General features: G+C 52.8%; 50 protein-coding genes and 1 other annotated feature (1 of these 51 running past the window's edge). Of the genes, 42 read left to right on the top strand and 8 right to left on the bottom strand.

Annotated features, from left to right (window positions below; translation table 11 throughout):
- The 6 genes from OCV69_RS05775 to OCV69_RS05750 form a co-directional block, all read left to right on the top strand.
- On the top strand, positions 1-499 hold the end of the coding sequence (locus tag OCV69_RS05775) for an ABC transporter ATP-binding protein (protein ID WP_262563020.1). The gene continues 626 nt to the left of window position 1, outside the view; only the last 499 of its 1125 coding nucleotides appear in the window; its start codon lies off the left edge, out of view; its stop codon occupies positions 497-499.
- Between the two features lie 99 nt (positions 500-598).
- The gene (locus OCV69_RS05770) at positions 599-1042 is read left to right on the top strand and encodes a protease complex subunit PrcB family protein (protein ID WP_158358278.1); all 444 of its coding nucleotides are present in this window, start codon (positions 599-601) and stop codon (positions 1040-1042) included.
- A gap of 171 nt (positions 1043-1213) precedes the next feature.
- The gene (locus tag OCV69_RS05765) at positions 1214-2065 is read left to right on the top strand and encodes a tRNA 2-thiocytidine biosynthesis TtcA family protein (RefSeq protein WP_215654995.1); all 852 of its coding nucleotides are present in this window, start codon (positions 1214-1216) and stop codon (positions 2063-2065) included.
- Between the two features lie 61 nt (positions 2066-2126).
- Positions 2127-3689 (top strand): DUF3794 and LysM peptidoglycan-binding domain-containing protein, encoded by a 1563-nt coding sequence (locus OCV69_RS05760; protein WP_022272846.1) that lies wholly within the window; start codon positions 2127-2129, stop codon positions 3687-3689.
- Between the two features lie 270 nt (positions 3690-3959).
- Positions 3960-4226, top strand: coding sequence for a GIY-YIG nuclease family protein (locus OCV69_RS05755; protein WP_158358277.1), 267 nt, complete (start codon positions 3960-3962; stop codon positions 4224-4226).
- On the top strand, positions 4223-5752 hold the full coding sequence (locus OCV69_RS05750) for a D-alanyl-D-alanine carboxypeptidase family protein (protein WP_317258415.1): 1530 nt from the start codon (positions 4223-4225) through the stop codon (positions 5750-5752). Before OCV69_RS05755 ends, OCV69_RS05750 begins: the two co-directional genes overlap by 4 nt.
- A gap of 9 nt (positions 5753-5761) precedes the next feature.
- On the opposite strand, the gene trhA is transcribed toward OCV69_RS05750, so the two are convergent.
- On the bottom strand, positions 5762-6418 hold the full coding sequence (gene trhA / locus OCV69_RS05745) for a PAQR family membrane homeostasis protein TrhA (protein ID WP_022272843.1): 657 nt from the start codon (positions 6416-6418) through the stop codon (positions 5762-5764).
- Between the two features lie 170 nt (positions 6419-6588).
- Between trhA and OCV69_RS05740 the strand changes: the two genes are divergently transcribed.
- From OCV69_RS05740 to ilvD, 6 genes are all read left to right on the top strand, one after another.
- On the top strand, positions 6589-7290 hold the full coding sequence (locus OCV69_RS05740; protein ID WP_158358275.1) for an RluA family pseudouridine synthase: 702 nt from the start codon (positions 6589-6591) through the stop codon (positions 7288-7290).
- Positions 7291-7355: 65 nt separating this feature from the next.
- Complete coding sequence (locus tag OCV69_RS05735) at positions 7356-8432, top strand: AI-2E family transporter (protein ID WP_022272841.1); 1077 nt, start codon at positions 7356-7358, stop codon at positions 8430-8432.
- Positions 8433-8536: 104 nt separating this feature from the next.
- The gene (locus OCV69_RS05730; RefSeq protein WP_158358273.1) at positions 8537-9424 is read left to right on the top strand and encodes a DMT family transporter; all 888 of its coding nucleotides are present in this window, start codon (positions 8537-8539) and stop codon (positions 9422-9424) included.
- A gap of 10 nt (positions 9425-9434) precedes the next feature.
- Positions 9435-10166 carry a FadR/GntR family transcriptional regulator gene (locus OCV69_RS05725; RefSeq protein ID WP_262427052.1) on the top strand — a complete coding sequence of 244 codons (732 nt, stop codon included), beginning with the start codon at positions 9435-9437 and terminating at the stop codon, positions 10164-10166.
- 246 nt (positions 10167-10412) lie between these two features.
- Positions 10413-11774, top strand: a complete 1362-nt coding sequence (locus OCV69_RS05720) for a GntP family permease (RefSeq protein ID WP_416782440.1) — start codon at positions 10413-10415, stop codon at positions 11772-11774.
- A 40-nt stretch (positions 11775-11814) separates the two neighbouring features.
- Positions 11815-13560, top strand: coding sequence for a dihydroxy-acid dehydratase (gene ilvD, locus OCV69_RS05715; protein WP_158358269.1), 1746 nt, complete (start codon positions 11815-11817; stop codon positions 13558-13560).
- 75 nt (positions 13561-13635) lie between these two features.
- Here ilvD and OCV69_RS05710 read toward each other — a convergent pair whose 3' ends face one another.
- Positions 13636-14106: a GNAT family N-acetyltransferase gene (locus OCV69_RS05710; RefSeq protein ID WP_158358267.1), complete on the bottom strand. Its 471-nt coding sequence runs from the start codon at positions 14104-14106 to the stop codon at positions 13636-13638.
- A gap of 269 nt (positions 14107-14375) precedes the next feature.
- Here OCV69_RS05710 and OCV69_RS05705 point away from each other — a divergent pair, with 269 nt between their 5' ends.
- The 8 genes from OCV69_RS05705 to OCV69_RS05670 all read left to right on the top strand — a co-directional run bounded on the left by OCV69_RS05705 (position 14376) and on the right by OCV69_RS05670 (position 21110).
- Positions 14376-14789 (top strand): EamA family transporter, encoded by a 414-nt coding sequence (locus OCV69_RS05705; RefSeq protein WP_158358265.1) that lies wholly within the window; start codon positions 14376-14378, stop codon positions 14787-14789.
- Positions 14790-14825: 36 nt separating this feature from the next.
- Entirely contained in the window at positions 14826-15731 is a 906-nt protein-coding gene (locus tag OCV69_RS05700) for a radical SAM protein (protein WP_158358263.1), read from the top strand.
- A 138-nt stretch (positions 15732-15869) separates the two neighbouring features.
- Positions 15870-16148, top strand: a complete 279-nt coding sequence (locus OCV69_RS05695) for a type II toxin-antitoxin system HicB family antitoxin (RefSeq protein ID WP_158358261.1) — start codon at positions 15870-15872, stop codon at positions 16146-16148.
- Between the two features lie 115 nt (positions 16149-16263).
- The gene (locus OCV69_RS05690) at positions 16264-16809 is read left to right on the top strand and encodes a flavin reductase family protein (protein ID WP_331485642.1); all 546 of its coding nucleotides are present in this window, start codon (positions 16264-16266) and stop codon (positions 16807-16809) included.
- A 100-nt stretch (positions 16810-16909) separates the two neighbouring features.
- Positions 16910-18376, top strand: coding sequence for a leucyl aminopeptidase (locus OCV69_RS05685; RefSeq protein ID WP_158358259.1), 1467 nt, complete (start codon positions 16910-16912; stop codon positions 18374-18376).
- 375 nt (positions 18377-18751) lie between these two features.
- Positions 18752-19222, top strand: coding sequence for a hypothetical protein (locus OCV69_RS05680; RefSeq protein ID WP_158358257.1), 471 nt, complete (start codon positions 18752-18754; stop codon positions 19220-19222).
- Positions 19223-19252: 30 nt separating this feature from the next.
- Positions 19253-20482 (top strand): hypothetical protein, encoded by a 1230-nt coding sequence (locus OCV69_RS05675; RefSeq protein ID WP_158358256.1) that lies wholly within the window; start codon positions 19253-19255, stop codon positions 20480-20482.
- 232 nt (positions 20483-20714) lie between these two features.
- Positions 20715-21110 (top strand): hypothetical protein, encoded by a 396-nt coding sequence (locus OCV69_RS05670; RefSeq protein WP_158358254.1) that lies wholly within the window; start codon positions 20715-20717, stop codon positions 21108-21110.
- A gap of 77 nt (positions 21111-21187) precedes the next feature.
- On the opposite strand, the gene OCV69_RS16985 is transcribed toward OCV69_RS05670, so the two are convergent.
- Positions 21188-21406, bottom strand: coding sequence for a helix-turn-helix domain-containing protein (locus tag OCV69_RS16985; protein ID WP_158358252.1), 219 nt, complete (start codon positions 21404-21406; stop codon positions 21188-21190).
- A gap of 241 nt (positions 21407-21647) precedes the next feature.
- On the opposite strand from OCV69_RS16985, the gene OCV69_RS05660 reads away from it, so the two are divergent.
- Genes OCV69_RS05660 through OCV69_RS05615 form a run of 10 tightly spaced genes read left to right on the top strand, consistent with a single transcriptional unit; the run spans position 21648 to position 34206 of the window.
- On the top strand, positions 21648-21776 hold the full coding sequence (locus OCV69_RS05660) for a hypothetical protein (RefSeq protein WP_262563019.1): 129 nt from the start codon (positions 21648-21650) through the stop codon (positions 21774-21776).
- Positions 21777-21813: 37 nt separating this feature from the next.
- Complete coding sequence (locus OCV69_RS05655; RefSeq protein WP_158358251.1) at positions 21814-22569, top strand: hypothetical protein; 756 nt, start codon at positions 21814-21816, stop codon at positions 22567-22569.
- Positions 22562-23257: a polyphosphate polymerase domain-containing protein gene (locus tag OCV69_RS05650; protein WP_158358249.1), complete on the top strand. Its 696-nt coding sequence runs from the start codon at positions 22562-22564 to the stop codon at positions 23255-23257. The genes OCV69_RS05655 and OCV69_RS05650 overlap by 8 nt, the downstream gene beginning before the upstream one ends.
- A 16-nt stretch (positions 23258-23273) precedes the next feature.
- Positions 23274-23951 carry a DUF4956 domain-containing protein gene (locus tag OCV69_RS05645; protein ID WP_158358247.1) on the top strand — a complete coding sequence of 226 codons (678 nt, stop codon included), beginning with the start codon at positions 23274-23276 and terminating at the stop codon, positions 23949-23951.
- 5 nt (positions 23952-23956) lie between these two features.
- Positions 23957-25474, top strand: coding sequence for a CotH kinase family protein (locus OCV69_RS05640; protein ID WP_158358245.1), 1518 nt, complete (start codon positions 23957-23959; stop codon positions 25472-25474).
- 23 nt (positions 25475-25497) lie between these two features.
- Complete coding sequence (locus OCV69_RS05635; RefSeq protein ID WP_158358243.1) at positions 25498-27624, top strand: hypothetical protein; 2127 nt, start codon at positions 25498-25500, stop codon at positions 27622-27624.
- A gap of 1 nt (position 27625) precedes the next feature.
- A complete protein-coding gene (locus tag OCV69_RS05630; protein ID WP_158358241.1) occupies positions 27626-28741 on the top strand; it encodes a HEAT repeat domain-containing protein in 1116 nt (371 codons plus the stop codon).
- On the top strand, positions 28738-30162 hold the full coding sequence (locus tag OCV69_RS05625) for a glycosyltransferase family 2 protein (protein WP_158358239.1): 1425 nt from the start codon (positions 28738-28740) through the stop codon (positions 30160-30162). The genes OCV69_RS05630 and OCV69_RS05625 overlap by 4 nt, the downstream gene beginning before the upstream one ends.
- A gap of 35 nt (positions 30163-30197) precedes the next feature.
- Positions 30198-32105, top strand: a complete 1908-nt coding sequence (locus OCV69_RS05620) for a sensor domain-containing diguanylate cyclase (protein ID WP_158358237.1) — start codon at positions 30198-30200, stop codon at positions 32103-32105.
- Positions 32077-34206: an EAL domain-containing protein gene (locus tag OCV69_RS05615; protein ID WP_262563018.1), complete on the top strand. Its 2130-nt coding sequence runs from the start codon at positions 32077-32079 to the stop codon at positions 34204-34206. Before OCV69_RS05620 ends, OCV69_RS05615 begins: the two co-directional genes overlap by 29 nt.
- Before the next feature lie 101 nt (positions 34207-34307).
- Here the strand turns inward: OCV69_RS05615 and brnQ are convergent, their stop codons facing one another.
- A complete protein-coding gene (gene brnQ / locus OCV69_RS05610; RefSeq protein WP_158358233.1) occupies positions 34308-35648 on the bottom strand; it encodes a branched-chain amino acid transport system II carrier protein in 1341 nt (446 codons plus the stop codon).
- 46 nt (positions 35649-35694) lie between these two features.
- Between brnQ and OCV69_RS05605 the strand changes: the two genes are divergently transcribed.
- On the top strand, positions 35695-35880 hold the full coding sequence (locus OCV69_RS05605) for a hypothetical protein (RefSeq protein ID WP_215654976.1): 186 nt from the start codon (positions 35695-35697) through the stop codon (positions 35878-35880).
- Positions 35845-36079, bottom strand: a binding site (T-box leader). (Overlaps the previous gene by 36 nt.)
- A 90-nt stretch (positions 36080-36169) precedes the next feature.
- Here OCV69_RS05605 and OCV69_RS05600 read toward each other — a convergent pair.
- Together OCV69_RS05600 and lepB are read right to left on the bottom strand one after the other, a co-directional pair.
- Positions 36170-37489, bottom strand: coding sequence for an aspartate kinase (locus OCV69_RS05600; protein WP_158358229.1), 1320 nt, complete (start codon positions 37487-37489; stop codon positions 36170-36172).
- A gap of 29 nt (positions 37490-37518) precedes the next feature.
- Positions 37519-38181: a signal peptidase I gene (lepB, locus tag OCV69_RS05595; protein WP_022274443.1), complete on the bottom strand. Its 663-nt coding sequence runs from the start codon at positions 38179-38181 to the stop codon at positions 37519-37521.
- A gap of 228 nt (positions 38182-38409) precedes the next feature.
- Here lepB and glgB point away from each other — a divergent pair, with 228 nt between their 5' ends.
- From glgB to OCV69_RS05575, 4 genes are read left to right on the top strand one after another with little or no spacing between them, the layout of a single operon-like run.
- Entirely contained in the window at positions 38410-40911 is a 2502-nt protein-coding gene (glgB, locus tag OCV69_RS05590; protein WP_158358227.1) for a 1,4-alpha-glucan branching protein GlgB, read from the top strand.
- A complete protein-coding gene (locus OCV69_RS05585; protein WP_022274445.1) occupies positions 40911-41744 on the top strand; it encodes a mechanosensitive ion channel family protein in 834 nt (277 codons plus the stop codon). The genes glgB and OCV69_RS05585 overlap by 1 nt, the downstream gene beginning before the upstream one ends.
- A gap of 34 nt (positions 41745-41778) precedes the next feature.
- The gene (locus OCV69_RS05580; protein WP_022274446.1) at positions 41779-42330 is read left to right on the top strand and encodes an HD domain-containing protein; all 552 of its coding nucleotides are present in this window, start codon (positions 41779-41781) and stop codon (positions 42328-42330) included.
- Entirely contained in the window at positions 42327-43493 is a 1167-nt protein-coding gene (locus tag OCV69_RS05575; RefSeq protein WP_158358225.1) for a polysaccharide deacetylase family protein, read from the top strand. The genes OCV69_RS05580 and OCV69_RS05575 overlap by 4 nt, the downstream gene beginning before the upstream one ends.
- A 265-nt stretch (positions 43494-43758) precedes the next feature.
- Here the strand turns inward: OCV69_RS05575 and ggt are convergent, their stop codons facing one another.
- Both ggt and OCV69_RS05565 read right to left on the bottom strand, forming a co-directional pair.
- Positions 43759-45375: a gamma-glutamyltransferase gene (gene ggt / locus OCV69_RS05570; protein WP_158358223.1), complete on the bottom strand. Its 1617-nt coding sequence runs from the start codon at positions 45373-45375 to the stop codon at positions 43759-43761.
- 17 nt (positions 45376-45392) lie between these two features.
- Positions 45393-46568 carry a M20 metallopeptidase family protein gene (locus tag OCV69_RS05565; RefSeq protein ID WP_158358221.1) on the bottom strand — a complete coding sequence of 392 codons (1176 nt, stop codon included), beginning with the start codon at positions 46566-46568 and terminating at the stop codon, positions 45393-45395.
- A gap of 231 nt (positions 46569-46799) precedes the next feature.
- Here OCV69_RS05565 and OCV69_RS05560 point away from each other — a divergent pair, with 231 nt between their 5' ends.
- The 7 genes from OCV69_RS05560 (at position 46800) to OCV69_RS05530 (ending at position 57336) form a co-directional block, all read left to right on the top strand.
- Positions 46800-49079 carry a RelA/SpoT family protein gene (locus tag OCV69_RS05560; RefSeq protein ID WP_158358219.1) on the top strand — a complete coding sequence of 760 codons (2280 nt, stop codon included), beginning with the start codon at positions 46800-46802 and terminating at the stop codon, positions 49077-49079.
- A 70-nt stretch (positions 49080-49149) separates the two neighbouring features.
- Entirely contained in the window at positions 49150-49785 is a 636-nt protein-coding gene (locus tag OCV69_RS05555) for an MBL fold metallo-hydrolase (RefSeq protein WP_215654962.1), read from the top strand.
- Between the two features lie 2 nt (positions 49786-49787).
- Positions 49788-51245 carry a coproporphyrinogen dehydrogenase HemZ gene (gene hemZ, locus OCV69_RS05550; RefSeq protein ID WP_158358217.1) on the top strand — a complete coding sequence of 486 codons (1458 nt, stop codon included), beginning with the start codon at positions 49788-49790 and terminating at the stop codon, positions 51243-51245.
- A 35-nt stretch (positions 51246-51280) separates the two neighbouring features.
- Positions 51281-52546, top strand: coding sequence for a histidine--tRNA ligase (gene hisS / locus OCV69_RS05545; protein ID WP_022274452.1), 1266 nt, complete (start codon positions 51281-51283; stop codon positions 52544-52546).
- Positions 52547-52562: 16 nt separating this feature from the next.
- A complete protein-coding gene (gene aspS / locus OCV69_RS05540; RefSeq protein ID WP_022274453.1) occupies positions 52563-54362 on the top strand; it encodes an aspartate--tRNA ligase in 1800 nt (599 codons plus the stop codon).
- A 755-nt stretch (positions 54363-55117) separates the two neighbouring features.
- Positions 55118-55795, top strand: a complete 678-nt coding sequence (locus OCV69_RS05535; protein WP_022274455.1) for a response regulator transcription factor — start codon at positions 55118-55120, stop codon at positions 55793-55795.
- On the top strand, positions 55792-57336 hold the full coding sequence (locus OCV69_RS05530) for a sensor histidine kinase (protein WP_334307928.1): 1545 nt from the start codon (positions 55792-55794) through the stop codon (positions 57334-57336). Before OCV69_RS05535 ends, OCV69_RS05530 begins: the two co-directional genes overlap by 4 nt.
- Positions 57337-57671 lie beyond the last annotated feature (335 nt).

Here is a 57671-nt window from a genome sequence, read left to right as displayed (position 1 = left end):
GGACCGGGTGGTGTGCATAAAGGACGGACGCATGGACCGGTGCGGAACGCCGGAGCAGGTCTTTACACCGGGATATGTGGAGGGGCTGTTCGGGATGACTGCCGGGAAATTTGACGCGGCTGGGGGATCTGTGGAGTTTTCTGTTCCTGGAGGCGCTGTAAAGCCGGAGGACCTCCCGGAAAATGCGGTATTTGTGATCGCGGGGAACGGCTCGGGGCGGCAGGTATTCCGGAAGCTCCAAAGGGAGAACGTGCCCTTTGTCACAGGGATCCTGTTTGAAAATGATCTGGATCTCCCGGCGGCGGAGGCCCTGGCTGCCCATGTGGTGAAGGTTCCCCTGGGGCCAGTGCCGGAGGAGGCTGTGAGGGAGGCCCGGGCATGGATCCGGCGGTGCCAAAGGGTGATCTGCTGCCGGACGGGCTTTGGAGTATGGGAGAAGGAAAACGAAGATCTTTTTAAGTATGCAGAGCGGTCAGGAAAGACCGCAGGAGAATCGTAACAGACCGCCGTGCGGGAAGATGCCCGGCTGGACTGTTACGAATAATAAAAGCGGCTTCCGAATAGAATGGTAACGACCAATTCATAGGGAGCCTTTTTTATGGCAGTGAGAATGAAACGGCCGGGAAAACGCGTCCTGGCGCTTTTGGGGATCCTGGCGGTATTTGCCGCCGGCTGCATTGGCTTTACGGGCTGCCGGGGCGGCAGCGGGGATACGGAAAAGATCCGGGATCTGGAATTTACAGTGACGGGAGAGGGGGAGGTCCCCCAGGCCCTGGCAGAGCTCATCGGAAAAAAGAGGGAGAAGCCCTTTAAGCTTACATATGCGGACGGGCAGGATATGTATATCGTCATCGGGGAGGGCCCCCAGACCGGAGGCGGATACAGCATTACCGTTAAGGAGCTGTATTTGACAGAAAATTCAGTGGTGATACGGACCGAGCTTCTGGGGCCGGAAAAGGGGGAGGCCACGGGAACGGATCCGTCCTATCCGGTGCTGATCGTGAAAACAGAGTTTTTAGAGGAGCCGGTGGTATTCCAGTAGGCGGATGCAGGAAGGTGCCCTTTGCTGTCCCGGCATCCGGGAAGCTGGGACGCCGGGATGCCTGTCCTCCGGGCCGTATGGAAGCCTTTGGCCGGAAACTGCTTTACCGCGGCCGGATTTTCTGGTAGAATGGGGAAACATACGGATAAAAGAAAACAGGAGAGGTACAGGATGGAGACACGGTACGAGGAGGAGGGCCTTAAGGAAAGGACCAGAGAGATCGAAAAAAGCATTATCAAACGGTTCCGGAAGGAGATCTGGAGGCCCTTTGTGAAGGCACTCAACGAGTATGAGATGATACAGGAGGGCGATCAGATCGCAGTCTGTATTTCCGGCGGAAAGGATTCCATGCTCCTTGCCAAGTGCATGCAGGAGATCTTAAGGCACGGAAAGATGGAATTCGGGTTAAAGTTTCTGGTGATGGATCCGGGCTACCGGGAGGAAAACCGGAAGCTGATCCATGAGAACGCCAGGATCCTGGGGATCCCGATCCACGTGTTCGAGACGGAGATCTTTGACACGGTGGTGGATGTGGAGGACTCCCCCTGCTACCTCTGCGCCAGGATGCGGCGGGGAAACCTGTACGCCAACGCCAGGGAGCTGGGCTGCAATAAGATCGCCCTGGGCCACCATTTTGACGATGTGATCGAGACGATCCTTATGAGCATGCTCTATGGGGCCCAGATCAATACCATGATGCCCAAGCTCCACAGCACCAATTTCCAGGGCATGGAGCTGATCCGCCCCCTGTACCTGGTGAAGGAGGCGGATATCCTGGCATGGAAGGAATATAATCAGCTTCAGTTCTTACAGTGTGCCTGCCGGTTTACGGAGGAGAGCAGCCGGAGACAGAACGAGGAGCTGTCCAAGAGGAAGGAAATGAAGAAGCTGATCGGGGAGTTCCGGAAGACCAGCCCGTATATTGACATGAATATTTTCCGCAGCGTGGAAAATGTCAATACAGACGCCTGCATCGGATATATACGCCGGGGAGAGCGCCATCATTTCCTGGAGGAATATTAAGAAGGACGCCATCATACATTTTTGTAAAGCAAAGGCTTTGGAAAGGTGTGGTGGCGTTTTTATGATGGAGCTGGTGAAAAAGCATATCCATATGAACCGGAGAAGCGGCAGCGTTGCGTCCCAGATGACCCTGGACGATGATTTTAACGTGCCGGATACCATGGAGGACGTGGAGCAGCTGATCTTAGAAAGAGGAGAGATCCAGATCGAGTCGGCGAAGAACCAGGGGGAAAAGGTGGAGGTCCGGGGACGGCTGGATTTCCGGGTGCTGTACCGGACGCCCGGCGGACAGGTCATGACCCTGGCCGGAAACCTTCCCTTTGAGGAGCGGGTGAATATGCCGGGTCTCCTGGAGAACGATCATATCCAGGCCGGCTGGGAGTTAGACGATCTGAAGCTGGGGATCATCAATTCCCGGAAGCTGAACGTAAAGGCCCTGGTGACCTTAAAGCTCCAGGCGGAGACCCTTTTCGACGCCGAGGCGGCGGAGGACGCGAGATTTGACGGGGACGTGGAGACCTTAAAGAAAACCATAGCTGTGGCGGCCTTAAGCGCCCGGCGGAAGGATACGTTCCGGGTCCGGGAGGTACTGTCCCTTTCGGGAAATAAGCCGGATATCGACACCCTTCTGTGGCAGGACATACGCCTGCGGGGCGTGAATACGAGGCCCCTGGACGGGAGGATACGCCTGGACGGGGAGCTGATGGTGTTCGCCATTTATTCCGGGGAGGCCGGTCAGGTGCCGGTCCAGTGCCTGGAGGAAACGGTGCCGTTTTCCGGCGAGGTGGAGCTGGAGCCCTCGGTGGAGGAAATGATCCCCTTTATCACGGTGCGTCTGGTACATAAGGAGCTGGAGGTGAATCCGGATTCGGACGGAGAGATGCGGGAGCTGTCCGTGGATGCGGTCATGGAGCTGGATATGCGGCTTTATGAGGAGAAGGAGCTGGAGATCTTAAACGATCTGTACGCCCTGGACCGGGAGCTGGATATGGATACAGGAGAGGCGTGCTTTGACCAGATCGCCGCCAGGAACCAGCTGAAGACCAGGCTCCAGGAAAAGGTGGATCTGCCGGTGGGGCAGCGGATCCTGCAGATCTGCCACAGCGACGGAGACGTGAAGCTGGATGAGGTACAGATCCGGGACGGAGAGCTGTCCATGGACGGCGTTCTGGAGGTGCAGCTTCTGTATCTGACTGCCGACGACTCCTCTCCGGTGGGAGCGTCCACAGAGGTGCTGCCGTTCCATATGACGGCCCAGGTACCGGGGATCACAGAGGACAGTGTTTACCAGATGGAGCCGGGACTGGAGCAGATCTCTGCCGTGATGCTGGGCGGCGACAGCGTGGAGATCAAGGCGTCGGTGACCATGGATGTGCTGGTGCTGAACCAGGTCTGCGGCCAGGTGATCCTGAATGTGCGGGAGGAGCCCCTGGATACGGAACGGCTGAAGCAGATCCCGGGGATCGTGGGCTATGTGGTACAGCCGGGGGATTCTTTGTGGAAGATCGCCAGAAAATTTCATACCAGTGTGGATGCGGTCATGGCAGACAACGGGCTTACGGATCCGTCCATCCAGCCTGGAGATAAGCTGATCATCGTGAAGGCGGTGGGGGAACGGGCCTAGGCGGTGCCGGTCTGGCGGGCAGTATCCCCGTCAGGCCGCATATAAGGCGGCAGGGATCTGAAAAATGAAAGAATGTCTGGTTGCATTTCGGGCAAAATACCATATAATAGAGTATAAGCCGGAAGACAAAAGCGGACTCACACAGGAAAACGCATCCGGCCGGTGCTTGATATAGATCCGGAACCAGCGCCCGAAGGGCTGTCCTGGCCGGGGCGGCGATGGCAGCCTTAAGATGCCGTTGCCGTTTACATAACATGAGGACGGATGGATATGAACTACACATATCTGCTGGAATGTGCGGATAAAACCTTTTACTGCGGCTGGACCAACGATCTGGAAAAGCGTGTGAATACCCATAATATGGGACGCGGGGCCAAGTATACGAAGCCCAGAAGGCCGGTGGTCCTGGTCTATTATGAGGCCTTTGAGACCAAAAGGGAGGCCATGAGCCGGGAAGCCGCCATTAAACGGATGACGAGAAAAGAAAAAGAAGCTCTTGTGAGAACACAGGATAAGACAGCAGGAGGAACCAGGTGAAACATAAAACAAAGAAATTACTATGCAGCGTGCTGGCATTCTGCCAGCTTTTTGCCATGACGGCCTTTGCGCGGCCCGACTGGCCGTCGGATACGGGGATCCAGGCCGAGGCCGGGGCCCTGATGGACGTGGATTCGGGGACCATGATCTTTGGCCAGAACAGCCATGTGGAATATCCGCCTGCCAGCATCACAAAGCTTCTGACTGCCTTGATCGTCCTGGAGCATGCGGAGCTTTCCGATACAGTGACGTATTCAGAGACCGCCATGAACAGCGTGGAGGCGGACAGCGGCAATAAATACAGCCTGGCCATCGGCGATACAATGACGGTGGAGGACTGCCTGTACGCCCTTCTTCTTTCGTCGGTGAATCAGTCGGCCAACGCCCTGGCAGAGCATGTGGCGGGAAGTATCCCGGCGTTTGTGGATATGATGAACCAGAAGCTGGCGGAGCTGGGCTGCAATGAGAGCCATTTTGAGAATCCGTCGGGTCTCAACGGAGATACCCAGAATGTGTCGGCCTATGATATGGCAAAGATCGCCTGCGCGGCGTTCCAGAATGAAAAGCTCCTGGAGATCAGCTCCTCTGTGTCCCATGAGATCGGCCCCACCACCAACAATCCCAACGGCTTCACTGTGCACCAGGAGCACCGTCTGGTGATCACCGAGGATACGGCCAGTGAGTTTTACTGTCCTGAGGCGGTGGCTGGAAAGACCGGGTATCTTTTAAAAGCAGGAAATACGCTGGTGACCTATGGGGAAAAGGACGGAAGACGGCTGGTGTCTGTGATCTTAAAGGGGAGTCCCCGCCAGTATTTCCTGGACGGCAAGGCCCTTTTACAGTTCGGCTTCGACCGCTTTCAGAATGTGGGGATCGCAGAAAACGAGACCCGGTATGTGACCGGGGAGGAGGCCGTGGACATCGGCGGCACGTCCTATAACCCGGCAGATCTGATGGTGGAGGAAGGAAAAGTGGTGACTCTGCCGGAGGAGGCCTCCTTCGGTGATGCAGAGCTTTCCCTGGAAGCCCTTCCGGAAGGAGCGCCTGCCAATGCGGTGGCCCTCCTCCAGTACGTTTATAATGAAAGAAAGGTGGGACAGGCCTACCTTCTGGATAAGACGATCCAGGTACCGGCTGAAACGGAGCCTTCCGGCGGAGACGCCGCAGAGCCTGGAGCAGAGGATGGAAGCGGGGAGACCGGAAGCACCGCCCAGGAACCGGAGGATACAGAGGAGCCCACAGAGACGGCCTCCGTGGATCCGGAGAAAACAGACGGAAGGTTTTCCATGAAGCTTCCGAAGGCTGTGATCCCTGGTGTGATCCTGGCGGTCCTGGCAGCCCTTGGGGCCGGTCTCTGGATGGTCTGGATCCGGAAGAGAAGGAAAGAAGAGGCGGAGGCAGCCGCCCGGAGACGGGAACGCCGCCGGCAAAGACTGATGGAAGAGGGGCCGGAGGCAGCGGCAGAGTTTAACCGCCTGCTGGAAGAAAAGAAAAACAGGAGCCAGGGCCGGGGACACCGGCGCTAGCTCCCTGGATCAGGCTGCGGCCAGATAGCCATACATCATCATATAGTGACAGAAGCTCCCGCCCATGACGAACAGGTGAAAGATCTCGTGAGACCCGAAATTTTTATGCCTGGAGTTGAAAAGCGGGAGCTTTAATGCATAAATGACGCCTCCGGCGGTGTAGATGATCCCTCCGGCCAGGAGCCAGCCGAAGGCGCCTGGAGTCAGGGAGGACAGGATCTGTCCAAAGGCTGTCACACAGATCCATCCCATGGCGATATAAATACAGGAGGAAAACCACTTGGGACAGCTGATCCACAGGGCGTTGATCAGGATGCCCACGGCTGCAATGGCCCACACCAGGGCCAGGAGCCGGTATCCGGCAGAATTTCCCAGAACGATGAGGCATACCGGCGTATACGTTCCTGCGATCAGGACAAAGATCATCATATGATCGATCTTCCGGAGGAGCCGGTTGACGCCTTCAGAAATATCGAAGGTGTGGTAGACGGTGCTGGCAGCGTATAAGAGGATCATACTGACGATAAATACAGCCAGGGCCGCTACGTGAAGCCGGTCGGTGAAAAACGCGGCCTTCAAAAGCAGGGGAGCCGCAGCCAGGACCGCCAGGATCATTGCGATAAAATGGGTAAGGGCGCTGCCGGGATCCTTAACACTGAGTTTCATACACATACCTCCAATCAGAAAATGGAATATAATTTTTAATAATATATAATGTAGTTTTAAAAACTACATCTAACTTTTTTATATACTATATCACCTGGCTTTAAAATATGCAAGGGGTTTGGAAAATATTTTTATCATCAAAGTAAATGGACAGAAGGAAAGGAAGGACCATGGTACAGGTATTATATGCAGATAAGGATATTCTGGTGGCGGTGAAGCCTGCGGGGGTGGAATCCCAGGCGGCGAAGCGGTTTGCGCCGGATATGGTCAGCGAGATCCGGAAATATCTGGTTATCCACAAGTTATGCACGCCGGGAAAGGAGCCCTATGTGGGAGTTATCCACAGACTGGATAAGCCTGTGTCAGGGGTAATGGTGTATGCATTGTCTAAAAATGCTGCCGCAGCCTTGAGCAGACAGGTCCAGGACCGGAAGCTGGAGAAGATCTATGGGGCTGTTGTATGTGGAAAGCCGGAAAAAGATGTGGATAAGTTTGTGGATTATCTGGAAAAATCCGTGGATGGAAATGAATCCTATGTTGTGGATCATGGTGGAAAATGTGGAAAACGGGCTGAACTGTCCTATGAGGCTCTGGAAAGCCTGGAGGACGGGGGAAACGGGATCCTGACGCTTTTACGGATCCGTCTGGAGACCGGACGCCACCACCAGATCCGGGTCCAGTTTGCATCCAGGGGCCTGCCGCTCTTTGGGGACCGGAAATACGGAACAGGAGCGGCCGCAGCAGCAGGGCCTCTGGCTCTCTGCGCCATGTCCCTTTCCTTTGTCCATCCGTCCACAGGAAAGCCCATGACCTTTTCCGTGCCTCCGTCCGGCGGCGCATTTTCAAAATTTAAATTTTTCCAGGACGCATAAGGAAAGGAATCCGGCCCATACTAAGTGGTGTACAAAGGAAGTACAAAACAGAAACGGGTGATTCCATGGGTAAGCCGGGCAAAAAACTGAAGAAGATCTTTCTGATACTGGGAATTACCGGGGCAGTCTACGGAGGCTTCAAATACCTCCTGCCCCTGGTGGTTCCCTTTTTGTGCGCCTACCTGGCGGCCATGTGGATGGGACCGTCGGTCCGGTATTTTGAGCGGAGGCTCACGATCCGGCTGGGCGGGAAGGAGCGCAGGATCCCTGCGGCGGTCATCGGCGGCGTGGAGCTTCTTTTTATGGGAGCAGTCCTGGGCTGGCTTTTTTATCTTGGGAGCAGCCGGCTTCTGGCCCAGGCCAGGCTTTTCATGGTCCGTCTTCCGGAATGGCTTTCTGAGGCCGACCGGGTCCTTACAGGCCTGTTTTTAAGCCTGGAGGAGAAGATGGGGCTGATGCCGGAAAGCCTTGTGGGCCTGGCCAGGGAGCTGGTCCGCGACGCGTCAGAGGCTGTGCGTCAGGCGTCCCTTCCTCTTCTTATGACCAATTCTGTCAGCGTCCTGGCCTGGGCGGTCCGGGCTGTGGTATTTCTGGTGCTCTTTTTTGTGGCCGCAGTCATGACCCTGGAGGAAATGGATGAGATCCGGGAGAAAAAGAGCGGATCCATCTTCCACCGGGAATTTTCTGTCCTGGGAAGACGGATCGCGTCGGCGGGCAGCGCATGGTTTAAGACCCAGCTTGTGATCATGGCGGTGACGGCCATGATCTGTACCCTGGGACTGACCCTTCTGGGGAATCCGTATTCGGTGCTGCTGGGCCTGGGGATCGGGCTCCTGGACGCCCTTCCGGTGTTCGGGACCGGAGCGGTGCTGGTCCCCTGGGGAGCCTTCCTTCTCCTGGAGCGCCAGTGGTGGAGGGGGGCGGTGCTCCTTTTTATCTACGGCCTCTGCTATTTTATCCGGCAGTTCCTGGAGGCAAAGCTCATGGGAAGCCGCATGGGCCTTTCGGCGCTGGAGACCCTGTTCTCCATGTATGTGGGCCTGGAACTGTTTGGCGTGTCCGGCTTTTTTTTAGGGCCTGTGGGCCTGCTCATCATTGAGGATCTGGTGAAGCTCTACGGAGAGGATGGGGAAAGCCGTTGACTTTACTCATCTGACGTATTATCATAGACGTATTCCGGGTCCTCTGGCAGCCGGAGCTTCCGGAGCCGGGGACCATCGATCTGTTTACGCGGGGGAGAAAGAAAATGAATGAGAGATCTGGATCGAATCTGAAGGCCAAGCTGATCCTCTTAGCCGGAGTGTTCAGCTGTTCCATGTCGTCGGCGTTTTTCCGGTATATGACAGCGCCCAGTACCATTGCAGCCACCTACCGGCTGGGCTGGACGGTGCTTTTGCTGACGCCGCTTATTTTTTCCAAAAGGGAGACCAGGAAAGAGCTGCTTTCCTTAAAAGGGAAGGATCTGGCTTTCTGCGGCCTTTCGGGCCTGTTCCTGGCCATGCACTTTGTGGTATGGTTTGAGTCCCTGAGCAACACGTCCATTGCCAGCTCCACGGTGTTAGTCAATACGGAGGTGGCCTTTGCGGCCTTCGGATACCTGATCTTTTTCGGAAAGAAGATCCGGAAAAAGGAGATCCTGGCCATCGGGATCGCCTTTCTTGGAAGCGTGGTCATCGCCATGGCCGATACGGGAGGCGGAGCCGGAAAGAACGCAGTCTTAGGCGATATCCTGGCTCTTTTAGCGGCCTTTTTCTCGGCCTGCTATACGCTGATCGGGACCAGGGAACGGAGCCATATGAGCACCATGGTGTATACATACGTCCTTTACTGGGGCTGCTTTTTATCCCTGCTGGTCTTCGACGCCGTTTCCGGCGTGCCCATGACCGGCTATGAGCCCATTAACTGGATCATGAGCCTGTGCCTGGCTGTGTTCTGTACCCTTTTGGGCCACAGCGTATTCAGCTGGAGCCTTAAGTTCTTAACGCCCACCTATGTGAGCACAGTGAAGCTGGCGGGGCCGGTATTTGCCTCCATCTCCGCGATCCTTCTGTTCGGGGAGATCCCGGGACTGATCCAGGTGGCGGGAGCTGCGGTTGTGCTGGCGGGCGTCTATCTGTACGCGAAAAATTCGTAGGAGGAGGACCATGGATCAGTTGGAAAAAGTGGGAAAAAAGCTCCTGGGCTCCCAGATCGAGGATTCCCTGATGGAGTACATATTAAATGAGCCGGTAGCCATCGGTGAAAAGCTCCCCAACGAATTTGAGCTGGCGGAAAAGTTCGGCGTGGGACGGAGCACCATAAGGGAGGCAGTGAAAAGCCTGGTATCAAAGGGCGTCCTGGAGGTGCGGAGGGGCTCGGGAACGTATGTGGTGAGTACCAGCTCCCTGGAGGAGGATCCTCTGGGGCTTGGCCGGTTTGAGGACAAATACCACCTGGCCCTGGAGCTTTTTGAGGTGAGGCTCATGCTGGAGCCGGAGATCGCCGCCCTGGCCAGCGAGTACGCGTCAGAGGAGGAGAAGGCGCAGCTTGAGTCTCTCTGCGACCAGGTGGAGCGCCAGTATACTGCCGGGATCAACCATATTAAAAAAGACATTGAATTCCATACCTGCATTGCAAAGTGCAGCCGGAACCGGGTGGTGGAAATCCTGATCCCCCTTATCAACTCCAGCGTGTCCACCTTTGCGACCCTGACCCGCCGGCAGCTGATGAAGGAGACCATTGAGACCCACCGGGCAGTGACCAATGCCATCCTGAAGGGAGATTCGGTGGGGGCCAGGTGCGCCATGATCATGCATCTGACCTATAACCGGCAGAAGCTCCTGGAGCTTCTGGAGGCCCAGGAAAAGGACTTGGAAGGCCGGAAAGAAGGGGAATAGGGCCAGGGGGCAGACGTCTGATGAATGACGGCAGATGCCCGGCCGGACGTATTGTGCAGAATGAATGAAAACAGCGGGTCCCAGACGGGAGAAACCGCTGTTTTTTTGTGCGAAAAAGAGAAAACCAAGGAAGAACATCTGACGTATTGACAATAATAGTCAAAATAAGTACAATGAAACCAGGATGTCATAAGACATCTGATGTATTTAAGAGTGAATCCAAAGAGGTATGTAAAAACGGGAGGTATGTTCACTATGGAAGCTGTAGCTTTAAACCCCGGCAGGCTGGTAGCCGCCGCTGTGATCGGACTGGTACTGCTGCTGGTCCTGATCATCAAATTTAAGGTGCAGGCAATGGTAGCGATCCTGATCGGCGCCATCGCCATCGGTCTTCTGGCCGGTATGCCCTATGAGCAGATCGTAACAGCCGTCAATGACGGTATCGGAAACACATTAAAGGGAATCGCCCTGTTAGTGGGCCTGGGATCCATGTTCGGCGCGATCCTGGAGGTCTCGGGCGGCGCCCAGACCCTGGCTGTGACCATGGTAAAGCGGTTCGGAGACCAGAAGGCCGCCTGGGCCCTGGGCATCACAGGCCTTGTGATCGCCATGCCGGTATTCTTTGACGCCGGCCTGATCATCCTGATCCCCCTGGCCTTCTCTCTGGCCAAGAGGACGAAGCGTTCCTCTCTGTTTTATGCGATCCCGCTTTTAGCGGGTCTTGCGGTGGGCCATGCGTTCATTCCGCCCACACCGGGTCCGATCCTGGTGGCCAACATGTTAAATGTGGACCTGGGCTGGGTCATCGGCATCGGGATCTTCTGCGGTATCTTTGCCATGATCGTGGCAGGACCAGTATGGGGCTCCATCTGCGGAAAGAAATATATGGTTCCGGTCCCGGAGCATGTGGCAAACCAGGCAGATATGGATGAATCCAAGCTCCCTGGCTTCTGGACCATCGTCGGGATCATTCTGATTCCCCTGGTACTGATTATCCTGGACTCTGTGGCTGGAGTGGTCCCGGCCATGGAAAGCCTCCGTCCGATCGTAGGCTTCCTGGGTGAGCCCTTTGTGGCCCTTCTGATCGCCACCGTTGTGGCAATGGTGATCCTGGGCGTAAAACATGGATATACCATGCCGGAGCTGGAAAAGATCATGACAAAATCCCTGGAGCCCACAGGACTGATCCTTCTGGTAACAGCCTGCGGCGGCGTGCTCCGCTATATGCTCCAGTATTCCGGCCTTGGCGATATCATCGGCCAGGCAGTATCCTCTGCAAACCTTCCCATCGTTGTGGTGGCCTTTGTGGTGGCAGCCCTGGTAAGGATCTGCGTGGGTTCCGCAACTGTGGCTATGACCATGGCGGCCGGGATCATCGCGGCCATGCCGGAGATCGCGGGCCTGTCCCCCTTATATCTGGCCTGCACCACGGCGGCTGTTGCCGGAGGGGCCACTGTCTGCTCCCACTTTAACGATTCCGGCTTCTGGCTGGTAAAATCCCTGGTGGGAATGGACGAAAAGACAACGCTTAAAACATGGACCATCATGGAGACCCTGGTGGGAGGAACCGGCTTCCTTGTGGCCCTGATCATTTCATTCTTTGCATAAATAGTTCAGTTTTTCTCAGATTAGAAAAGGAGCGGCAGTTATGAAGTTAAAAAGTCAGGAAATGCGGGAGCTGGCTCCAGAGCTGGATCCCTTACGTATCGGTACGGGCTGGAAGCCGGAGGATCTTTCCAAGCCCCAGGTAATGATCGAGAGCACCTTTGGAGACAGCCATCCGGGCAGCGGCCATCTGGATATCCTGGTGGAAGAGGTAAGAAAGGGCGTGGAAGAGGCCGGAGGCCACGGAGCCCGGTATTTCTGCACGGATATCTGTGACGGCGAGAGCCAGGGGACCGACGGCATCAATTACAGCCTTGTGAGCCGTGAGATGATCGCCAGCATGATCGAGATCCATGCCAATGCCACGCCCTTTGACGCCGGTGTATATCTGGCAAGCTGTGATAAGGGGCTTCCGGGAAATCTCATGGGCCTGGCCCGGGCTGACGTTCCGGCCATCGTGGTCCCCGGCGGCACCATGAACGCCGGTCCCGATATGCTGACCTTAGAGCAGTTAGGCATGTACAGCGCCAGATACCAGCGGGGCGAGATCGACGAGGAAAAATTAAACTGGGCCAAATGCAACGCCTGTCCCAGCTGCGGAGCCTGCTCCTTTATCGGAACAGCCTCCACCATGCAGATCATGGCCGAGGCCCTGGGCCTGGCTCTTCCGGGAAGCGCGCTGATGCCGGCCACCAGCCCGGATCTTCTGGATTTTGCCAGGGAAGCCGGCCGTCAGGCCGTGAAGCTGGCGCTGACTCCGGGAATGAAGCCCAGCGAGATCGTGACTCTGGAGAGCTTTGAAAACGCCATTCTGGTCCATGCGGCTATTTCTGGAAGCACCAACTGTCTTCTTCATATCCCGGCCATTGCCCATGAGTTTGGGATCGAGATCACAGGAGATACCTTTGACCGTCTCCACAGGGGCGCCCACTATCTTCTGGATGTACGTCCGGCGGGAAGGTGGCCGGCAGAGGTGTTCTATTATGCAGGCGGCGTTCCGGCCATCATGGAGGAGATCAAGGCGCATCTCCACCTGGATGTGATGACCGTTACAGGAAAGACCCTGGGCGAGAATCTGGAGGAGCTGAAGCAGAACGGCTTTTATGAGAGATGCGGAAAATGGCTTTCCGAGTTCAACAGCCGCTATGGCGTGGCTCTGACAAAGGAGGATATCATCCGTCCCTATGATAAGGCCATCGGCACCGATGGAAGCATCGCCATTCTCCGGGGCAACCTGGCACCGGAGGGAGCAGTGATCAAGCACACCGCCTGTCCCAAGGAAATGTTCAAGGCTGTTTTAAATGCAAGGCCCTTTGACAGCGAGGAGGAGTGCCTGGATGCAGTGTTAAAGCACAAGGTCCAGAAGGGCGATGCAGTGTTTATCCGCTACGAGGGCCCCAAGGGCAGCGGCATGCCGGAGATGTTCTACACCTCCGAGGCCATCAGCAGCGATAAGGAGCTGGGCCGCAGCATTGCCCTCATCACCGACGGACGGTTTTCCGGCGCGTCCACCGGCCCGGTCATCGGCCACTGCAGCCCTGAGGCTGTGGACGGCGGTCCCATCGCACTGGTGGAGGAAGGCGATCTGATCGAGATCGACGTGATGGAGAGAAAGCTCAATATCATCGGGATCCATGGAGAGAGAAAGACCATGGAGGAGATCGACGAGATCTTAAAGGAACGGAGAAAGAACTGGAGACCCAGGGAGAAGAAATACCAGAAGGGAGTGCTGCGGCTGTTCAGCGAGCATGCGGCAAGTCCCATGAAGGGCGCATACCTGGAGTTTTAAGGGAATAAAAATGAGAGGGGCAGGTCCGCCATGGACCTGCCCCTTTGGCTGTTATTTACGCGGGAACCGTGTTTTTTATGGTTCCAGCAGCTCCAGATTGATGGATTTTTCTGTAAAGCCGTATTTTCTATACATTTCATACGCCGCCGTATTTTTTGCGTTGACCTGCAGCTCAATGGCGTCCATATTTTTTTCCGCCTTCAATCCTTTCAGAAAATCAAACATTTTATGTCCAACACCGGCTCCCCGGTATGCTTCGTCCACAGCCATCCGGTCCACAAAAATAAAATCGCGGGTGGTATGCGCCGGGCCTTCCACATGCTTAAACATGATCTGGAGGATCCCGAGCACCTGGTTCTTTTCGTTTTCCGCAACGAAGAACGTATGGTCCTCTGCGGCCTGCTGAAACTCTTCCATTGACATCAGATGACTGGTATGTCTGTAAATATCCGGTCTCCATTCCACATGCATATCCTGTACCTGTGAAAGTATTTTTACAGCTGCTTCGTAGTCCCGGGCCATGGCTGCCCTGATCTGAATCTGCATGATCCTCCGCTCCTTCTATAAAGTTTTTACGGATCCGTGAACCCTGTACGCGCCCAGGTCTTGCCGCCTTGCCGGCCGCCGGTCCAGGGAAAGCCCCCGCGCTGCAGGGCAGGTACCCGCTGGGATCATTTTAGCATAGGGAAAGGGGATTGTCCATGGAGATGAGCCGGAGGAAGGTGGATGGCGGAACGGTTATAATTGACAAGGGTAGAAAAAGGAATATAATAAAAGAAAGTTCTGGGAAATCCAGGGAATCGGGGCGGTTCATTATGTGGATGCTGTTTGCAGTGCTTTCTTCGATATTTGCGGCGCTGACCTCCATTCTGGCCAAGGTGGGGATCGAGGGAGTGAATTCCAATCTGGCGACGGCGGTGCGGACGGTCGTTGTGCTCATCATGGCCTGGGGAATGGTATTTCTCACAGGCGGACAGTCCGGGCTTTCCAGTATCGGGAAAAAGAGCTGGATCTTCCTGATCCTGTCGGGCCTTGCCACCGGGGCATCCTGGCTGTGCTATTATAAAGCCCTCCAGATGGGAGACGCGTCCAAGGTGGTGCCCATTGATAAAATGAGCGTTGTGATCACACTGATCCTGGCGTTTGTGTTTCTTCATGAGAGCGTCACGCCGAAGACCGTTCTGGGCTGTGTCCTGATCGGTGCGGGAACGCTTTTGATGGTGTTGTAGAAATCGGGCATACAAAGGAAGGGAGGAATCTGGATCATGATCTATGAGGGACAGATCTGCCGGGGACCCATGGAACGGTCCTCATTTATGCTGCCAGTGGCTGTGGGGTGCTCCTATAACCGCTGCCGGTTCTGCAACCTGTTTAAGCATCTGAAATACCGGCAGCTTCCCATGGAACAGGTGGAGGAGGAGATCCTCCGGGTACGGGCCCTGGGAGGCGACCCGGAAACCGTATTTTTAGGGGATGGAAACGCCTTTGGCCTGGAGACAGGCCATCTGCTGGAAATTGCCGGGAAGATCCGGCGCTCCTTTCCTTCCTGCCGTTCCATCAACATGGACGCGACAGTGACCAATATCCGGCTGAAAAGCGATGAAGAGCTGAGGGCTCTGGCTGCGGCGGGAGTGGGTCATCTGTATCTGGGCATTGAAAGCGGCCTGGACGACGTTCTGGGGACCATGGAAAAGGACCACACCCTGGAACAGGCCTATGAGCAGATCCAGCGGCTGCGTGCTGCGGGGCTTATTTATGACGCCCATATCATGACAGGCATCGCCGGAAGAGGGAGAGGACTGGAAAATGCAGAGGCCACGGCGGAGTTCTTTAACCGGACCAGACCGGAGCGGATCATTAACTTTTCTCTGTTTCTGATAGCCGGAACACCGCTATATGAGGATGCGAAGGCCGGACGGTTTTTTCCGGCCAGCGAGCTGGAGAATCTGGAGGAGGAGCGGAGGCTTTTGCAGCTTATGGAGTGGGAGGGCCAGCGCGTGGCCTACGATGGATTCCACGACTGTATCACCTTCCGGGTCCGGGGAAGGCTTCCCGGGGAAAAGGAGAAGATGCTCGGAATGCTGGACGGAGCCATAAAAGTGTGGAAAGAGAAGGAACCGGTCTTTGCGTGGGCGGAGAGGATACCGGACGCAGTGATCCTGAAAGAGTGACTGGGCGGTATGAGAAATCATCAGAAGGTTTGACATAACCGGTTCTGTTCATTATAATAAGTACAGATGCAGCCATCGCCTGCCGCCCGTTCTGGGGACAGGCGATGTGCCATATTACAGGAATAAGGAGCAAAAACTATGACATTTACTTACCCGGCGGTATTTACCCCCCATGAAGATGGAAAGGGCTACCATGCATTTTTCCCGGACCTGGAGTGCTGCGAGGCAGACGGGCCGGATCTGGAGGACGCCATCGAGAACGCCAGGGATGCGGCCTGCAACTGGATCACCGTGGAGATGGAGGAATTTGACAGCGATCTTCCATTTTCTACCCATGTGGAGGATATAAAACTGGAAGAGGGACAGCTGGTGAAAATGATCTCTGTACGGATCAAGCTTCTTCCGGATAACGATTAAGCTTCCGGACGCCGTATATAGGGCGGCCGAAGAAATAATGACACGCTGCAGTCCCTGCCTGGACCGGGAGGAGTATATACTGGTCTGTGGGACAAAAGCCAGAAGAAAGAGAGGTATGGTTTTGAAGAAAAAGATCAATGTGTTCGACTATGCGGGAGACATCATGAAGGCTCTGGATAAGGGAGTCCTTATCACCACAAAGGCAGACGGGAAGGTGGATTCCATGACCCTGGGCTGGGGGACCCTGGGGATCGACTGGTCCCTCCCTGTGTTTACGGCTTATATCAGAAAGAGCCGCTTCACAAAAGAGCAGCTGGAGAAGAATCCGGAGTTTACCGTGAATGTTCCTTATGGAGCGTTTGATCCGAAGATCCTTGGGGTATGCGGCTCCAAATCCGGCCGGGATATGGATAAGGCAGAGGAGCTGGGACTTACGCTGGTGGATCCGGAGGTGATCTCTGTTCCGGCGGTCAAAGAGCTGCCGCTGACACTGGAGTGCCGGGTGGTCTGCGTGGAAAAACAGGATACAGATACCATGCCGGAGGAGATCTTAAAGGAGCATTATCCCAGTGAGAAGCCGACTCCCTTTGGCGGTTCCCTGGAGAATTACCATTACGCCTTTTATGGCCAGATCGTAAGCGCATATATGATTGAAGACTAAAATGATATAGGGGCAAAAGGCCGATCCATCCAACGCAGGCCTGCCTGCGGGAGGATGTCTGAACTTAAAATGGAACAGGATAAAAACAGGAGAAAAAACGATGAATGTAAAAATCTATAAAGAAGCAGTCCCGTCCTTTGATGCAGCTGTGATCCCGTTTTCTGATGAGCAGCTTCTAAGTACAGAGCTTCCGGAGGTAATCTCCGGTCCGGTGAAGGCTGCCCTTTCTGCTGGCAAGCTGGCAGCCGCCTGCGGCTCGGTTTATGATCTGAATCTGTATCTGGATGGTTCCTTTAAAAAGGTAGTCCTGGTTTCACTGGGAGATGGAAGCTCCACCAACCGGGAGGTGTTCCTGGCCTTTGCAAAGGCATTAAAGCGCTGTAAGGACGCGTCTGCGGCCGTGACGGAGATATTCCTAGACAATGCGGCGGAAATCACCCATGCTCCGGAAATGGCCAAGAAGATCATGGAGCTCCCGCATCTGGTTTCCTATCAGTTTAACCATTACCGGTCGGTTCCGGTGGTAAACGGGATGGAGGAAGCGGCGGTAGTGACTTCCGCCGCTGGTATGGAAAGGCTTGCCAGGGAGGCTGCCCATGTGGCGGAAAGCACCATGCTTGCCAGGGATCTTGTGAACCATCCGTCCATGTTCATGGATCCGGAGCAGCTTGCAAAGGAGTGTGAGGCCCTGGCAGAAGAGCTGGGCATCGAGGTCCAGATCTATGATAAAAAACAGGCAGAAGAGATGAATATGGGGGCGTTCCTGGCCGTTGGAAGAGGATCCGCGGCAGAGCCCAGGCTCATTGTCCTCCGCTATAAAGGCGGAAAGGAGGAGGAGCCTCCGGTGGCCCTGGTGGGCAAGGGGATCATGTTCGATTCCGGCGGATACAGCCTGAAATCCAGAATGGAGACCATGCATGGGGATATGGGAGGCGCAGCAGCAGTGATCGGAGCGATCCGTGCCATCGCGCTGGAAAAGCTTCCCGTAAATGTAATCGCAGTGGTTGCTGCATGCAAAAACATGATCTCTGGTGATGCATATGTTCCCGGTGATATTTTATTTTCCATGAACGGAAAGAAGATCGAAATGCTCAATTCGGATGCAGAGGGCCGTCTGACCCTGGCGGACGCACTGACCTATGCGATCCGGAAAGAGAACGCCGGTTCCATCATCGACATCGCCACTCTGACAGGGGCTGCCCAGGGAGCAGTGGGCGTCAGGAGCTCGGCTGTGTTTTCCAATGATGAGGAGCTTTACGCAGAGGTGGAAGAGGCTTCAGAGCGGGCCTGCGAAAAGATCTGGCGGCTTCCGCTGGACAAGGAGCTTTTCCCTGTGATCGAATCTGAGGTGGCAGACATCCAGAACAGCGCCCAGGGAAGCACCATGGGCGGCGGCGCCATTGTAGCGGGACTCTTCCTCCAGGAATTTGTGGAGGATCATTCCTGGGTCCATGTGGATATTGCACCAGTCAGCTGGGAGTCAAAGGATATAGACTATTCGATCAAGGGCGCCACCGGCTACGGCGTGAGCCTTTTGTATGAGACAGTGAAGGTAATATCCAGATAAAAATCTTTTTTTGTGTTCTCACCTGGGGGACAGGGACGCTGTAAAATTGCGGCGCTCCTGTCCCCGGTTTATTTCTGTCCCATACGATATTTTCTCGAAAAGGACAGACGGATCCATTCTGCGCTTTGCTCCAGGACAGGCAGCCGCTGGCAGAGGAGAGGTTCTGTCCGGATACGGCAAAGGGTGGGAGAACTGGGGCGGAGGTACTTGCCGGGACGTCCGGAAACTGGTAAAATGGGGACATGGACAGGAGGTAGAAATGTGAGAAAAGAAAAGCTTGTTTATCATGGAAGCAATGCGGTTGTACAGGAACCCAGAATTCTGGTCAATGGTTACAGCCTTAAAAACTCTGCATTTTGAGGGGAGTGAAGTTCTGTGACAAATATTTATTTCCCAGATGAGGAAATCAGCAGAAATGATATATTTTTTGTCTGTTACATGATTGAACGGGTTGCAAGAAGACTTCATCAGCGCAACCGCTATGTGGTGAATCAGATTGGCAGAAAGAGTCTGGAACATCTGGTCAGCGTGGCAAACGTCCTCCATGCAGAAAATCCCCTGGCAGTCGAAAAAGACTGGATAGAAACATACCAACTGTCGGAGGGGACATTTCATGTGGATCGGGTAGACCCGGAGCTGGTAACAAAAATTCCTGGGCCTTTCCAAATGGGGAAAGTTTATGAGAGACTGATCCACGATACAAAGAAGCCGGGAGAATCCGAGGTAGACGGAATAATCCGGGTTTATAATCATGAGATTTGTGATGTGATCGATAATTATAACTGCAGTGCATATTATGAGCCGTCCTATGTAATTGCCAGGGCGTATTATGAGGGCGGTTTTTAACGGAGAAAACATTCCAGGGAGGAATAGATCATGGACATAAATCACGACACAAAAAAGCTTTTTATGTACGCCATACTCTGCCTGTCGCTGGCCGTGGGCCTAAGCAGCGGGGTATTTTCCAATTACTTTAAGGAGGTATTTGCCGTCGATTCGGTCCAGCGCGGGCTTTTAGAGATACCCAGGGAGACGCCTGGGATCCTGTGCGTGGTGATCCTGACGGCTCTTTCGGGGCTCGGAAACCTGTCCCTGATGGTCATGGCCTACGGCTTCTGTACCCTGGGACTGGCAGTTCTGGGCCTTTTATCGCCGTCATATTTTATCATGCAGATCTTTCTTTTTTCCTTTTCCCTGGGAGAGCATATGATGATGCCCCTGCGGGACAGCATTGCCATGGATCTGTCGGGAGAGGGGAAAACGGGGACTTTTTTAGGACAGCTTAAGGGAAAGATGACTCTGGCGTCCATGACTGCGTCGGCGGCTGTATTCATTGGATACCGCACCGGGCTATTCTGGTTTGGGGACGGCGTGATCCCGTCCTTTGTGGCGGGGCTTCTCTTTACTGCCGCCGGTCTCTTTTTTGCAGTCCGGCTCAGAAAAACAGCTCCGGAGCTCAATGTGCCCCGGGCCAGGAACACCGGCCGCCGGGATACCTTGCATATCCGGAAGCGCTACATTCCCTATTATCTGATCACCGCCGTTTACGGCTGTCAGAAGCGGATGCGGATCGTATTTGCGCCCTGGCTTATTGTGGAGCTTTTAGCCATGGGAGCGGATACCCTGGCGCTTTTAGGCATGGCTGCCCATCTGATCGGGAGCCGCTTTTCCCCAGTCATCGGCCGGATGCTGGACCACCTGGGAGTTTCCAGATCCCTGGCCATAGAAGGCGGATACTTTGCCGGAGCGTTTCTCTTTGCGGCCTTTGCAGCCTGGGGCGCGGCTTCCGGCCGGTTCGGGGACGGACCACTGGGAGCGGTCCTGGTTTTCCTGGCCTATATCCTGGTGATGCTGACGGATCATTTTAATACTGTCCATACGGTGATGATGAAGCAGCTGAGCCTGCGCCCGGAGGATGTGATGGGAAATCTGTCTCTGGGCTTAAGTGTGGATCATGTGCTGGCAGTGACGGTATCCGGCGGCTTCGGGGTGATCTGGAAGGTATGGGGCCCCCAGTATGTGTTCTTACTGGCAGCCGCCTGCAGCGCGGTGCATCTGGCTGTGGCCGGATACCTGGAGAAGTCGGGGATAGTAAAAAGGGGATAAGCAGGGATGCTGTAATAAGGGAAGTTTGGAGAGAGCCCTTTTTGCAGCATCCCTGTATTTTGGGCATTTTATGGAATATATCCTTCTGACCGGAGTGTTAGGAAGGAATAAATGGCTGCCAGAAATATCCACTTTTCAACCGGAGATTTCTTAAAAAATACGTTATACTGGATATGTGTCACCGCAGACAATCAGATATAAAAGGAAAACCAGAAGGAGTGAGGAAAAGAATATGATCTATGATTACAGACCGAAGAAAGTTGCTGATGATCTGGAAGAGATTTTTGATTCTTTGAATGGACAGCAGATGGAGAAGGTATGCGAGTTTCTTTCTCATATGAGGGATGAGGAGGAGATAGAAAAGGCTTTATGCCAGAAGGTGTGGCTGAGAGACACATTAGTCTTTCTTATGAAAAACTATGCGGAAAGGACTTGTTCCAGACTGGAGATCAGAGAAAAGGATACAGATTTTTGTGTGGCCCTGCAAAATGACATAGGCTTTGTGCTGACCGAAGACAGAGGGCTTGGGGCGGCTATCCTGATGGCAGATTATGCTGTGGTCGAAAGGAGACAGGGGGAAATACAGATTCTTCTGACATATTCTTGCGAAAGCAGGAATACGAGATAAAGAAGCCTAAAAAAGAGGCAGATATGCAGAGATGTGTATCTGTCTTTTTTTTGTTTCTTTGGGGATTTAGCAGCAGATCACAGTGTCTGGTCTTCGGGTGAGGGGACGTATTTTACCAGATCCTTGATATCACAGTTCAAGATGCGGCACAGGTCGTTGAGGGTGCGTGTGGACACATCCATATTATGTTTTAAACGGTGAAGGGTACTGTGGGAAAGATGGTGTCTGCTGGTAAGAGTATACCAGTTTTCCTGGGAGTGCTCCAGAGTTTCCCAGAAAGGTGAATAGTCTATCATGAAGCCTGCCTCCATAAATGATTTATGGATTTAGCATAGGATATATTCTAATACTTGAATATCTTCGATAAAACGAATATAATGGTATTAGAAATCAGGGTTTTTCCAGCTTCGCTGTCATTGAGTAACCCTGTTAAATTTTAGGAAAGGATCTTGCTGAATCAATGATTGAAAGGAAAACGAAAATATCATTCTTCCGGTGCCGCAGTAGGACTGGATCATATTCCAGGAACCGGAGGGGATGGCTGACCGGTATGGTTCTGCTCCTGTGGGCAGTCTTTTCCGGGCCAGCGGCTGCCTGTGCATCGGAAGCTTCCGGGCGGATGGGGATATCGCTGGAAAACGCTGGTTTGTTTTCCTGGAGCGCTGAGACCGTCAATCAGACGGATAGAGAACTGTTTTCGATTATGAAGGACCAGGAACTGAATGTTCTGTACCAGAATTTTTCCAGTAAAAACAGTCGTCAGGAGCAGATGTCCCTGTTTGCGGAGAAGGCCATGGAGGCGGGTATTACCATTTACCGTTTGACGGGGCATCCTTCCTGGGCTCTTGATTCGGAGGGAGAGAGGCTTTGCGAGGAGGTGGAGGAAACTGCGGCCTATAACCGTCGGATCCAACGGAAGTTTCTGGAACGACGCAGGGGGGATGGAGAGGAATGGGCGCAGATTCCGTGCCTGGAGGGAATTGTCTTTGATGTGGAGCCTTATACTCTGGATGAATGGGATGAGGATCCGGACCGAGTTATGGAAACCTTTGTTTCTGGAATGAAGAAGGCCTATGCTCTTGCTAGAAGCCATGAGCTGGAAATGATTGTCTGTATTCCGTGGTTTTACGACAAAAAGGGGCAGGGGGAAGGTCTGGAAGAGCTAATCCGGAACGGATGCGACCGAATTGCGGTTATGAATTACTATCGGGGAGCAGAAATCAAGAACATTGCCACTGAGGTAGAATTGGCCAGTGAATACGGAAAGGAGCTCATCAATATTTACGAACTGAAAAAGGCGGACGGCAGTAGCGTAGAGGAGATCAATACCTATTACAATTCTGGCCTTACCGCCTTAAGAAAAAGCTATGCCGGCGTGAAAGAAGCGTATCCTGGCAGGAATATTTCCATTGCATATCACGACTACCGGGCGTTGAAGGAGGTGCTGCACATTGAATGAAGTCCTGCGGCAGGAAAAAAAATTTCTGATAGGTCTGCCTGAGTACTATTATCACAGCGGTAATTTAGCAAAATTTATGATGGAGGATCCACATAACCGAGGGGACGGATACCCCATTCGGTCTTTGTATTTCGATTCCATAGAAGACCGGGATTATCAGGAGAAGATAGACGGAGTGGAATTGCGGCGTAAGATCCGGCTTCGCTGTTACGGTCCAGACAGTGACTTTGGCTTGTTGGAAATCAAACAGAAGGAAGGTCCCATGCAGAAAAAGCGTTCCCTTCGCCTTTCCAGGGAGGAGGCTGTCCGGTTGACGAAAGGCGATTATGGTGTGCTGCTTTCCTGCCGTGAACCGCTGGCCAGGGAGTGTTATGCCGTTATGAATATGTATGGTTACCGCCCCCGCAGTGTTGTGGAGTATCGGCGGAGAGCCTTTATCGCCAGGGAGAATAAGATCCGGGTGACCTTCGATCATCATATCGTGGGAACGGAAAGCAGCTTTGATATTTTTGACGGCAGCCTGACTCAGTATCCTGTCCAGGATCAGTCACTGGTGGTGCTGGAGGTAAAATATAACGGCTTTTTACTGAGTTATATCAAAGATATGCTTAGCAGCTGTGCCGCCGGTGAGATATCGGTCAGCAAATACTGTTTAAGCCGGAATGTCGGAAAGCATTTTAATTTTTAACGAAGGAGAAATGAGTATGAGAGAGTATCTTGCACAAATGCTTACAAAAAGCGGAACCCTTACGACACAGGAGATCGTACTGCATATCGCGGCAGCAGCGGTGTTAAGCGCCGCCATTTACATATCTTATTGGTATACCCATGCTGGAACATCTTACAGTAAGAAATTTAATGTATCGTTAGTGACCCTTACGATTCTTACGGCCACAGTCATGACGGTAATTGGAAATAACATTGCATTGTCCCTTGGTATGGTAGGTGCTCTGTCCATTGTACGTTTCCGTACAGCTATTAAGGATTCCAGGGATACGGCCTATATTTTCTGGACCATCATCATAGGCATCTGTTGCGGCGTAGGCGATTATCTGGTGGCCGGTGTAGGGACTGCTATGGTATTTGTGGTACTGCTGCTTCTGGGGCGTGTACGCAACGAAAATCGTATCCTGTTGATCATCCGGGGAGGAAAATCACAAAGTGCAGATATGGAAGGAATCGTCTTTTCTTATTTCAATAAGCGGGCTCTTCTGCGTGTACGCAACACCACTGCAGACCATGTGGAGCTGATTTATGAAATGCCCAGGAAGGTATGGCAGATGAACTATCAGAAGGATCAGGACATCGCTGATGCCCTGTACGCCCTGGGGAGTACAGAATATGTGAATACTGTGACCCAGAGTGATGAGATCAGCGGGTGACGGTCATGAGACGTGGGATTGCGGTAATGGCAGGAATGGCTGCGGGAGTCCTGCTGTTATCAGTTATTTTACAGGATCTGGAGAGCCAGACTGGGGTTTTACGGTACCAGCAGCACCGGGAACAGCATTCGGAGGAGGAACTGGCCCCCTGTATTGTATGTGACGGTGAAGGGCTTTGTACGCATCTTCCCATTATCCGGATTGAGACTGGGGGACAGACCATTCCTGGCCGTCCCTATGCAGACGCAAAGGGAGATACGGTTGGATTTTATACGGGAGATTGGGGAGAGGAAGAAATTCTCGTCCAGTTTTCTTCTGTGTCCGGGGAAGGTGTCTGGCACCACGCCTGGGACGAAGCCACAGACCAGGGAACGGCCCTGTTCCGTTACAGAGGTAACAGCTCCAGGTGGTTTACAAAGGGAAACTTCTTATTAAAAACAGTGGAAGAGGACCATCCGGAAGTGGATCGCCGTATGGCACTTCTGGGAATGGAAAGCGGGAAAGAGTGGGCCCTTCATGGTCCCTTCCTTGACAAGACTCTTCTTCGTAATTACATGTGTATGAATCTGGCAGCGGAAGTCATGGGGACCTGGGTGCCAGACACTCGTTTCTGTGAGCTGATTCTGGATGGGGATTACCAGGGCGTTTATCTTCTGATGGAGACTATTGATGTGGACGAAAAACGTCTTGCCCTAAGCAGCTATACACCAGGGGATCCGGTTTTTAGCTATCTGATCCGCATTGAACAGAATACTGATCCGAGGAAAGTGCTGAACAGCTTTTCTGCCTACTCCTACCGGATGGAGCCAGGGCGGAATCTGGAGCTTCTGTATCCGGGTACTTCTTACCAGACCAGTCAGGTGAAGGAGTATGTGCAGGCAGACTATAACGAGGCGGAGAGGATCCTTTATTCTTCCAGGATGACGGAGGATCCCAATGCATGGAAGGAAACTTTTGATGCAGATTCTCTGGTCAACTATTATATTTTGATGGAATTTCTGTCCATCAACGATGCATTTGGCGCATCTACATATTTTTACCGGGATGCTCGTGGCAGGCTGGCCATTGGGCCGGTATGGGATTTTAATAATGCCTTGGACAATTTCTACCGGCCTCTGGAGGAGAATGAGTTTCTGCTGAGTCAGAGAAGCTGGTATGCGATGCTGATGCAGGATGAGGAGTTTGTGGAGCGGGTCATTTCCCGATACAGGCAGCTGCGACAGGGAATCCTCTCCGAGGAGCGTCTGGTGGCTTATGAAGAGGAGATTGTGGAATGGCTTGGAAGCGCCATAGACCGGAATTTTGAGGTCTGGGGCTACTCCTTTGACCCGGAAAAGCTGGATTCCAGAGAGCGCCGCAGACCCGGTAAAGGCAGTATGGAGACTTTACGAAGCGTGAATCCCTCCAGCCATGAAGAAGCAGTGGAGCAGATGGTAAATTACATGGTAAACCGGGGACGGTGGCTGGACGAGCATATCGATTCCCTGCGCCAGTACTGTCATCCGTCCAGATTTGCCAGTTAGATACGGGGTAGGAGGAAACGGGAATGAAACGATTTGTAACAGCCTCAGTGCTTCTTCTGGCCCTTGCACTGGGGGTTTATTGGGCCGTATATTACAATGGTTTTTACCTGCCGTCTGGTGAGGAGAGATCTGCCGTAAAGCCTCCCTTCCGGACAGAAGGAAAAAAGCTGTGCCGCTGGGATGGACAGAAATATACAGATATAACGCTTAGGGGCGTGGATGTGTCCTCCAGCCAGCCGGGACATTATGCTACTTCCTATGAGGTTTCAAAAGAGGATTATCTCCGGTGGTTTGAGGCCATTGGAGAAATGGGAGCCAATGCAGTCAGGGCTGTTAATATCATGGATGATGATTTTTATAATGGGCTTTACGACTATAACATGACCCATAGCCAGCCGCTGTATCTGCTTCAAGGGACCAGTGTGGAGGATTCTGTGGGAGACGGCTCCAGGGACGCTTACGACGAAGCTTTTCTGGATATGCTTCTGGAGGATGGAAGGACTCTGGTGGATATTATCCATGGACGGAAGGATTTGCCGGCTGTGGGGATTCGAAGCGGCGGAGTTTATCGGAAGGACATTTCTCCCTGGGTGGCAGGTTTCCTGGTGGGGACCATGTGGTATCCGGACACCATCTCCTACACAGATAACAGCAGCATCCGTTCCGGGGCGTATCGGGGAACTTATTTTCAGACAAAGGAAGACGCTACGCCCTTTGAGGCGGCCATGGCCCGGATCATGGATGGAATCACTGCCTATGAAACGGAAAAGTATGGAACCCAGCGTCCGGTGGGATTTCTTTGCGATCCGGCCTGTGATTTCCTTGAATATGAGGAAATCTATGCCAGACAGCTGGGAAAGCATGCCCAGACGGATCCAGAGCATGTGCTGCCCACGGATGCCATGGAGGCGGGATGCTTTGCTGCTTATCGTCTGTATGATTTCTGCGACAGCTTTGCCGATCGTCTTTCTGTCAGACAGAAGCAGTCTCTCATTGGTCAGTTGTCTGGATTGCCCGAGGATCAGCCTTATGGAGGATATCTGGAGCTTTTATCCAGATATCATACGATACCGGTGGTGGCGGCTGGATACGGCATCTCCAGCGGACGAGGGGCAGTTGTCAGAGACAGAGCTCCGCTGACAGAAAAAGAGCAGGGACAGAAATTGGCAGAGATCAGCCGGACTCTGGAGTTCGATGGCTGGGCCGGAGGATTTATTTCCACCTGGCAGGACGAATGGGAGAGGACGGGCTGGAATACTGCCTTTGCCGCTGTGCCGTCAGAGCATTACCTGTGGCATGATCTTCAGACAGAAGGACAGAATTTTGGTCTGATGGCATTTGAGCCGGGAGCAGAGGCTGTCTGCATACTGGACGGAGATCCGTCTGAATGGGAGGCGGAGGATGTCCTCATGGAACAGGATGGCCTAAAGCTGTCAGCCCGGTATGACGCGGAGGGGCTTTACCTCCTTCTGGAAGGTACAGACCGGGGGGAGACTGTGTACATCCCACTGGATGTTTCTCCTGAAATGGGGAGCAGTATCTGCGAGGTACCTTCCCTTTCGTTCCAACGGGAAGCGGACCTGCTCCTCTGTCTGGACGGCGTTTCCAACAGCCGCCTGCTGGTCCAGGAGCGTTGGAATCCGATGCGGGAGCGGTTCTTATATGAGACGGAGGGGGACGATCCCTTTATCTATTTTCCGGAGAAAAATGGAAACTTTGTCCCAATATACATGGCTGTTCAAAATCCTATGCTGGTAGACTCTCTGTCTCCGGACGCCAGAGTCCTTCAGCGTCTTGGCATATGGGAGACAGGAAAATTGATTCATGGGAGTGAAAAACGCGAGGAAGAGGATTATGATTCCCTGTCTGATTTCTGCTTTGGACAAGGATGTGTGGAAATACGGCTTCCGTGGCTGCTTTTGAATGTGGGGAGTCCTGCTTCCATGTCAGTCCACAGGGATTATTATGTCTATTATGGCGTGGAGTTTAGGACTGTGAGGGAGATTGGAATCGGGATGGCCAGGGAAAACGGAGATGGCCCGGTTTCCATGGGATCCTTCAGGCTTAAGGGATGGACGGGCCTGGAGTATCGTGAGCGCCTGAAGGACAGCTACTATATCATGCAGGATTATTGGAGGGGGACGGATTGAGATGAGGCTTCAGGTCAGGACTGTCATTTATTTTTATATTTTTGTCTGCATCGTTCTTTTGGTGTTTAATCTGCTGTACATTTTCCGTTCCGAAAATATCAAACGGGAGCATCGGAAAAGGGTTCGGCGCTGGAACAGGTATCTGGAAAGCTTTAGTCAGGGAAAGCCCATATGGCAGCCGAAGAAGGTAGAACGAAAGCTTTGGAATATCCAGGAGCTTATGGCCTTCCATGAGGGCATGGAAGGCTGGAACCAGACGCAGAAAAAGGGAGCAGAATTTTTTTTTAAAGAGAATCATGAGACAATCTTAAAGGTTGCAGAGAGATATAGAGGAAAGGCGGCCATGGAGCAGGCGTTTTTTGCTTATGTGATCGCGGCGTTTCATCCGAAAATGGGGGAAAAGCGGGATGCTCTCATGGAGCGGCTGCTCAGTTACCTGGATAATTCTACGGTTTTTAGCAGGGAGAATGTGTTAAACGCTCTATATGCACTTGGAAATGCCCAGGCGGTGGAGCATGCGTTTGTTCTGATGAGCCAGCATGGGTGGTACCATGATCCCAGGCTTCTGGCCGATGGCCTGAACCGGTTCCAGGGAGAAAAGGAATTACTGGCCGGCCGGCTCTGGGATATTTACGATGGCCTTACAGAATGTTTTCAAGTGGGGATACTCCGCTTTATAGACGGACTTCCCGGAGACCATTTTGCTGGCCCCATTTTAAAGGCCCTCGAAATGGAAGAACTTCCTGTGGAGACACGATTTACAATGATACGTTATTTCCGCCGTCATCCGTTCCCGGAGGCAAAGCCAGTGCTTCTTAAGATCCTGAAGGGGGAGGCGGAGGGAAAAAGGGAGTTTGCCATTGCCGCGGCAACTTCCCTCGCCGCTTATGCAGATGATGAGAGCAGGGAGGCACTGAAGGAGGCTTTACATAGTCCAAACTGGTATGTCCGTCAGAATGCGGCCAGGTCTCTAAAAACGCTGGGAGTAACCTGGGAGGAAGCCAGGGCGAGTGCTGCTGGAGACCGTTATGCCACAGAAATGCTGGAATACATTCTGGAAGCCAGTCCTGCTGTGTCAGAGAAAAAGAAAGAAGGAGAGGCGGTGGCGACTGTATGAACCAATGGATTTATCAGCTATTACAGTGGATGGAAGGCTTTTTCCTTCTTTATTTACTGGTTTATGCTTCTTACCTGTTCCTGTCAGTAGCTATGGGAGCATGGAAGCTTTACCGTACAGATAGGATGCGGACTATTAAAAATGAGCTGAAGCACGATTTTTATTTTCCCGTATCTATTTTGGTGCCTGCTTATAATGAAGAGGTTACCATATTAGACAGCGTGGAATCCCTGATGAATCTGGATTACCGGCTGTATGAGATCATTGTGATCGACGATGGTTCCAGCGATCATACAAGCAGAGTTCTGATCGAACATTTTAATATGAAGCAGGTGAACAGGCCCATACGCCGGAGCATTCCATGCCAAAAGATTGAAAAGGTTTATGAGGCTCCGGATAGCCGGGTGCGGCTGACGTTGCTTCAGAAGCGGAATGGGGGAAAGGGAGATTCACTGAACGCAGGCATTAACGCTTCACAGTATCCATATTTTCTCTGCATTGACGCAGACTCCATGCTTCAGAGGGATTCCCTGGAGCGCATTGTCCAGCCGGTTATGGAGGATGACGATGTAGTAGCTGTGGGCGGGCTGATCCGGGTGGCTCAGTGCATTTCTTTCCATAAGAAAGAAGACGGAAATCTTGTCCGGGAGCTCAGCTATCATCTGCCCTGGAATTTTCTGGCCAGCATGCAGGTAATGGAGTATGACCGTTCCTTCCTGGCTTCCAGAATCCTGTTGGACAGTTTTAATGGAAATCTCATTATTTCCGGTGCGTTTGGTCTCTTTAAAAAAAGCGTGGTTATTGCTGCCGGAGGCTATGCGACAGATGTACTGGGAGAGGATATGGAGCTGGTGGCAAAGCTTCACGCCTATTGCAGAAATAATATGGAGAAGTATTCCATCCGTTATGAGCCCAATGCGGTCTGCTGGAGCCAGGCACCTACCACACTGCGGGATCTTTTCAAACAGCGCCGCCGCTGGCATATTGGGCTGTTCCAATGCATGAACCGATATCGTTTTATGTTTATGAAATCGCGTTTTGGAATGGTGGGGACAGCTTCATATCTATATTATATGCTCTATGAGCTCTACTCTCCTGTCATCGAGGTGGTTGGATTGGCTGTAACCGTCGCTGCCGCGCTGGCTGGATTACTGAATATGAAGTTCATGATACAGTTTTATCTATTGTTTGCCGTTTACAGCGCAATACTGACGATCACGGCATTTTTTCAGCGTATTTATACGCAGAATATCCGTATCAGCCGCCAGGATGTATTCCGTGCCTGCATCATGTGTCTGATCGAGAATGTATTTTTCCGGTTTGTTTTTGACTTTATCCGTCTGAATGCGTTTATCAGTTACCGGAAAAACAAAGGAAACTGGGGAACCATTAAGCGGATTCGGTATACGGAAGCAAAATAGAGGAAAGAAAAATTACAGGACAGAGAGAAAAGGCTATGGAAAAACAAAAGCAAAAAAAGCTAAGTTTTCTTTTGTGGGCTGGAATCAGTGTAGGGATTCTTGGGATCGTATATGTCACATTTTCTTCAAGCTTCAACCGGGTATACGGTCTGCTTCTGGAAAAGGATCTGGTGCAGACTGAATTTACCTCTAAATATGTTACAAAGCTGATAGAAACAGAACTAGAAAATGTGATGGCAGATCTTCAGGTCAGCCAGGGAGTATTTTTAAAAAGAAAAAACGAGGATCTGGTTCAGATGACAGAGCGGATAAGTCTCCTTAGGACTGAATTGAAGTTTGAAAATCTGGGGATCTGTGATCTTGAGGGAAAGGGGGTTGACTGGGAAGGAAAGCCTGTTTATCTGGAGGATCTGGAGCTTCTCGGGGTGGTATCTCAGGGGCGGAGCTATATTTCAAATGTGGTGGACGGTTTGGATACCATTTGCCTGGCAGTACCGATCATGCGGGAGCAGGAGACAGTGGGCGTGCTGTGGGGCCATTACCAGGTGGAACGGATCGCGGAAACCATAGAACTGGATGCCAATTCCCACCGATATTTCCAGATCGTGGATGATTCGGGAAACTATATCAGTGATTCCAGGAATGTCAATTCTTTTGCGCGGGATGAGAACATCTGGGAGGAGATTGCCAAATATCAGCTTTCTGGCGGAATGACTGTCGGAAAAATCCGGCAGGACGTGGAAGAGGGACGCCCTGGAGCCTTTCACTTTACTTACCATGGAGCAGGACGTTATGTGAACTATGAACCGCTGGGTATCAACAACTGGTATGTGTTTTCCGTATTGACGGAGGATTATGTGACCGGTTATGTGAGGGAGGTTGAGAAAATTTTTTCCGGCCTTTTGTGGGGAATATTAATCTGCATTGCGGTGTTCCTTATTTTTATAGGGAAGGAAGTCTACCGTACTACTGCTCTGATCAAGGAGAAGAATGCGACGCTCACATCCAGAAATTCTCTTCTGTTCATGGTACTAAAGCATACCAACGACATTCCATTTGAAGTGGATCTTGCCCATCGGTCCGTTACACTCTACCATATGAATGGACAGGAGCAGGCGGTAACTGGAAGACTGGAGGAGTATTTTCCTGATGAGCTGCTGAAGAAACAGGTGATTGACAAGGAGAATTATGAGACCTACAAACGTATCTTCAACAATATGATCAACAGAAGGAGAATGGAGCCGGAAATCCTCAGAATCTGTATCGATGGAGTCTGGATATGGAACAAGATCCACTATAATGTCATCGGCCAGGATCAGTTGGTAGGATTCCTGGAAAATTATGACGAGCAGGTTTGTCAGCATGAAAAGATGCAGGAAATTAATCGGAAAAGTCAGCTGGATCCGCTGACATCTTTGTATAACCGGGCATATTTTAAACATGAGGTGGAAAAAGCTCTGGGAAAGCGCAGCTTTTTCCAGGATCCAGGATATTCAGCATTATTTTTGCTGGATCTTGACTATTTTAAACAGGCCAATGATACCCTGGGCCATATGGTCGGAGATGAGATCTTGAAGGAAAGCGCCATGGCCATGCGCCATTCTGTTCGGAGTACAGATCTGTGCGGACGCCTGGGTGGAGATGAATTTGTACTGTTTATCGAAAATGTCAGGGATATGGAGGCCATCCAGAGGTGTGCCGGGAAGCTGAACGCAGCGCTCCGCCGAACTTATGGCACAGGGGAACGGAGAATAGACATCAGTGCTTCCATTGGTATTGCGGTCCTAACGGAGGAGACTGGATTTAATGAGCTGTACCGTCTAGCGGACGTGGCTCTGTACCGGGTGAAGAACTCTGGAAGAGACGGATTTTATGTTATTTCCAAGGATACGGAAAAGGAAAAGGGAGAATGCCATGAAACAGAACCAAAAGATCAGGAATAATATATGGATCATCATGGGATTGCTAGGTGTGATTCTTATCTGCTTTATGCTGAACACGTTCCTTTTTCAGAGAACTCTTTATAAGACAGTGGCCCAGGATCTATATTACAATAGCCATAATGTGGCTGATCAGATCAGCACGCATATAAAATCCAAAACGGACTCTATGGCGGACTTAGCCGATGCTCTTGCCAGAATGCCGGAGCAGGTGATAACAAAGGAGCTGCTTTACCGAAAAACAGAAGCTTTTGATATGGATCTGGTCTCTGTATTCCATAAAGGGGATACAGGCATCACCTATATGGGGGATGGAGCTGAGCTGGCGGATTTTGTTGAAAAGGAATGGGAAAATCTGAAAAAGCCTGAAATCACCCTTCTGGATTCGGATACTCTTGTGTTCACGGCTCCGGTTTTCGCAGACGGGGAACTCTGGAAGGTGGTGGCAGGGAAAAAAAAGTATTTCGATTTTTCTGCTCCTTATTTTGAAAATGCCCTGGTGGGTCTGGCCGATATGGAAACGGGGAAGATGCTGGTCTGTCAGCGGGGGACAAGGTCCTCCATTGGAGATGAAAGAGCGGAGATCCTTCTGGATCAGGCGCTGAAGGATTCTGGTGAATGGATTCGAAATGGGAAGTATATGATATCTGACGAGAAAGTAAAGGGAACCTCCTGGGTGTATGTGTCTATGCTCTGCAATGACGATGTGATCCCGGAGTTTTCACGTCATATCGCCTTTTATATGATTCTGGCTTTTGTGGAGCTTTGGATTCTGTTGGCGGGACTTTATCAGATCAGAAAACAGGTGGAGCGGCAGGAAGCAGCTCTTTTAAGGGATCCTCTGACTGGAGGACTGAACCGGTCCGGGTTTCTTAAAATCTGCCAGGAACTGATGAAGGGGAACAATAGGCTCTGCTATTATATTGTTCGCCTGAATATTGTGGATTTCCGGCATATCAACGAGTCCTGGGGAGAGAATGCTGGAAACAGGACGTTGCAGTTTGTTTATCGGATGCTGGAGGGGGAGGTGGATGAAAATGAGGCGGCCTGCCGGGTGAACGTGGACCATTTCCTTTTGCTTCTCCATGAATCAGAGGAGGGAGTGGTTGCCCGCCGTATTACGGAATGTATTGAGAAGATCAACAGTTATATCCATAAAAACTTTTTCAGCTATGACCTGGATTTTCTTGTGGGAGCCTGCAGGCTCTCTCAGGGGCAGGATGCGGCAGAGGTCATTGGGAATGCAGTTTATGCATCAAAAATATCTAAGGCCCGGAATGTATGTGTGTTTTATGATAAGGAGATGATGGAACAGATCGCAGAACGCCATGAACTGGACGAATCTTTCTATGATTCTCTGCGCAGCCGGGATTTTAAAATTTATTTTCAGCCTAGGGTGGGAAGGAACGGATTCCATGAAGCAGAAGCGCTGGTCCGCTGGATGCATCCGAAAAAGGGACTTTTGTTTCCTGGCCAGTTTATTCCTCTGTTTGAACAGAATGGGAAGATCATGGATCTGGATTTTTATGTGTTTGAAGAATTGTGCAGAATCGTGTCTAGGTGGATGAAGGAGAAAAAAAATGTCACTCCGGTTTCTGTCAATATATCCCGGTACAGCCTCCTAAATGCAGGGGAAGGGATTTATAAAAAGTATAGGGAGATCAAGGAAAAATATGGGATTCCCGACGGGATTCTGGAGATCGAGCTGACGGAGACGGCCCTAATGGATGGAAATCAGATCAGCGTTGTTCGCGGGGTTCTGGATGGTTTCCGTTCCTGCGGTCTCCGGGTAGCTCTGGACGACTTTGGTTTTGCCTATTCCTCCTTGGGGGTGCTGAGGGCTCTGGATGTGGACACAATTAAGATTGACCGCACATTTTTCCTGGAGACAAACCAAAAATCAGAGAAGATCGTGCTCAGCATGATCCAGCTGATCCACAGCCTGGATATGGACGTGGTGGCGGAGGGAATTGAATTTCCGGAACAGGCAGAAAGACTTTTTCAGGACGGCTGTGATTTTATTCAAGGATATGTGTACTCTAAAGCCATTTCCCAGGAGGAATTTGAAATCTGGAGAGAGGAGCACAGTTCGCTTTCCGTATAAAACAGGAGACACTGTCAAAGCGTAAGCGGATAAAAGAAAGATATCCAGGTAGTTTGACAGCATCTCCAAGAAAATCATGGCCAGGGGCCGCAGCGTATTTCCTACGCCGCGGCCTCCGTTTCGTTCTGGGAAACACGGCGGCTGCGGAGCCGGTATGCCAGATGGCTCATCAGAGCCGCAGCAGCGGCTGCACCGGCCCAGCCCAGTCCCAGGGAATAAAGCGGGAACGTATGGCAGAGGTCGGAGAGGAAGCCCAGAGGCATGTGCATGTTGTAATCCAGGCAGTAAACGCAGCTTACGATACCGGTGACAGTGATGACAGCCGGGTACATATACGGATTTTTTCCCAGCTTTTCATCCAGGAGTCCCAGGATGATGAGGACGATGGATACCGGATAGATGGCGTTTAACACCGGTACGGAGATCCCAAGGATCGTATTTAAGCCCTGGTTGCAGACCACAAAGGAGAAGCCGGCGATCAGGTACACCCACTGCCTGTATTTCAGACGGTCAGTGAGGGAAGAGAAAAACTGGGAGATGGAGGTGATGAGCCCCACACAGGTGGTCAGGCAGGCCAGGGTGAAGATGGCGGCCAGAAGCACGGCTCCCACGTCTCCGAACAGCTGTTTTACAATGAGGCGGAGCACCACAGCCCCGTTTTCCGGGATGGCATAAACGGCAGAGCTTTTCATTCCCATATAGGATAGCATCAGGTACACTGCGGAAAGGATGGCTCCGGCAGCCAGACCGGCGCGGGTGGTGTAATGGATCAGATCGTTCTTTTTCTCAACGCCCAGGGACCGCAGGGTGGTGGCGATCACAAGGCCGAAGTTTAAGGCTGCGATGGTGTCCATGGTCTGGTAGCCTTCCAGGAAGCCCTTGACCATGGGGTTCGCCTGGTAGTCCGCCTGGGCGGCGGCAACTCCGGCGTCGCCGCGGAGAACAAACTGGACAAACAGGAAAAGAAGAAGGAGCAGAAGGCTGGGAGTCAGGAATCTGCCGATCCTTTCCATCAGCTTGCTGGGGGTCAGGGCCAGCCATCCGGCGGTCAGGAAAAAGACCAGGGAGTACAGCAGCATAAATACAGGGAGGGGGGCTCCAGAGGGAAGATACGGAGCCACGGCCATCTCAAAGGGGACTGAGGCGGCGCGGGGGATCCCAAGGCCTGGTCCGATGGAGAGGTAGATCAGGATCGTGAACACCACAGCAAAGCGGGCGTCTACCTTACGGGCCAGCTTATCCAGACCGTCAAATTTTGCCACAACGATGACGCCGAGGACTGGAAGGATCACGGCGGTGATCAGAAAGGCCGCGATGGCAAAGGGCATTTTTTCCCCGGCGTTCTGTCCCAGGAACGGCGGGAAGATCAGATTTCCGGCTCCGAAAAACAGGGAAAACAGCATAAAGCTCATCAGGACCAGTTTTTTCTTACTCAGTTTCATAACATTTCCTCCTGGATACTCATTTCTGCCCATGGCGCGCTTTTCCATGAAACAGGAAAGAATTCTGCTCTTGCAGGATTCTCCGCCTGCGGCGGGTCGCATTTGCGACGAAATTCCATACCGCCGCAGTGCGATTCTGCACGAAGTGCTTTTTTATTTGATAGGAATTTCCTATCAAACAAAAAAAGCCGTCCTCATAAAGGACGACTTTAAAATCGTGGTACCACCTTAATTCTCAAGCACAGCTTGACTCTTATACCGCATCAGACAATGCGTATCACCGATAACGTGGCTTAACCCCGGCGCACCTACTTCGTTCAGATTGCTTCTCAGAGATGATTTCACCGTTCCGCTTCAATGACAGTTTCCACCAGCCACTGCCTCTCTGGAAGATCCACGGACGACTACTTGTTCTCGTCAGATGAATTTATCATGTTGACACCGAGTATAGCACAGCCAGATGGCTTTTTCAAGGGCTTTTCCAAAAATATTTCCGTTATTTTGCACAAAAAGCAACTGGATTATAAAGCGGTTTTCACAAAAACATCATAGATGGCCCGGATGGCGTTTTCAAAATCCTCATCCCGGATCCCGATGATCACGTTCATTTCCCGGGAGCCCTGGTCGATCATCTTCACATTGATGCGGGCATGGGAGAGGGCTGCGAAGATCCTGGCGGCGACGCCCAGATTGGAGCGCATGCCCCGTCCTACTATGGCGATCAGCGCCAGATCGGATTCCAGATCGATGGAATCTGGATGGACTGCCCGGTGGATGCCGGAGATGATGGCCTGCTCCCGTTCCTGGAATTCGCTCTGATGGACGTATACGGTCATGGTATCGATCCCAGAGGGCAGATGCTCAAAGGAGATATTGTTTTTTTCAAGGACCTCCAGGACCTTTCTCCCGAATCCGATCTCTGAGTTCATCATGGCCTTATCGATGACGATGGAGCAGAAGCCCTTCTTTCCGGCCACGCCGGTGATGGTGTAGGAGGGCTTTTTGCTGGTGCTCTCCACGATCATGGTCCCAGGATCCGAGGGGCGGTTGGTGTTTTTGATATTGATGGGGATCCCTTCCTTGCGCACCGGGAAGATGGCGTCCTCGTGGAGCACGTTGGCGCCCATGTAGGACAGCTCTCTGAGCTCCCGGTAGGTGATGGTCTCAATGGGGGCGGGATCCTCCACGATCCTGGGGTCGGCCACCAGGAAGCCGGAAACGTCGGTCCAGTTTTCATAAAGGTCGGCGTGGAGGGCGCGGGCCACCAGAGAGCCGGTCACATCGGAGCCGCCTCTGGAAAAGGTGGCGATGGAGCCGTCGGGCTTTGAGCCGTAAAAGCCGGGGATCACCGCCTGCTTCATGGAAGCAAGCCGGGCCTCCAGCTCGTCGTTGGTCTTTTCCGGTAAAAATACGCCGTTTTCATCAAAAAAGACCACGTCTGCGGCGTCCACAAAGGGGAAGCCCAGGTAATGGGACATGATGATGCCGTTTAAATATTCGCCCCGGGATGCAGCGTAGGCCCTTCCGGCTTTATTTTTAAAATTTTCTTCGATGGTGTCAAATTCAAAGTCCAGGTTAAGGTCCAGATCCAGGCCGTTTATGATATCGTCGAACCGCTTTTTGATCTGGTCCAGGATCCGCTTATAGCTCTGTCCCGCAGCGCAGGCCTCATAGCACTGATATAGGAGGTCTGTGACCTTTGTATCCTTTCCGTCCCGTTTCCCAGGGGCAGAGGGGACCACATAGCCTCTGGCCTTATCTGCATCGATGATGGCTTTTACTTTTTTGAACTGTCTGGCGCTGGCTAAAGAGCTGCCGCCGAATTTAACTACTTTTTTCATAATCGATTCTGTCTCCTGTATATGTCGGCTTAATGTATGATCTTGGGGGTGGGGAAGTATTCAAATAAAACCTTGGCCACCAGCTTGTCTTTGGAAATGTAGGGGTTTTTCCAGTATCTGGCATCTGCGGAAAAATTCCGGTTGTCTCCCATCATGAAATAGCAGTCCTCGGGGACCTCAAAGTGCATGGTCTCTCCCTGGTTCATCTCTTCCGCCAGATAAGGCTCCTCCAGAGGCGTTTCAGACCCGTTTAAATACACCTTATCATCGATGATGTCGATGACGTCTCCGGGAAGGCCGATGACCCGCTTCACATAATAAACGGTCTTGGCCCGTTTTCCCAGCTCATAGCCGCAGGCCGGGCAGACCGCCGGGTCCTCGCCCTCACCAATGGCCGTACATCTGGGGCACTGCCAGCCGAATACGAAAATGGCCACGTCCCCGCGTTCCGGATCGGCGAACTTATAGTGGAGCCTGGAGCCGATGACGCGGCTGTGGGCCATAATGGTGTTTTCCATGGAACCGGTGGGGACCTCGCTGTTGGCAATGACGAAGGTGGTCAGCACGAAGGCGATGACAGCTGCGGATACTAACACCTGGATCCAGCTTATGAGCTCCGCCTTCCAGCCGGTTTTTGGCTCCTTCTTTTTCCGGCTTTTGTTCTGGTCTAATTCTTTGTTTTCATTTTCCATATTGATCAACCTCGTGAATTCCTGATAATGCAGTGCACAAAAATGCAATATATTGAGTTTAGAATACTTTTTCAAGTTTCGCAAGGACTTTTAGAAAAACATAAGAAAAAAATATGCGGAGGAGGGTTATGGCTTGTATCAGGAACGGGAAAATGGTAGAATGAGGGTATCGGATTCACAGATATCTGGAAAGGGATTATGAAATATTCTGGAAACAGGGGGCGTTTTATGGAAAAAATATTATATGATCAGATGGACTGGGCGGGGATCGAGGAGATCGTATATTCAGAGAGCAGCGATCCGGGAAGACTCCTGGGGGCCCATGTGGTAAAGGAAGGGCTTCTGATCCAGGCGTTTCTTCCGGGGGCAAGGACCGCGGCTGTGAAGCTTGGAAAAGAGAAATTTCCTATGGAAATGGCTGACGAGGCCGGCTGGTTTGCCGTGCTTTTTGAGGATAAAAGGGAGCTGGAGCCATACACGCTCATAGCCGGATATGAGGACGGGACAGTGGCCGAGACCGAGGACCCGTACAGCTTTCGGTTCCGCTCCAGGTTTAAGGACGAGGAGCTTAAAAAGCTGGAGGCTGGGATCTATTACGATTCCTATGAAAAGCTGGGAGCCCATCCAGTGTCTGAAAACGGGGTCAGAGGCGTTCATTTTGCAGTCTGGGCGCCCGGGGCCATGCGGGTCAGCGTGGTGGGAGACTTTAATATGTGGGACGGAAGACGCCACCAGATGATCCGTCTGGGCGGCTCCGGCGTCTATGAGCTTTTTATTCCTGGAGTAAAGCCGGGAGACCTTTATAAATATGAAGTCAAGACCAGGGCCGGAGAGCCCATGCTGAAGGCCGACCCTTACGCAAATTATGCGGAGCTGCGGCCCGATACGGCGTCAGTGGTCTGGGACCTGGGCCGTTATAAGTGGAGCGATAAGGAGTGGATGGACCGAAGAGCAAAGACCGATACGAAGACAGCGCCCATGTCGGTCTATGAGGTACATCTGGGCTCCTGGATGCGGAAGCCGGCGGAGCTGGATGAAAACGGAGAGGAAAAGAACGGCAGCCAGTTTTATAATTACCGGGAGACCGCAGAAAAGCTGGCTTCCTATGTGAAGGAAATGGGCTATACCCATGTGGAGCTTTTGCCGGTGATGGAGCACCCCCTGGATGCCTCCTGGGGCTACCAGGTAACCGGCTATTATGCCCCCACCAGCCGCTACGGGACCCCCGACGATTTTAAGGCCTTCATGGACCATATGCACAAAGAGGGGATCGGCGTGATCTTAGACTGGGTCCCGGCCCATTTCCCCAGGGACGCCCATGGCCTGGCCTCCTTTGACGGCACCTGCCTGTATGAGCACCTGGATCCGCGTCAGGGTTCCCATCCCCACTGGGGGACGCTGATCTACAATTACGGGAGACCCCAGGTGTCCAACTTCCTGATCTCCAACGCCCTGTTCTGGGCAAAGGAGTACCATGCCGACGGGATCCGTATGGATGCGGTGGCCTCCATGCTGTATCTGGATTACGGAAAGAACGCCGGAGAATGGGTGGCCAACATGTACGGCGGCCATGAAAACCTGGAGGCTGTGGAGTTCTTAAAGCATCTGAATTCTGTATTCCATAAAGAGGCAAAGGGAGCGGTCCTCATTGCAGAGGAATCCACGGCCTGGCCCCAGATCACGGGAAATGTGAAGGAAGGCGGCCTGGGCTTTGATTATAAGTGGAATATGGGCTGGATGAACGATTTCCTGGGATATATGCAGTGCGATCCCTATTTCCGGAACCAGCACTACGGAGAGCTGACCTTCAGTATGCTCTACGCATACAGCGAGAACTTCGTCCTGGTGTTCTCCCATGACGAGGTGGTCCACGGAAAAGGCTCCATGGCGGGAAAGATGCCGGGAGATACCCAGGAAAAGAAATTTGCAAACCTGCGGGCCGCTTACGGCTTTATGACAGGCCATCCGGGGAAAAAGCTTTTGTTCATGGGCCAGGAATTTGGACAGATGGACGAGTGGAATGAAAACCGGAGCCTGGAATGGGAGCTTTTGCAGTATCCGGTCCATAAGGAGATGCAGGAATATGTGAAGGCGTTAAACCATTTATATACGACCCAGCCGGCTCTTTACGAAATGGATTATGAGCCCGAGGGCTTCGAGTGGATCAACTGTACCTACAATGACGAAAACATCGCCATCTTCATCCGGAAGACGAAGCGGCCCGAGGACACCCTGCTCTTTGTCTGCAACTTTGTTCCCGTGGCTCATGAGAAATTCCGGGTGGGCGTGCCCTTTGCCGGAAAATATAAAGAGATCTTAAACAGTGATTCTGTAAAATTTGGCGGAACGGGTGCAACAAATCCCCGGGTCAAGGCATCTAAAAAAGAGGAGTGGGATGCCAGGGAGCATTCGATCTCCATTACCCTGCCGCCTTTAGGCATCTGCGTGTTCCAGTGTACGCCGGTGAAGGAGGAGCCGAAGAAGGAGACGGGTAAAAAAGCTGCCGGGAAAAAGGAGACCGCCGGAGCAGCCAGGAAAAAGACTGCCGGGGAAAAGCCTGCGGCAGCGAAAAAGCCGTCCCGGACTCCCGGACCGGTGGAGGCCGCTGGAAAGAAGGCAGCAGATGCTCTGGACAGGATCTCCCAGAAGGTGGGCGGCCTGATCAAAAAGACGGCCCAGTCCGGAGGGCAGCAGGAGAACAAAGAATCTGTGCATAAGGAGGAACGCTGATGCTGAAGATCCAGATCATGGACATGCTGCTTCCCTGGCTTCTTAAGACCGGCGGGAAGCTCCTGATCACCGTTTTGATCGCCGTCATTGGCTATAAGGTCATCCGCGCCATAAGAAAGGGCGTCGGAAGGTCCATGGAGAAGGCTGGTCTGGAGGTCACACTGAGGAAGTTTCTGGACGCGCTTTTATATGCCGTGCTCATCGGGCTCCTGGTGTTCATGGTGGCCGAGGAGCTGGGGATCAAATCCTCCTCCCTGGTGACCATTGCCGGAGCCGTGACCCTGGCCATGAGCCTTTCCCTTCAGAATACCATGGCAAACTTTGCCGGAGGCGTTCTGGTGCTCTTTTTAAAGCCCTTCAAGGCAGGAGACTATATCGTCACTAAGGATGGGGAGGGGACCGTGGAGTCCATCGGACTGGTCTATACGACCCTTCTGACCATTGAAAACAAAAGGATCGTGATCCCCAACAGCAGTATCTCCAATTCTCCCATCACCAACAGCACGGGAGAGGAAAAAAAGAAGCTGGTCTTAAACATCGGCATCGGCTATTCTGCCGATCTGAAAAAGGCAAAAGAGATCCTCAGACGGCTGTTTGAGGAGCATCCGGCCATCCTTAAGGAGGACGGGATCCTGGTGGTGGTGGACAGCCTGGGTGAGAGCAGCGTAAACTTAAGCGTCCGGGGCTGGACCCTGACGGAGGAGTACTGGACCGCCAGATGGGAGCTGACGGAAGCGGTGAAGCTGGCCTTTGACGAGGAGGGGATCGAGATCCCGTACAATTACCTGAATGTTCATTTAACTGAGAAACAAAAACAGTCCGGCCAGGCCTGACAGCCGGGCGGAGATTCCAGGGGAGGGAACAGCTATGGTAAAAAAGGCGGCAGAATTTGCCAGGAAGGTACATGAAGGGAAGCTTCGGAAGGGCAGTATGGTCCCGTATATCGTCCATCCCTTTGAGGCGGCTGTGATCGTTTCCGGGATGACCGACGATCCGGAAGTCATCAGCGCCGCCCTTCTCCATGATGTGATCGAAGACGCCGGGATCTCCTATGAGGAGCTGAAAATGCAGTTCGGGTCCCGGGTAGCCGACCTGGTGCTGGCAGAAAGCGAGGACAAATCCAGGACCTGGAAGGAGCGGAAAAGCGCCACCATTGAAAAGCTCAGATCGGCAGGACGGGCGGAAAAGCTCATCTGCCTGGGAGACAAGCTGAGCAATCTAAGGAGCACTGCCGCGGACATGCTGCTCCGGGGCGACGGCGTCTGGCAGAAATTCCGGGTCACAGATAAAAATGAGCACGCATGGTATTACCGCGGCGTATTTGAACAGCTTGGGGAACTGAAGGAAGAACTGGCATATCAGGAATCTGTCTCCCTGCTCCACAGAATATTTGACCAGGAGGAAGAAAAAGACCAATGAGAAAACTGAAGAAATTTTTACTGGGAGCCGCCGCCCTGTTCCTGGGCGTGACCGGAACGGCGGCCGCCTCCTTTCCAGCCTATGCGGACGGAGCCATGGGGGCCGTTTACAGGGCCCATATCCATGGCCGCGGTTGGACAGATATGGCAAAGGATAATACATATGTAAACGGCCCGAAGGATACGTACGTGACGGCAGTCGCCGCCTCCCTGGAGAACCAGCCCGAGGGCATGACCGGCACCATTGCCTACCAGGTGAACTTAAGCGGCTCCGGCTGGATGGACTGGCAGGAGAACCTTGGAGAGGCCGGGGCCACAGACACCGACAAGCCCCTGGAGGCTGTGCGGATGCAGCTCACAGGCCAGCTTTCCGAAAATTATGACCTTTACTATTCCGTCCTTCAGAATGGAGCCTGGACAGCTCTGGTAAAAAATGGCGAAACCGCCGGAACAGAGGGCCAGGGACTCCGGGTGGACGGTATCCGCATTGCAGTGACCGGAAAGGACGCAGGACTGCCGCCGGAGGGGACTCATATGGGCCGGTACATCGACCCATCGAAGCCCATGGTGGCCCTGACCTTTGACGACGGGCCCTCGGCCCATACGGCCAGGATCTTAGACTGCCTGGAGGCCAACGATGCCAGAGCTACCTTTTATATGGTGGGAAACCGTATGGGAACCTACCAGTCCACAGTAAAGCGCATGGTGGATATGGGCTGCGAGCCGGGCAGCCACACCTGGGACCACACCTATATCACGAAGCTGTCCCAGGAGGGGCTGTTTGCCAATCTGAACCGGCTGGACGACACGCTCCAGTCCATTGCCGGAGTGCGTACCGTGACCATGCGCCCGCCGGGAGGCTTTGTAAGCGACAATGCAAAGCAGAATTTGGCAAAGAAGGGCGTTCCCGCCATTCTCTGGTCCATCGACACCCTGGACTGGAAGACGAAAAATGCCCAGAATACCATCAATGTGGTGTTAAGCAGCGTAAAGGATGGTGACATCATCCTGATGCACGATCTCTACGGTACATCCGCTGACGCAGCGGTGGTCCTGATCCCTGAGCTTAAAAAGCGGGGCTACCAGTTGGTGACGGTCAGTGAAATGGCATCGTTACGCGGCGGCATGACGCCGGGACAGGTATATCACAGCTTCCGTCCATAGGAAAAAGAATGGGAGCATGAGAGACCGCAGACGGTCCGCTTATGACGGGAGCTGCCAGGATCCGTTCCGGCAGCTCTGCCTTAAGGGCGGCCTGGTCTGCGGCCTTTTTATATAGGGAACCGGCAGAGCCCAGTCCCAGGAGCAGCAATAGAAGCCAGAAGACGGCGTGCTCGGGCAGTCGTTTCAAAAAAATCCCCCCATATCCAGGTCTGATAGTACAGGATATGCGGGGGATCTTTCTTTTATGCGGACAGCGGGCCTGCCGCTACCACACGGCCACAGTGCCGTCGGTCCTGGGCTCGGTGGCTCCGCAGAGGGTGCCGTCGTCGTCTCTTAAGATGATCTGGCCGCGGCCGAATTCCAGGCTGTTGACCGGGATGGTTATGTCATGGCCGGTACGGGTCAGCTTGTCAGCCATCTCGCTGTTATAAAGGCGCTCCAGGGAGATCTTCTTTTCTCCGGTCCACATCCATCTGGGGGCGTCCAGGGCCTCCTGGGGATTCATATGGAAGTCGATCATATTGGTCAGCACCTGCACATGGCCCTGGGGCTGCATAAAGCCGCCCATGACGCCGAAGGGGCCCACGGCCTTTCCGTCCTTGGAGAGGAAGCCGGGGATGATGGTGTGGTACGGCTTTTTGCCGGGAGCCACACAGTTTTCCATGGTCTCGTCCATGGTGAAGTTATTGCCCCGGTTGTGGAAGACGATGCCTGTGCCCGGAAGGACGGTACCGGAGCCAAAGCCGCAGTAGATGGACTGTATGTAGCTGATCATGTTGCCGTCGCCGTCAGCTGCATTTAAGTAGACCGTATCGCCGCAGTAGGGAGTTCCGGGCTTGGGCTCCAGGGCAGTGCTTCCGATGAGGGCCCGGCGCTTTGCCGCATAGTCCCTGGATAAAAGCTGCTCCACCGTGGGCTTCATGGCTCTGGGGTCGGCTACATACCGTTTTCCGTCAGTGAAGGCAAGCTTTAAGGCCTCCATGATCTTATGGGCCGTTTCCGGATCGTCGTGGCCTGCGGAAAGGTCCATGCCCTCCAGGATATTTAAGGCCATGAGGACAACGATGCCGTGGCCGTTGGGCGGGATCTCCCAGACGTCATAGCCTCTGTAATTGGTGGTGATGGGCTCCACCCACTGGGCCTTGTAGGCGGCCAGGTCCTCTTTTCTCAGATAGCCGCCGGTCTTTCTGGAATAGCTGTCGATGGCGTCGGCAATGGCTCCCCGGTAGAAGGATTCGCAGTTGGTCTTTCCAAGCTCCTCCAGAGTTTCGGCCATGCCCTTATACTTAAAGATCTCACCGGCTCTGGGAGCGCGGCCGTCGATGGTGAAATCCGCTGCCCAGGCCTCGTAAAATTCTGGGGATAGCTCCTTTTTAAAGGACTCGGCCAGACGGTTCCAGAGTGCAGATACCACGGGAGATACGGGGAAGCCGTCCCGGGCATAGGAGGCGGCAGGCTCCAGGATCTGGGAGAGGGACAGCTTTCCAAAGCGTTTGTTGATCTCCGCCCAGCCGGAGGTGACGCCGGGGACTGTAACGGCTCCCCAGCCGTATTTGGGCATTTCTGTGTATCCGGCCTGTTTTAAGGTATCTACGCTTAAAAGAGCGGGAGCCGGGCCGCTGGCGTTTAAGCCGTAAAGCTTTCCTTCGTGCCAGATCAGGGCAAAGCCGTCGCCGCCCATATTGCAGGACATGGGCTCCACCACAGCCAGACAGGCGGCTGCGGCCAGGGCTGCGTCAAAGGCGTTTCCGCCTTTTTTGATCATATCCAGGCCTGCCTGGGCAGCCAGGGGTTGGGAGGCACAGACCATTCCCCGGCGGCCGTAGACAAGACGGCGGCGGGACGGATAGCGGTACTGGAGCGGGTCAAAATGAAGATCCATGAAATTTCCTCGCTTTCTTAATTGAGATAGTCTCTTACAAACTGTACCAGCACGGCGGTTCCGGCGGCGATACAGTCTTCGTCAAATGTATTTTTGGAATTGTGGATCCCATGTCTGGTATTGGGATCACTGTTTCCCGAGCCTAAGCGGAACTGGGCGCCGGGAGCGTATTCCGGGAACAGGCAGGAGAAGTCCTCGGAGCCCAGGGAGGGGCTGTCGAAGGTGAAGATCCGGTCTGCGCCGATGGTCTTTTCTGCGGCCGCTGCCACCAGATCGACGACAGTATCGTCGTTGACCAGAGGCGGCATACCGTCGCCCCAGGTGATCTCGCCCTTTCCGCGGAGGGTCTCCGCTCCCAGGGTCACGATCCGTTCCACGGACTGCTTCATGGACTCCCGAAGCTCCGGCGTCAGGGTCCGGAGGGTTCCCTGCATTTCCACAAAATCCGGTACGATATTGGCCGCCTTGCCGCCCTGGATGTTTCCGATGGTGAGGACGGCGGAGGAGATGGGATGGTTTTCCCTGGAAACGATGGTCTGGAGCTGGGTCAGCACATAGGCGCTGATCATTACCGGATCCACGAAATTTTCCGGGTGGGCCCCGTGGCCGCCTTTTCCGCTGATCTTAATATGGAAGAAATCGTTGGAGGCGCATCCAGGCCCTTTCTTTAAGGCAATGGTCCCGGCGTCGTATTCCGGAGACACGTGGAGGCCGATGAACACATCGGGCTTTGCGGCCCTTGTAAAATCACAGTCGATGAACTGCTTTGCACCGCAGCCCTTTTCCTCGGCCGGCTGGAAAAGGAACATGACGGTTCCAGAAAGCTCGTCCCGGATCTGGGAAAGGACCCGCGCACAGTATAAAAGCACAGTGGTGTGGATATCATGACCACAGGAATGGCAGACATTGGGAATTTCGGATGCAAATGGGAGCTCTGTCAGCTCCGGCATGGGCAGGGCGTCGATATCCTCCCGGATGGCCACGGTCTTTCCGGGCTTTTTGCCGCGGAGGATGCCGAGCACTCCGGTCTTTAAGCCGATCTCGGCTATCTCAATGCCGTATTCCGTCAGCTTTTCCCGGATCAGCTTCGTGGTTTCAAATTCTTCATTGCTGAGCTCCGGATGCTGGTGGATATGACGGCGGATAGCGGTCATTTCTTCATTCAATGGCAGGACCAGTTTCATGGTTTCCATAGGAGTTCCTCCTGTTTCGTTTGAATTTTCCAACATGTTTTTATTTTAAAACAGAATGCGGGAAAATACAATCCAAATTGCATGAAACATGGGGGAGCCGTCCCGGGGCCAGAAACCTGTTGCAATTTGCGACAAAAAATTTTATAATAAAATTTAATATTATCATGGGCATGATGTGGATACGGGGAATTGGGAGATCCTGGAGGCCCGGGTGAGGGAAGGTGTGAGCGTATGGAAGAAAAACTGAAAAGCATAGAAGTGGAACTGGAGGCTCCGGCGGATTTTACCAGTCCCGACGTGCTGTATGAGGATCTGGTAAAGAGCATACGGAAATATCATCCGTCTGACGATCTGGGCATGGTGGAAAAGGCGTATCAGATCGCCCGGGATGCCCACAAGGACCAGAAGAGAAAATCCGGGGAGCCATATATCATCCATCCCCTCTGCGTGGCGATCATCCTGGCGGACCTGGAGCTGGATAAGGAATCCATCATCGCCGGTATCCTCCATGACGTGGTGGAGGATACGGTTCTGACCGAGGAGGAGCTGGCGGCGATCTTCGGAAAAGAGGTGGCCCTGCTGGTGGACGGCGTCACAAAGCTGACCCAGCTGTCCTGGTCTGCCGATAAGGTGGAGATGCAGGCGGAGAACTTAAGAAAGATGTTCCTGGCCATGGCCAAGGATATCCGGGTCATCCTCATTAAGCTGGCGGACCGCCTCCACAACATGCGGACACTTCAGTACATGAAGCCGGAGAAACAGAAGGAAAAGGCCAGAGAGACCATCGAGATCTACGCGCCTCTGGCGGACCGTCTTGGTATTTCCAAAATAAAGATCGAGCTGGACGATCTGGCGCTGAAATACCTGGAGCCGGACGTTTATAATGATCTCCAGGAAAAGATATCCCTGACCAGCGAGGCCAGACAGAATTTCATCGACGAGATCATCCAGGAGATCAGCACCCACATGAAGCATGCGGAGATCGAATGTGAGGTCAGCGGCCGGGTGAAGCACTTCTTTAGTATTTATAAGAAGATGGTGAACCAGAACAAGACCCTGGACCAGATCTACGATATTTTTGCAGTGCGGATCATTGTGGATACGGTGAAGGACTGTTATGCGGCCCTGGGTGTGATCCATGAAATGTACAAACCCATTCCGGGCCGGTTCAAGGACTATATCGCCATGCCAAAGCCCAATATGTACCAGTCCCTGCATACGACCCTGATCGGGAACAACGGCCAGCCCTTTGAGATCCAGATCCGGACCTTCGAGATGCACCGGACGGCAGAGTACGGAATCGCGGCCCACTGGAAGTATAAGGAAAGCGGCAGTGGTCACATTGCAGCCGGAGACGAGGCCAAGAAGTTAAGCTGGCTGAGACAGATCCTGGAGTGGCAGCAGGATATGTCGGACAACAAAGAATTCCTAAGCATGCTAAAGAGCGATCTGGACATGTTCTCCGACAACGTTTACTGCTTTACGCCCAACGGCGATGTGAAGGCCCTGCCCAGCGGCTCCACGGCCATTGATTTTGCCTACGCCATCCACACGGCTGTGGGAAATAAGATGGTGGGCGCCCGGGTCAACGGGAAGCTGGTGAACATCAACTATGTGATCCAGAACGGAGACCGGATCGAGATCATGACCTCCCAGAATTCCAAAGGCCCCAGCAGGGACTGGTTAAACCAGGTCAAGAGCAGCCAGGCGAAGAATAAGATCAATTCCTGGTTCAAGCAGGAGCGGAAGGCCGATAACATCGTCAAGGGCCGGGAGCTGATCGACCGGTACTGTAAGGCCAAGGGGATCAACTTTGCCGATATCAGCAAGCCCGAATATATGGATAAGGTCTTAAAGCGCTATGCCTTCCAGGATTGGGATTCGGTACTGGCCTCTGTGGGCCACGGCGGCTTAAAAGAGGGCCAGGTCATCAATAAGATGGTGGAGGAACGGGAGAAAAAGCTGAAGCGGGAAGTGACCGACGCAACGATTCTGGACACCATTGGAGACAACAACCGGGCGGCTGTGGTGCCCATGCGCGGAAAGAGCAAAAGCGGCATCGTGGTCAAGGGGATCCATGATCTGGCAGTGCGCTTCTCCAAATGCTGCAACCCGGTGCCGGGAGACGAGATCGTGGGCTTCGTGACCAGAGGCCGCGGCGTTACCATCCACCGGACCGACTGCATCAATGTGCTGAACCTGCCGGAAATGGAGAGGAACCGGCTGATCGACGCCGAATGGCAGGCGGAGGAGGATGAGAAGGGAACGGCCACCTATGCCACTGAGATCTCCATTTATGCCAATAACCGGATCGGTATGTATGTGGATATTGCCAGGATCTTCACAGAGCGGGAGATCGATGTGACCAATATGAACGCCCGGACCAATAAGCAGGGTAAGGCCACCATCACCATGTCCTTTGATATCCACGGAACAGAAGAATTAAATACTCTCATGGCCAAGATCCGCCAGATCGACGGGGTCTTAGACATCGAGAGGACCACAGGCTGATAAAAATACGGGGAGTCTGCCACGCCAAACGGCCGGCGGACTCCATCATCTTTGAAAGGGAAAGAAAACAATGAGCGGAATTTGCGTAAAGAATCTGACAGTGGGAATGGTAGAGACCAACTGCTGCCTGGTCTATAATGAGGAGACAAAACAGGCGGTGATCGTGGATCCGGGCGATGCAGCAGATGTGATCCGGGAGGAATGCCGGAAGCTGGAGCTTTCGCCGGAGCTGATCCTTCTGACCCACGGCCATTTTGACCACATTATGGCGGCAGAGGAGCTTAAGAAGGAATGGGGAATTAAGATCTGTGCCTGTGAAAAGGAGCTGGAGGTCTTAAGAGACAGCAAAAAGAACCTGATGATGGATTATTACAGAAAGGATTACACGCTGGAGCCGGATCTGACGGTCTGTGACGGAGAGACCTTTGAGGCCGCGGGCGTGACCTGGAAGGTGATCGAGACCCCTGGCCATACCATCGGCTCCTGCTGCTACTATATCGAGTCTGAGGATCTTCTGTTTGCGGGCGACACCCTGTTCCGCACCTCCTACGGCCGGGTGGATCTTCCCACCGGAGACGCCATGTCCATGCTGGCCTCGGTGAAGAAGCTTTTAACGCTTCCGGAGACGGTGAAGGTATATCCGGGCCATATGGGCGTTACCTCCATTGAATATGAAAAGAAGCACAATCCCCTGGCGAGGTACTAGAAATGATCGGAATTTTACTGAATGATGCTTCCTATGAGCAGGACATCCGGGAGCTTTTAATGGCGTTCTATCCAGGAGAGGGCTTTGCCCATGAAAGGACCGGGGGCGTGGACTTTTATGTGGAAGGAACGTATGAGCCGGAGTCCGGCACATTTTCCCTGGATATCCTGGAAAATGAAGAGAAAAAGGCGGGAGCGGCATTTCCCGTCTCTTATGAGAACCGTCTGGAAGCCAAGACTGCCATCAAGCGGGAGCTTTACGGCCTTCTTTCTGTCCGTACCGGAAAGACCCTTCCATGGGGGACCCTTACCGGGATCCGTCCCACAAAGATCGCCTTAAGCCGGCTGGACCAGGGCGTTCCGGAGGAAGAGATCCGGGAATTCATGGAAAAGACCTACCTGACCAGCAACGGGAAGATCGATCTGAGCCTGGAGATTGCGGAGCGGGAAAAGGAGCTCCTGAGCCATATTGACTACGAAAACGGATACAGCCTGTATGTGGGGATCCCGTTCTGTCCCACCACCTGCCTGTACTGCTCCTTTACCTCCTACCCCATCGGGGCCTGGGAAAAGAAAATGGACCAGTACCTGGCCGCTCTTTTTAAGGAGCTGGATTATGTGGCGGAGACCATGAAGGGACGCACCCTGGATACGGTCTACTTCGGGGGAGGAACGCCAACGGCCTTAAAGGCAGAGGAGCTGGATGCCATCCTCACCCGGATCGGGGAGCGGTTCGATCTTTCTTCTGTGAAGGAGTTTACAGTGGAGGCCGGACGGCCCGACAGCATCACTGAGGATAAGCTGAAGACCCTGCGGGCCCACGGGATCTCCAGGATCTCCATCAATCCCCAGACCATGAAGCAGTCCACCCTGGATCTCATCGGCCGCCGCCACACGGTGGAGATGGTGAAGGAAAAATACCGTCTGGCGAGAAGGCTGGGCTTTGATAACATCAACATGGATCTGATCATCGGCCTGCCGGAGGAGGATATAAACGACGTGCGGGCCACTATGGAAGAAATAAAGGAGCTGGCCCCCGACAGCGTTACGGTCCATTCCCTGGCCATCAAGCGGGCTGCCAGACTCAATATCTTTAAGGAACGGTATGCGGACTTAAAGATCGAGAACACCCAGGAAATGATCGATCTGACGGCAGAGTACGCCAGATCCATGGGCCTGGTGCCCTATTATCTGTACCGCCAGAAAAACATGGCCGGCAATTTTGAAAATGTGGGCTACGCGGCCCCGGATAAGGCGTGTATCTACAACATCCTCATCATGGAGGAAAAACAGATCATAGTCGCCTGCGGGGCCGGGACCACGACGAAGGTGGTATTCCCTGCGGAAAACCGTCTGGAGCGGGTGGAGAACGTCAAAGATGTGGATCAGTATATCGCCCGCATCGACGAGATGATCGGAAGAAAAGAAAAGATGCTTGAAAAACTGGATGGGCTGTCGTAAACTTACCATCAGACATAAAATATGGAGGAACGAGTATGGCGTTAAAGAAAAAGCCGGTGACCGGCATGAAGGATATCCTGCCCCAGGAAATGCAGATCCGCGATTATGTTCTGAACCAGATCAAGGAAACGTACCGCGGCTTCGGATTCTCTTCCATTGAGACTCCCTGTGTGGAGCACATCGAAAACCTGTTAAGCAAGCAGGGGGGAGACAATGAAAAGCTGATCTTTAAGGTATTAAAGAGGGGCGAGAAATTAAACTTAGAGGCAGCAGAAACAGAAAATGACCTGGCAGACAGCGGCCTGCGCTACGATCTGACGCTCCCGCTGTCCAGATACTATTCCAACAACGCGGCCAATCTGCCGTCGCCCTTTAAGGCGCTCCAGATCGGAAGCGTATGGAGGGCAGACCGCCCCCAGAAGGGCCGTTACCGCCAGTTTGTCCAGTGTGACATCGACATCTTCGGCGACGCCACCAGCCAGGCGGAGATCGAGCTGGTGCTGGCGACCACCACAGCTTTAAAGAAGATCTGCCCCAACAACCAGTTTGAGGTCCGTATCAACGACAGGAAGATCCTGCGGGCCATGGCCGTTTACAGCGGCTTCCCGGAGGAGGACATTGAAAAGGTGTTCATCACCGTGGACAAGATGGACAAGATCGGCGTGGACGGCGTGAGAGCGGAGCTGGTGGAAAACGGATATTCCGAAGAAACGGCGGATAAATACCTGGAGCTTATGGGACAGGTGACAAATGACGCCGATGGAGTCCGCCGTATGGGAGAGATCCTTTCAGGCGTACTGGAGGACGGTGCAGCTGAAAATCTGGCGGAGATCATGGATACGGTCATGAGCGTGTCCGGCGGAGGCTTCGGACTGAAATTCGATCCAACCCTGGTCCGCGGCATGGGCTATTACACCGGCACGATCTTTGAGGTGGCCATGGAGGGCTTTGGCGGCTCTGTGGCCGGCGGCGGAAGATATGATAAGATGGTGGGAAGATTCACAGGCATGGATACACCGGCCTGCGGCTTTTCCATCGGCTTTGAGCGGATCGTGGGGATCCTCATGGACGCCGGCTTTGTGGTTCCGGAAAAGAATGCCAGAGAGGCCTGGATGTATGAAAAGGGCATGGGAATGGAGCGCCTTTCTGAGATCCTTAAGGAGGCCATGGCTGCCCGGGCAGAGGGAAAGACGGTTCTGGTGACCCAGATGAATAAAAATAAGAAGTTCCAGAAGGAGCAGCTGGGAAAAGAAGGCTATACGGAGTTTAAGGAATTCTATAAAGAGGAGTTAAAGCGTTAAGCAGGAGGAGAATATCATGGCAGAATCAATGGCAGGCTTAAAGCGTTCCTGCCGCTGTACGGAGGTTACAGAGGCAAACGTGGGCCAGGAGCTGACCCTTATGGGCTGGGTCCAGAAGAGCAGAAATAAAGGCGGCATCATCTTTACAGATCTGAGAGACCGCACCGGGATCATCCAGATCATTTTTGAGGAAAGCGACTGCGGAGCCGAGAGCTTTGCAAAGGCAGAGCGCTTAAGAAGTGAGTTTACCATCGCGGTGACCGGCGTGGTGGAAAAGCGTTCCGGCGCGGCCAACGAAAACTTAAAGACCGGTTCCATTGAGGTACGGGCAAGATCCCTGCGGATCCTTTCCGAATCCGAGGTTCCGCCGTTCCCCATTGAGGAAAACAGTAAGACAAGGGAAGAGGTGCGCTTAAAATACCGGTATCTGGACCTGCGCCGTCCGGATCTCCAGAGAAACATCCTGGTCAGAAGCCGTGTGGCCACCATGGTGCGCCAGTTTTTAGCAGATGAGGGATTTTTAGAGATCGAGACCCCCACCTTAATTAAGAGCACGCCGGAGGGAGCCAGGGACTATCTGGTGCCCAGCCGTGTGCATCCGGGGAACTTTTATGCCCTTCCCCAGTCTCCGCAGCTCTTAAAGCAGCTTTTAATGTGCTCTGGATTTGACCGTTATTTCCAGCTGGCCCGCTGCTACCGGGACGAGGATCTCAGGGCTGACCGCCAGCCGGAGTTTACCCAGATCGACATGGAGCTGTCCTTTGTGGATGTGGAGGACGTGCTGGATGTAAACGAGAGGCTTTTAAAGAAGATCTTCAAGGAGATCTGTGATTTTGATGTGCAGCTTCCCATCCAGAGAATGACCTGGAGAGAGGCCATGGACCGCTTCGGCTCAGATAAGCCGGATCTGCGGTTTGGAATGGAGCTTAAAAATGTGTCCGACGTGGTAAAGGACTGTGAATTTGTGGTGTTTAAGAGCGCCCTGGAAAACGGCGGTTCTGTCCGCGGCATCAACGCAGACGGCCAGGCCGGCATGCCCAGAAAGAAGATCGACGCTCTGGTGGAATACGCCAAGGGCTTTGGGGCCAGGGGACTGGCCTACCTGGCCATCCATGAGGACGGCTCCTATAAGTGCTCCTTCGGAAAGTTCATGAAGGAGGAGGAGCTGGATGCCCTGGTAAAGGCCATGGACGGAAAGCCGGGAGACCTGTTATTCTTTGCCGCCGACAAGGATAAGGTGGTATTCGACGTTCTCGGAAACCTCCGTCTGGAGCTGGCAAGACAGCTGGATCTTCTTAAGAAGGATGACTTTAAGTTCCTGTGGGTGACTGAGTTCCCGCTTTTAGAGTACTCAGAGGAAGAGGACCGGTATGTGGCCATGCACCATCCGTTCACCATGCCCATGGAGGAGGATATCCCCCTTCTGGACAGCGATCCGGGCGCAGTGCGTGCAAAAGCATACGATATCGTGTTAAACGGAACAGAGCTGGGCGGCGGTTCTGTGCGTATCCATCAGGGAGATATCCAAGAGAAGATGTTTGAGGTCCTGGGCTTTACGCCGGAGCGGGCCAACGAGCAGTTCGGCTTCCTTCTGGATGCCTTTAAATACGGCGTTCCGCCCCATGCCGGCCTGGCCTACGGCCTGGACCGTGTGATCATGCTGATGGTGGGAGCCGACAGCATCCGCGACGTGATCGCTTTCCCGAAGGTAAAGGATGCCTCCTGTCTGATGATGGAGGCTCCGTCGGAGGTGGATGTGAAGCAGCTGGAGGAGCTTCATATCGCTGTGGTTCCGGAGGAGAAGGAACAGGAATAAAGAAGAATAAAGAGGGCATCGGCAGCCGCCGGTGCCCTCTTATTTGGTTAGTGGGAAGAAATAGCTGTCCTGTTACACTTCCGGATGGAAGGTCAGAAGGAGCGGAAAAGAAAATACAGGATCATCAAAACGAATACGATCTTTACACTGTTATATATAAGCGTACTATGTTTAGAATTGCGGACCTTTTCCAGTACATATATCTGGATGGATATCATGAGGAAATAGCGTATCACATCCAGAACGGTCGGAAGGATGGAGAGGGGGAAAACAGGATACCGGGGTCTTGTGTGAATAGAGGAAATAATCCCCAGGGCCAGGGCCGCTATAAAAGCTTTTTAATATTTTGGCTGCATTGAAAACTCCTATTACTGCAATTCGCTGTTTACAAGGTTATCTGGTAAAAAGGACTATTCTCCCGTCCATCCAGCCCAGTATTGAGATCCGCTATATCCACTTACGGCCACAATTTATCACTTTGATGTATTCGTACCTTTATAGTTTTTTATAAGAATCAATAAAAACGGTTTATATGAATGCAACAGGAGAAAAAGATTATCTAATATATATATAATACATTGAAATATAAAGAAAATCAATGGATTAAAACGATAAATTCAAAAAACTTTCTGAGAGAACCCCACTTATTCTAAAGCGGCCCCTGGCTTTGTGAAACTTTAGTGAACTGATGGTATTTTACCGGTCATTCTGCTAGAATACAGGTAGAAAAGGAAACGAACAAGGAAGGTGGAAAAATGGATGCTGTTAAGGTTCTGATGGTGGACGACGAGGCCAGGATGCGAAAGCTGGTAAAGGATTTTCTGGCCATCAAGGGATATAAGGTGATCGAAGCAGAGGACGGGGAGCAGGCGGTGGATATCTTTTTTAAAGAAAAGGATATCGGTCTGGTGATCCTGGACGTGATGATGCCGAAAATGGACGGCTGGGAGGTATGCCGGACCCTCCGCCGCTATTCCCAGGTGCCGATCATCATGCTGACGGCCCGGTCCGAGGAACGGGACGAGCTTCTGGGGTTTGAACTGGGAGTGGACGAGTATATTTCCAAGCCCTTCAGTCCAAAGATCCTGGTGGCCCGCATAGAGGCCATTTTAAGGCGGGGAAATGCCGGAACGGGAGAGATCCTGGAGGCAGCCGGGATCCGGGTGGATAAAGACGCCCACGAGGCCAGTGTGGACGGCCAGCCGGTGGATCTGAGCAATAAGGAATTTGAGCTTCTGACATATTTTATGGAAAACCAGGGGATGGCCCTGTCCAGGGAAAAGATCCTGAACAATGTGTGGAATTACGATTATTTCGGCGACGCCAGGACCATCGACACCCATGTAAAGAAGCTTCGCAGTAAGTTAGGAGAAAAGGGTGAGCTCATAAAGACCATCTGGGGCATGGGATATAAGTTTGAGGTGAACGCATAATGAAATCCATACGGACACGGATGACGGTGATCTTTGTGGGCCTTATGATGGCCATGATCGCCGTGATCTGGGGGATCAACAAATGGTATCTGGAAAAATACTATATAACTGAGAAGGTGGAGTCCATTGAAGCGGCCTACGATGCGTTCAACTGGCAGCTGGAGTCCAACGCAGAGCGAGGCATCTCCATCCAGGAGGCCATGAAGCGGGAGCAGGATGCAGACGGAAACATAAAGGAAGGAAATCTCCAGAAGCTGTTCCGGGATTTCAGCGACAAGGCCAATGTTTCCATGCTGATGATCGACAACAGCGCCGATTCATCGGCAGTCTATTCCACAGCCAGGGACGCGAAATTTTTAAGGGACCGGATGGAGCGGTATATTTTTGGAAAAAACCATATGGACGTAAAGGTGCTGGAGGAGAATGAAGCCTATACGCTCCAGGTCACCTTCGACCCGTGGAGAGACGGCAGCTATCTGGAAAGCTGGGGCTTTTTTTCGGACAACAGCACAGCTTTCATTATGAGCACCCCTCTTTCCAGCATCAGCGAGAGTACCATGCTCTCCAACCGGTTTCTGGCTTATGTGGGCATCTTTGCCGTACTGATCGGCGGGATCGTGGTCTATTTTGTGGCAGGACGGCTTACGGTCCCCATTAATCAGCTTTCCAGGCTTTCGGAAAAAATGTCCCAGCTGGATTTTGACGCCAGATATGAACCGGAGAAGGGGGAGTATACAGAGATCGGGGTCCTGGGAAAGAATATGAATACGCTGTCCAGGCGCCTTAGGGATACCATCGGTGAGCTGAAATCTGTCAATAACCAGCTTCAGAAGGACATTGAGGAGAAGACACGGATCGACGAGATGCGAAAGGAATTCATTGCCAACGTATCCCATGAGCTGAAAACGCCCATTGCTTTGATCCAGGGCTACGCAGAGGGCCTCCAGGAAGGCATGGGCGAGGATAAGGAGAGCCGGGATTATTACTGTGACGTGATCGTGGATGAGGCCGGAAAGATGAATAAGATGGTAAAACAGCTTTTGACCCTGTCATCTCTGGAAAGCGGCAGCGACCGGACGGTCATGGAACGGTTCGACCTGACTGAGCTGATCCAGGGCGTCATCAATTCAGCGAGGATCATGGTCCAGCAGGCGGAAGCAGAGGTGAAGTTTGAATGCAGCGGCCCGGTGTGGGTCTGGGCAGATGAATTTAAGATCGAAGAAGTGGTGACCAACTATCTGAGCAATGCCATCCATCATGTCGGCGGGGAGAAAAAAATCGTGATCCGCATTACGAGAGATGGAGATAAGGTCCGGGTATCTGTATTTAACACGGGAACGCCGATCCCAGAGGAGGCGCTTCCCAACCTGTGGACGAAGTTCTATAAGGTGGATAAGGCAAGGACCAGAGAATACGGCGGGACCGGCATCGGTCTTTCCATTGTGAAGGCCATCATGGATGCCCATCATGAATCCTGCGGCGTGGAAAACTGGGAAAATGGAGTGGAATTCTGGTTTACATTGGACGGCAGCAGCCAGTAAAAAGGACAGGCGGCATATCTTGTGTTCCGCACAGGATGTGCCGCCTTATCTTGTATATACAAAAGGAACAGAAAAAAGAAACGTGAAAAACACAAAAAAATGAAAAAAGGTGTTGACATTTGGCAGAACATCTGGTATTCTAATACCCGTTCCAAGCGACCGGGACAGACTTCTGAAAGAAACCCAAGGGTTTCGGAAAGAAATCAAAAAGAAATTTAAAAAAGTTCTTGACAAACAGAACGCAGCGTGATATACTAAATAAGCTGTCGCTGAGAAAGACAAGAACAGCACAGAACCTTGAAAACTGAACAGTATGTAAAACCCTGAAAATTCTT

Source organism: Alitiscatomonas aceti (genome assembly GCF_025567195.1).
GTDB lineage: Bacteria > Bacillota > Clostridia > Lachnospirales > Lachnospiraceae > Alitiscatomonas > Alitiscatomonas aceti.
Note: the sequence above shows the minus strand (reverse complement) of the source record. Positions and strands in the feature narration are given on the sequence as shown.

Bases quoted from the DNA above. Each gene is read 5' to 3' on its own strand.
- OCV69_RS05695 (WP_158358261.1), top strand. From the start codon at position 15,870: ATGACATTTACTTACCCGGCGGTATTTACCCCCCATGAAGATGGAAAG.
- hemZ (WP_158358217.1), top strand. From the start codon at position 49,788: ATGATCGGAATTTTACTGAATGATGCTTCCTATGAGCAGGACATCCGG.
- ilvD (WP_158358269.1), top strand. From the start codon at position 11,815: ATGAAGTTAAAAAGTCAGGAAATGCGGGAGCTGGCTCCAGAGCTGGAT.
- OCV69_RS05580 (WP_022274446.1), top strand. From the start codon at position 41,779: ATGGTAAAAAAGGCGGCAGAATTTGCCAGGAAGGTACATGAAGGGAAG.
- OCV69_RS05670 (WP_158358254.1), top strand. From the start codon at position 20,715: ATGATCTATGATTACAGACCGAAGAAAGTTGCTGATGATCTGGAAGAG.
- trhA (WP_022272843.1), bottom strand. From the start codon at position 6,418: ATGAAACTCAGTGTTAAGGATCCCGGCAGCGCCCTTACCCATTTTATC.
- OCV69_RS05615 (WP_262563018.1), top strand. From the start codon at position 32,077: ATGAAACAGAACCAAAAGATCAGGAATAATATATGGATCATCATGGGA.
- OCV69_RS05645 (WP_158358247.1), top strand. From the start codon at position 23,274: ATGAGAGAGTATCTTGCACAAATGCTTACAAAAAGCGGAACCCTTACG.
- OCV69_RS05690 (WP_331485642.1), top strand. From the start codon at position 16,264: ATGGTTTTGAAGAAAAAGATCAATGTGTTCGACTATGCGGGAGACATC.
- OCV69_RS05740 (WP_158358275.1), top strand. From the start codon at position 6,589: ATGGTACAGGTATTATATGCAGATAAGGATATTCTGGTGGCGGTGAAG.
- OCV69_RS05700 (WP_158358263.1), top strand. From the start codon at position 14,826: ATGATCTATGAGGGACAGATCTGCCGGGGACCCATGGAACGGTCCTCA.
- OCV69_RS05755 (WP_158358277.1), top strand. From the start codon at position 3,960: ATGAACTACACATATCTGCTGGAATGTGCGGATAAAACCTTTTACTGC.
- brnQ (WP_158358233.1), bottom strand. From the start codon at position 35,648: ATGAAACTGAGTAAGAAAAAACTGGTCCTGATGAGCTTTATGCTGTTT.
- OCV69_RS05720 (WP_416782440.1), top strand. From the start codon at position 10,413: ATGTTCACTATGGAAGCTGTAGCTTTAAACCCCGGCAGGCTGGTAGCC.
- OCV69_RS05585 (WP_022274445.1), top strand. From the start codon at position 40,911: ATGCTGAAGATCCAGATCATGGACATGCTGCTTCCCTGGCTTCTTAAG.
- glgB (WP_158358227.1), top strand. From the start codon at position 38,410: ATGGAAAAAATATTATATGATCAGATGGACTGGGCGGGGATCGAGGAG.
- OCV69_RS05620 (WP_158358237.1), top strand. From the start codon at position 30,198: ATGGAAAAACAAAAGCAAAAAAAGCTAAGTTTTCTTTTGTGGGCTGGA.
- OCV69_RS05575 (WP_158358225.1), top strand. From the start codon at position 42,327: ATGAGAAAACTGAAGAAATTTTTACTGGGAGCCGCCGCCCTGTTCCTG.
- OCV69_RS05560 (WP_158358219.1), top strand. From the start codon at position 46,800: ATGGAAGAAAAACTGAAAAGCATAGAAGTGGAACTGGAGGCTCCGGCG.
- OCV69_RS05635 (WP_158358243.1), top strand. From the start codon at position 25,498: ATGAAACGATTTGTAACAGCCTCAGTGCTTCTTCTGGCCCTTGCACTG.
- OCV69_RS16985 (WP_158358252.1), bottom strand. From the start codon at position 21,406: ATGATAGACTATTCACCTTTCTGGGAAACTCTGGAGCACTCCCAGGAA.
- OCV69_RS05660 (WP_262563019.1), top strand. From the start codon at position 21,648: ATGGCTGACCGGTATGGTTCTGCTCCTGTGGGCAGTCTTTTCCGGGCC.
- OCV69_RS05630 (WP_158358241.1), top strand. From the start codon at position 27,626: ATGAGGCTTCAGGTCAGGACTGTCATTTATTTTTATATTTTTGTCTGC.
- OCV69_RS05735 (WP_022272841.1), top strand. From the start codon at position 7,356: ATGGGTAAGCCGGGCAAAAAACTGAAGAAGATCTTTCTGATACTGGGA.
- OCV69_RS05770 (WP_158358278.1), top strand. From the start codon at position 599: ATGGCAGTGAGAATGAAACGGCCGGGAAAACGCGTCCTGGCGCTTTTG.
- OCV69_RS05565 (WP_158358221.1), bottom strand. From the start codon at position 46,568: ATGGAAACCATGAAACTGGTCCTGCCATTGAATGAAGAAATGACCGCT.
- OCV69_RS05555 (WP_215654962.1), top strand. From the start codon at position 49,150: ATGAGCGGAATTTGCGTAAAGAATCTGACAGTGGGAATGGTAGAGACC.
- aspS (WP_022274453.1), top strand. From the start codon at position 52,563: ATGGCAGAATCAATGGCAGGCTTAAAGCGTTCCTGCCGCTGTACGGAG.
- OCV69_RS05705 (WP_158358265.1), top strand. From the start codon at position 14,376: ATGTGGATGCTGTTTGCAGTGCTTTCTTCGATATTTGCGGCGCTGACC.
- OCV69_RS05710 (WP_158358267.1), bottom strand. From the start codon at position 14,106: ATGCAGATTCAGATCAGGGCAGCCATGGCCCGGGACTACGAAGCAGCT.
- OCV69_RS05765 (WP_215654995.1), top strand. From the start codon at position 1,214: ATGGAGACACGGTACGAGGAGGAGGGCCTTAAGGAAAGGACCAGAGAG.
- OCV69_RS05640 (WP_158358245.1), top strand. From the start codon at position 23,957: ATGAGACGTGGGATTGCGGTAATGGCAGGAATGGCTGCGGGAGTCCTG.
- OCV69_RS05600 (WP_158358229.1), bottom strand. From the start codon at position 37,489: ATGAAAAAAGTAGTTAAATTCGGCGGCAGCTCTTTAGCCAGCGCCAGA.
- OCV69_RS05760 (WP_022272846.1), top strand. From the start codon at position 2,127: ATGATGGAGCTGGTGAAAAAGCATATCCATATGAACCGGAGAAGCGGC.
- OCV69_RS05625 (WP_158358239.1), top strand. From the start codon at position 28,738: ATGAACCAATGGATTTATCAGCTATTACAGTGGATGGAAGGCTTTTTC.
- hisS (WP_022274452.1), top strand. From the start codon at position 51,281: ATGGCGTTAAAGAAAAAGCCGGTGACCGGCATGAAGGATATCCTGCCC.
- OCV69_RS05730 (WP_158358273.1), top strand. From the start codon at position 8,537: ATGAATGAGAGATCTGGATCGAATCTGAAGGCCAAGCTGATCCTCTTA.
- lepB (WP_022274443.1), bottom strand. From the start codon at position 38,181: ATGGAAAATGAAAACAAAGAATTAGACCAGAACAAAAGCCGGAAAAAG.
- ggt (WP_158358223.1), bottom strand. From the start codon at position 45,375: ATGGATCTTCATTTTGACCCGCTCCAGTACCGCTATCCGTCCCGCCGC.
- OCV69_RS05725 (WP_262427052.1), top strand. From the start codon at position 9,435: ATGGATCAGTTGGAAAAAGTGGGAAAAAAGCTCCTGGGCTCCCAGATC.
- OCV69_RS05685 (WP_158358259.1), top strand. From the start codon at position 16,910: ATGAATGTAAAAATCTATAAAGAAGCAGTCCCGTCCTTTGATGCAGCT.
- OCV69_RS05675 (WP_158358256.1), top strand. From the start codon at position 19,253: ATGGACATAAATCACGACACAAAAAAGCTTTTTATGTACGCCATACTC.
- OCV69_RS05605 (WP_215654976.1), top strand. From the start codon at position 35,695: ATGAAACAGGAAAGAATTCTGCTCTTGCAGGATTCTCCGCCTGCGGCG.
- OCV69_RS05655 (WP_158358251.1), top strand. From the start codon at position 21,814: ATGAAGGACCAGGAACTGAATGTTCTGTACCAGAATTTTTCCAGTAAA.
- OCV69_RS05535 (WP_022274455.1), top strand. From the start codon at position 55,118: ATGGATGCTGTTAAGGTTCTGATGGTGGACGACGAGGCCAGGATGCGA.